Origin of the sequence: Edwardsiella piscicida (assembly GCF_001896205.1) — a bacterium.
Taxonomy (GTDB): domain Bacteria; phylum Pseudomonadota; class Gammaproteobacteria; order Enterobacterales; family Enterobacteriaceae; genus Edwardsiella; species Edwardsiella piscicida.
The window spans coordinates 1785340-1840535 of sequence record NZ_MPNU01000001.1 but is presented as its reverse complement, the minus strand read 5'-3'; the positions used below and the strand labels follow the sequence as shown (position 1 = coordinate 1840535).

62 protein-coding genes, 1 pseudogene and 1 CRISPR repeat array (2 of these 64 only partly in view) are annotated in these 55196 nt (G+C 54.4%); of the genes and pseudogenes, 32 read left to right on the top strand and 31 right to left on the bottom strand.

What is annotated here, in order from left to right; genetic code table 11:
• The 9 genes and pseudogenes from BRD58_RS08535 to BRD58_RS08500 all read right to left on the bottom strand — a co-directional run.
• Window positions 1-361, bottom strand: partial view of an antA/AntB antirepressor family protein gene (locus BRD58_RS08535; protein WP_073382310.1) — the start only. 422 nt of this gene lie to the left of the window's left edge; only the first 361 of its 783 coding nucleotides appear in the window; the start codon lies at window positions 359-361; its stop codon lies beyond the left edge, outside the window.
• Window positions 362-550: 189 nt separating this feature from the next.
• Window positions 551-1103, bottom strand: a pseudogene (locus BRD58_RS08530) (glycoside hydrolase family 108 protein).
• A 2-nt stretch (window positions 1104-1105) separates the two neighbouring features.
• Complete coding sequence (locus BRD58_RS08525) at window positions 1106-1444, bottom strand: phage holin, lambda family (protein WP_073382305.1); 339 nt, start codon at window positions 1442-1444, stop codon at window positions 1106-1108.
• 85 nt (window positions 1445-1529) lie between these two features.
• Entirely contained in the window at window positions 1530-1859 is a 330-nt protein-coding gene (locus BRD58_RS08520) for a type II toxin-antitoxin system RelE/ParE family toxin (RefSeq protein ID WP_069578563.1), read from the bottom strand.
• Complete coding sequence (locus tag BRD58_RS08515; RefSeq protein ID WP_069578562.1) at window positions 1834-2064, bottom strand: ParD-like family protein; 231 nt, start codon at window positions 2062-2064, stop codon at window positions 1834-1836. The genes BRD58_RS08520 and BRD58_RS08515 overlap by 26 nt, the downstream gene beginning before the upstream one ends.
• A gap of 116 nt (window positions 2065-2180) precedes the next feature.
• Window positions 2181-2579 (bottom strand): DUF6979 family protein, encoded by a 399-nt coding sequence (locus BRD58_RS17895; RefSeq protein ID WP_139263895.1) that lies wholly within the window; start codon window positions 2577-2579, stop codon window positions 2181-2183.
• Window positions 2580-2812: 233 nt separating this feature from the next.
• Entirely contained in the window at window positions 2813-3631 is an 819-nt protein-coding gene (locus tag BRD58_RS08510) for a TIGR02642 family protein (protein WP_073382302.1), read from the bottom strand.
• Window positions 3632-3695: 64 nt separating this feature from the next.
• Window positions 3696-5036 carry a Fic family protein gene (locus tag BRD58_RS08505; RefSeq protein ID WP_073382297.1) on the bottom strand — a complete coding sequence of 447 codons (1341 nt, stop codon included), beginning with the start codon at window positions 5034-5036 and terminating at the stop codon, window positions 3696-3698.
• A gap of 128 nt (window positions 5037-5164) precedes the next feature.
• Window positions 5165-5926: an antA/AntB antirepressor family protein gene (locus BRD58_RS08500; protein WP_073382293.1), complete on the bottom strand. Its 762-nt coding sequence runs from the start codon at window positions 5924-5926 to the stop codon at window positions 5165-5167.
• A 387-nt stretch (window positions 5927-6313) separates the two neighbouring features.
• Window positions 6314-6831: direct repeats of the CRISPR family, unit length 28 nt; unit sequence GTTTTCCCCACGCCTGTGGGGGTGTTTC.
• 110 nt (window positions 6832-6941) lie between these two features.
• Between BRD58_RS08500 and dhiA the strand changes: the two genes are divergently transcribed.
• The gene (dhiA, locus tag BRD58_RS08495; protein WP_236721581.1) at window positions 6942-7451 is read left to right on the top strand and encodes a type II toxin-antitoxin system antitoxin DhiA; all 510 of its coding nucleotides are present in this window, start codon (window positions 6942-6944) and stop codon (window positions 7449-7451) included.
• A gap of 71 nt (window positions 7452-7522) precedes the next feature.
• On the opposite strand, the gene BRD58_RS08490 is transcribed toward dhiA, so the two are convergent.
• The 11 genes from BRD58_RS08490 to BRD58_RS08435 form a co-directional block, all read right to left on the bottom strand.
• Complete coding sequence (locus tag BRD58_RS08490; RefSeq protein WP_049640646.1) at window positions 7523-7822, bottom strand: helix-turn-helix domain-containing protein; 300 nt, start codon at window positions 7820-7822, stop codon at window positions 7523-7525.
• A 1-nt stretch (window position 7823) separates the two neighbouring features.
• On the bottom strand, window positions 7824-8174 hold the full coding sequence (locus BRD58_RS08485; protein WP_073382283.1) for a type II toxin-antitoxin system RelE/ParE family toxin: 351 nt from the start codon (window positions 8172-8174) through the stop codon (window positions 7824-7826).
• 54 nt (window positions 8175-8228) lie between these two features.
• A complete protein-coding gene (locus BRD58_RS08480; protein ID WP_073382278.1) occupies window positions 8229-8531 on the bottom strand; it encodes a nuclease domain-containing protein in 303 nt (100 codons plus the stop codon).
• Between the two features lie 2 nt (window positions 8532-8533).
• Entirely contained in the window at window positions 8534-9178 is a 645-nt protein-coding gene (locus BRD58_RS08475) for a DUF1367 family protein (RefSeq protein ID WP_073382273.1), read from the bottom strand.
• Between the two features lie 109 nt (window positions 9179-9287).
• On the bottom strand, window positions 9288-9635 hold the full coding sequence (locus tag BRD58_RS08470) for a hypothetical protein (RefSeq protein ID WP_069578556.1): 348 nt from the start codon (window positions 9633-9635) through the stop codon (window positions 9288-9290).
• A gap of 29 nt (window positions 9636-9664) precedes the next feature.
• Window positions 9665-11047 (bottom strand): replicative DNA helicase, encoded by a 1383-nt coding sequence (locus BRD58_RS08465; protein WP_073382268.1) that lies wholly within the window; start codon window positions 11045-11047, stop codon window positions 9665-9667.
• Entirely contained in the window at window positions 11044-11982 is a 939-nt protein-coding gene (locus tag BRD58_RS08460) for a helix-turn-helix domain-containing protein (RefSeq protein ID WP_073382264.1), read from the bottom strand. Before BRD58_RS08460 ends, BRD58_RS08465 begins: the two co-directional genes overlap by 4 nt.
• 201 nt (window positions 11983-12183) lie before the next feature.
• Entirely contained in the window at window positions 12184-12444 is a 261-nt protein-coding gene (locus tag BRD58_RS08450) for a hypothetical protein (RefSeq protein WP_073382261.1), read from the bottom strand.
• 31 nt (window positions 12445-12475) lie between these two features.
• Window positions 12476-12706, bottom strand: a complete 231-nt coding sequence (locus BRD58_RS08445; RefSeq protein WP_073382256.1) for a porin — start codon at window positions 12704-12706, stop codon at window positions 12476-12478.
• The gene (locus tag BRD58_RS08440) at window positions 12703-13059 is read right to left on the bottom strand and encodes a hypothetical protein (RefSeq protein ID WP_073382252.1); all 357 of its coding nucleotides are present in this window, start codon (window positions 13057-13059) and stop codon (window positions 12703-12705) included. Before BRD58_RS08440 ends, BRD58_RS08445 begins: the two co-directional genes overlap by 4 nt.
• 64 nt (window positions 13060-13123) lie before the next feature.
• Window positions 13124-13333 carry a helix-turn-helix transcriptional regulator gene (locus BRD58_RS08435; RefSeq protein ID WP_073382248.1) on the bottom strand — a complete coding sequence of 70 codons (210 nt, stop codon included), beginning with the start codon at window positions 13331-13333 and terminating at the stop codon, window positions 13124-13126.
• A 105-nt stretch (window positions 13334-13438) separates the two neighbouring features.
• Between BRD58_RS08435 and BRD58_RS08430 the strand changes: the two genes are divergently transcribed.
• Both BRD58_RS08430 and BRD58_RS08420 read left to right on the top strand, forming a co-directional pair.
• Entirely contained in the window at window positions 13439-14104 is a 666-nt protein-coding gene (locus BRD58_RS08430; RefSeq protein WP_225857689.1) for a LexA family protein, read from the top strand.
• 392 nt (window positions 14105-14496) lie between these two features.
• The gene (locus BRD58_RS08420; RefSeq protein WP_073382241.1) at window positions 14497-14793 is read left to right on the top strand and encodes a transcriptional antitermination N peptide; all 297 of its coding nucleotides are present in this window, start codon (window positions 14497-14499) and stop codon (window positions 14791-14793) included.
• 392 nt (window positions 14794-15185) lie between these two features.
• Here the strand turns inward: BRD58_RS08420 and BRD58_RS17890 are convergent, their stop codons facing one another.
• Window positions 15186-18743: a hypothetical protein gene (locus BRD58_RS17890; protein ID WP_139263894.1), complete on the bottom strand. Its 3558-nt coding sequence runs from the start codon at window positions 18741-18743 to the stop codon at window positions 15186-15188.
• A gap of 436 nt (window positions 18744-19179) precedes the next feature.
• Here BRD58_RS17890 and BRD58_RS08410 point away from each other — a divergent pair, with 436 nt between their 5' ends.
• The 7 genes from BRD58_RS08410 to BRD58_RS08380 all read left to right on the top strand — a co-directional run bounded on the left by BRD58_RS08410 (window position 19180) and on the right by BRD58_RS08380 (window position 24877).
• Window positions 19180-19653: a class I SAM-dependent methyltransferase gene (locus BRD58_RS08410; protein ID WP_073382232.1), complete on the top strand. Its 474-nt coding sequence runs from the start codon at window positions 19180-19182 to the stop codon at window positions 19651-19653.
• Between the two features lie 151 nt (window positions 19654-19804).
• The gene (locus tag BRD58_RS08405; protein ID WP_073382227.1) at window positions 19805-20107 is read left to right on the top strand and encodes a hypothetical protein; all 303 of its coding nucleotides are present in this window, start codon (window positions 19805-19807) and stop codon (window positions 20105-20107) included.
• Between the two features lie 105 nt (window positions 20108-20212).
• Complete coding sequence (locus BRD58_RS08400) at window positions 20213-22765, top strand: RecE family exodeoxyribonuclease (protein WP_073382222.1); 2553 nt, start codon at window positions 20213-20215, stop codon at window positions 22763-22765.
• A gap of 10 nt (window positions 22766-22775) precedes the next feature.
• The gene (locus BRD58_RS08395) at window positions 22776-23846 is read left to right on the top strand and encodes a RecT family recombinase (RefSeq protein WP_073382217.1); all 1071 of its coding nucleotides are present in this window, start codon (window positions 22776-22778) and stop codon (window positions 23844-23846) included.
• Window positions 23847-23864: 18 nt separating this feature from the next.
• A complete protein-coding gene (locus BRD58_RS08390) occupies window positions 23865-24167 on the top strand; it encodes a hypothetical protein (RefSeq protein ID WP_073382213.1) in 303 nt (100 codons plus the stop codon).
• A gap of 63 nt (window positions 24168-24230) precedes the next feature.
• A complete protein-coding gene (locus tag BRD58_RS08385; RefSeq protein ID WP_069578536.1) occupies window positions 24231-24380 on the top strand; it encodes a potassium transporter 7 in 150 nt (49 codons plus the stop codon).
• A gap of 29 nt (window positions 24381-24409) precedes the next feature.
• Window positions 24410-24877 (top strand): hypothetical protein, encoded by a 468-nt coding sequence (locus BRD58_RS08380; RefSeq protein ID WP_073382210.1) that lies wholly within the window; start codon window positions 24410-24412, stop codon window positions 24875-24877.
• 491 nt (window positions 24878-25368) lie between these two features.
• Here the strand turns inward: BRD58_RS08380 and BRD58_RS08375 are convergent, their stop codons facing one another.
• A complete protein-coding gene (locus tag BRD58_RS08375; RefSeq protein ID WP_139263893.1) occupies window positions 25369-27471 on the bottom strand; it encodes a hypothetical protein in 2103 nt (700 codons plus the stop codon).
• A 592-nt stretch (window positions 27472-28063) separates the two neighbouring features.
• Between BRD58_RS08375 and BRD58_RS08370 the strand changes: the two genes are divergently transcribed.
• Window positions 28064-28837, top strand: coding sequence for a Rha family transcriptional regulator (locus tag BRD58_RS08370; protein WP_073382201.1), 774 nt, complete (start codon window positions 28064-28066; stop codon window positions 28835-28837).
• Window positions 28838-29347: 510 nt separating this feature from the next.
• Window positions 29348-30007, top strand: coding sequence for a hypothetical protein (locus tag BRD58_RS17885; RefSeq protein ID WP_073382197.1), 660 nt, complete (start codon window positions 29348-29350; stop codon window positions 30005-30007).
• Window positions 30008-30089: 82 nt separating this feature from the next.
• Here the strand turns inward: BRD58_RS17885 and BRD58_RS08360 are convergent, their stop codons facing one another.
• Window positions 30090-30377, bottom strand: coding sequence for a HigA family addiction module antitoxin (locus BRD58_RS08360; protein WP_073382192.1), 288 nt, complete (start codon window positions 30375-30377; stop codon window positions 30090-30092).
• On the bottom strand, window positions 30377-30655 hold the full coding sequence (locus tag BRD58_RS08355; RefSeq protein WP_073382188.1) for a type II toxin-antitoxin system RelE/ParE family toxin: 279 nt from the start codon (window positions 30653-30655) through the stop codon (window positions 30377-30379). Before BRD58_RS08355 ends, BRD58_RS08360 begins: the two co-directional genes overlap by 1 nt.
• Before the next feature lie 99 nt (window positions 30656-30754).
• Between BRD58_RS08355 and BRD58_RS08350 the strand changes: the two genes are divergently transcribed.
• The 7 genes from BRD58_RS08350 (at window position 30755) to BRD58_RS08320 (ending at window position 36614) form a co-directional block, all read left to right on the top strand.
• Window positions 30755-31003 carry an excisionase gene (locus tag BRD58_RS08350; RefSeq protein WP_015871361.1) on the top strand — a complete coding sequence of 83 codons (249 nt, stop codon included), beginning with the start codon at window positions 30755-30757 and terminating at the stop codon, window positions 31001-31003.
• Complete coding sequence (locus BRD58_RS08345; protein ID WP_073382185.1) at window positions 30990-32084, top strand: tyrosine-type recombinase/integrase; 1095 nt, start codon at window positions 30990-30992, stop codon at window positions 32082-32084. The genes BRD58_RS08350 and BRD58_RS08345 overlap by 14 nt, the downstream gene beginning before the upstream one ends.
• 344 nt (window positions 32085-32428) lie before the next feature.
• Window positions 32429-32833: a tyrosine-type recombinase/integrase gene (locus BRD58_RS08340; protein WP_225857685.1), complete on the top strand. Its 405-nt coding sequence runs from the start codon at window positions 32429-32431 to the stop codon at window positions 32831-32833.
• 279 nt (window positions 32834-33112) lie between these two features.
• Window positions 33113-33394, top strand: a complete 282-nt coding sequence (locus BRD58_RS08335; RefSeq protein ID WP_015461419.1) for a ribbon-helix-helix domain-containing protein — start codon at window positions 33113-33115, stop codon at window positions 33392-33394.
• A 219-nt stretch (window positions 33395-33613) separates the two neighbouring features.
• Window positions 33614-34009 (top strand): VOC family protein, encoded by a 396-nt coding sequence (locus BRD58_RS08330; RefSeq protein WP_015461418.1) that lies wholly within the window; start codon window positions 33614-33616, stop codon window positions 34007-34009.
• 41 nt (window positions 34010-34050) lie between these two features.
• Complete coding sequence (locus tag BRD58_RS08325; RefSeq protein ID WP_012848441.1) at window positions 34051-34347, top strand: putative quinol monooxygenase; 297 nt, start codon at window positions 34051-34053, stop codon at window positions 34345-34347.
• Between the two features lie 1052 nt (window positions 34348-35399).
• Window positions 35400-36614, top strand: coding sequence for a DUF1028 domain-containing protein (locus BRD58_RS08320; RefSeq protein ID WP_071890384.1), 1215 nt, complete (start codon window positions 35400-35402; stop codon window positions 36612-36614).
• A 360-nt stretch (window positions 36615-36974) separates the two neighbouring features.
• On the opposite strand, the gene BRD58_RS08315 is transcribed toward BRD58_RS08320, so the two are convergent.
• Window positions 36975-37247, bottom strand: coding sequence for a hypothetical protein (locus tag BRD58_RS08315; RefSeq protein WP_015461416.1), 273 nt, complete (start codon window positions 37245-37247; stop codon window positions 36975-36977).
• 945 nt (window positions 37248-38192) lie between these two features.
• Between BRD58_RS08315 and BRD58_RS08305 the strand changes: the two genes are divergently transcribed.
• The gene (locus BRD58_RS08305; RefSeq protein WP_015461415.1) at window positions 38193-38933 is read left to right on the top strand and encodes a hypothetical protein; all 741 of its coding nucleotides are present in this window, start codon (window positions 38193-38195) and stop codon (window positions 38931-38933) included.
• A gap of 182 nt (window positions 38934-39115) precedes the next feature.
• Here BRD58_RS08305 and BRD58_RS08300 read toward each other — a convergent pair whose 3' ends face one another.
• Window positions 39116-39310, bottom strand: a complete 195-nt coding sequence (locus tag BRD58_RS08300; RefSeq protein WP_015461414.1) for a DUF2767 family protein — start codon at window positions 39308-39310, stop codon at window positions 39116-39118.
• Window positions 39311-39601: 291 nt separating this feature from the next.
• On the opposite strand from BRD58_RS08300, the gene BRD58_RS08295 reads away from it, so the two are divergent.
• Both BRD58_RS08295 and BRD58_RS08290 read left to right on the top strand, forming a co-directional pair.
• Complete coding sequence (locus BRD58_RS08295; protein ID WP_012848435.1) at window positions 39602-40036, top strand: universal stress protein; 435 nt, start codon at window positions 39602-39604, stop codon at window positions 40034-40036.
• 209 nt (window positions 40037-40245) lie between these two features.
• Window positions 40246-40431: a GhoT/OrtT family toxin gene (locus tag BRD58_RS08290; RefSeq protein WP_012848434.1), complete on the top strand. Its 186-nt coding sequence runs from the start codon at window positions 40246-40248 to the stop codon at window positions 40429-40431.
• A 5-nt stretch (window positions 40432-40436) separates the two neighbouring features.
• Here the strand turns inward: BRD58_RS08290 and mrdA are convergent, their stop codons facing one another.
• Both mrdA and BRD58_RS08280 read right to left on the bottom strand, forming a co-directional pair.
• Window positions 40437-42350 (bottom strand): penicillin-binding protein 2, encoded by a 1914-nt coding sequence (gene mrdA, locus BRD58_RS08285; RefSeq protein WP_012848433.1) that lies wholly within the window; start codon window positions 42348-42350, stop codon window positions 40437-40439.
• A 219-nt stretch (window positions 42351-42569) separates the two neighbouring features.
• Window positions 42570-42935 (bottom strand): DUF805 domain-containing protein, encoded by a 366-nt coding sequence (locus BRD58_RS08280; RefSeq protein ID WP_012848432.1) that lies wholly within the window; start codon window positions 42933-42935, stop codon window positions 42570-42572.
• A 339-nt stretch (window positions 42936-43274) separates the two neighbouring features.
• Between BRD58_RS08280 and BRD58_RS08275 the strand changes: the two genes are divergently transcribed.
• The 5 genes from BRD58_RS08275 to BRD58_RS08255 are packed head-to-tail and all read left to right on the top strand — an operon-like array spanning window position 43275 to window position 48036.
• Complete coding sequence (locus BRD58_RS08275; RefSeq protein WP_071840962.1) at window positions 43275-44864, top strand: ABC transporter substrate-binding protein; 1590 nt, start codon at window positions 43275-43277, stop codon at window positions 44862-44864.
• Complete coding sequence (locus tag BRD58_RS08270) at window positions 44864-45838, top strand: ABC transporter permease (protein WP_015461411.1); 975 nt, start codon at window positions 44864-44866, stop codon at window positions 45836-45838. The genes BRD58_RS08275 and BRD58_RS08270 overlap by 1 nt, the downstream gene beginning before the upstream one ends.
• Window positions 45828-46640 (top strand): ABC transporter permease, encoded by an 813-nt coding sequence (locus BRD58_RS08265; protein ID WP_012848429.1) that lies wholly within the window; start codon window positions 45828-45830, stop codon window positions 46638-46640. Before BRD58_RS08270 ends, BRD58_RS08265 begins: the two co-directional genes overlap by 11 nt.
• The gene (locus BRD58_RS08260) at window positions 46634-47431 is read left to right on the top strand and encodes an ATP-binding cassette domain-containing protein (RefSeq protein ID WP_012848428.1); all 798 of its coding nucleotides are present in this window, start codon (window positions 46634-46636) and stop codon (window positions 47429-47431) included. Before BRD58_RS08265 ends, BRD58_RS08260 begins: the two co-directional genes overlap by 7 nt.
• Window positions 47425-48036, top strand: a complete 612-nt coding sequence (locus tag BRD58_RS08255; RefSeq protein ID WP_015461410.1) for an ATP-binding cassette domain-containing protein — start codon at window positions 47425-47427, stop codon at window positions 48034-48036. Before BRD58_RS08260 ends, BRD58_RS08255 begins: the two co-directional genes overlap by 7 nt.
• Before the next feature lie 82 nt (window positions 48037-48118).
• On the opposite strand, the gene BRD58_RS08250 is transcribed toward BRD58_RS08255, so the two are convergent.
• Window positions 48119-49402, bottom strand: coding sequence for an SLC5/6 family protein (locus tag BRD58_RS08250; RefSeq protein WP_069578516.1), 1284 nt, complete (start codon window positions 49400-49402; stop codon window positions 48119-48121).
• A gap of 347 nt (window positions 49403-49749) precedes the next feature.
• On the bottom strand, window positions 49750-50406 hold the full coding sequence (locus BRD58_RS08245; RefSeq protein WP_015461408.1) for a transglycosylase SLT domain-containing protein: 657 nt from the start codon (window positions 50404-50406) through the stop codon (window positions 49750-49752).
• A gap of 166 nt (window positions 50407-50572) precedes the next feature.
• On the opposite strand from BRD58_RS08245, the gene ghoS reads away from it, so the two are divergent.
• Together ghoS and BRD58_RS08235 are read left to right on the top strand one after the other, a co-directional pair.
• Window positions 50573-50902: a type V toxin-antitoxin system endoribonuclease antitoxin GhoS gene (gene ghoS / locus BRD58_RS08240; RefSeq protein WP_012848424.1), complete on the top strand. Its 330-nt coding sequence runs from the start codon at window positions 50573-50575 to the stop codon at window positions 50900-50902.
• Between the two features lie 86 nt (window positions 50903-50988).
• Entirely contained in the window at window positions 50989-51861 is an 873-nt protein-coding gene (locus BRD58_RS08235) for a fructosamine kinase family protein (protein ID WP_015461407.1), read from the top strand.
• A 41-nt stretch (window positions 51862-51902) separates the two neighbouring features.
• On the opposite strand, the gene BRD58_RS08230 is transcribed toward BRD58_RS08235, so the two are convergent.
• A complete protein-coding gene (locus tag BRD58_RS08230) occupies window positions 51903-52448 on the bottom strand; it encodes a YniB family protein (RefSeq protein ID WP_012848422.1) in 546 nt (181 codons plus the stop codon).
• 189 nt (window positions 52449-52637) lie between these two features.
• On the opposite strand from BRD58_RS08230, the gene hxpB reads away from it, so the two are divergent.
• The 3 genes from hxpB to BRD58_RS08215 all read left to right on the top strand — a co-directional run.
• A complete protein-coding gene (gene hxpB / locus BRD58_RS08225) occupies window positions 52638-53297 on the top strand; it encodes a hexitol phosphatase HxpB (RefSeq protein WP_012848421.1) in 660 nt (219 codons plus the stop codon).
• Window positions 53298-53454: 157 nt separating this feature from the next.
• Window positions 53455-54000, top strand: a complete 546-nt coding sequence (locus tag BRD58_RS08220) for a metal-dependent hydrolase (RefSeq protein WP_012848420.1) — start codon at window positions 53455-53457, stop codon at window positions 53998-54000.
• A 257-nt stretch (window positions 54001-54257) separates the two neighbouring features.
• A protein-coding gene (locus tag BRD58_RS08215; RefSeq protein ID WP_012848419.1) for an L-cystine transporter crosses the window boundary here: on the top strand, window positions 54258-55196 show its 5' portion. 453 nt of this gene lie beyond the right edge of the window; the window shows 939 of its 1392 coding nt (coding positions 1-939); it begins with the start codon at window positions 54258-54260; the stop codon falls past the right edge of the window.

The following is a 55196-nucleotide window of genomic DNA, read 5'->3' as shown; positions in this document are numbered from 1 at the left end:
TGGCGCGCCCTTGTTCGCTACGCTCGACCATTGCCAGCTCTTTGGCCATATCCAATGTAATCAGGTATTCATGGCTGATCTGCTGGCGAGATTTTGCGCTACTCAAATTTGGGGAGCGCAAATTTTCAACAATGATGTAATCCAGACCTTCTTTAAAGCCGTACTCCCCGATACGACGCTTTATCCAATCCGTCATTCGGGTTGCCACTCCCAGCGCCTTGTGTAACGACGTCCCGCTCACAACGCTGGTTTCACGCTCACCGATCCGGCCACTGACAACAGGAACAATGTCAGCGAACTCATTAACGACATGATGATTGCTTGATGCGTCGGAACAAGAAGAAGCTATAGATGTGTTCATATCGATGGTTACCTTATAGAAACAAGCCTCGTTGCCCAGAAACGTCGCCCACAGAGAGGTCGCCGCCTATAACGACGTTTCTCCGAGGCCTGTTTCTATAAGGCTCTGTGTAATTGTTTGCGCCGGGCATGGCGCAGATACGACAAAGCCCCGGCATAGCCGAGGCTCTTGGATACACGTCAGATATGGTTAAGACAGACCGACCCGCTCCCGCACCCAGCCATACAGAAACGACTCGTTCTGCACCCGCTGTTCGGCCAGCGCCAGATAACGCTCGCCCTGACTGCAGTTCAGTGCCCGCAGCAGCACCAGCTACCCCCTCCGCGCCCCGGGCATCCAGATAAGCCCGCAGCGCAGAGAGCGTACGTGGCCCAATCACCCCATCGGCGCTGATATCCGGGTACAGGCGTCCGCCATCGTTAAAAGCGGTCAGCCAGCGCTGCAGCCACTTGCCGGGCACCGACGGCCCCATATTCACCCCAGTATCCAGCAGCTCGGCGGCCACCGGCGCGGAATACTCCGCCACCTGATCAAAACGGGGACCTGACCAGTAGTCGCTTTCATAGATTTCCAGCGCCTGCGCCCGCGTCAGGTTACGCATATCGCCGGTGTAGCCGTGGGCTCGGGCCACTTTCTCGGTGATCCCCCAGTTGGTTGGCCCGCCCTTGTCGTGGGGGTGATCAACATACCCGCCCTCACGCCCCAGCAGAGCATCGAAAATTTGATCCTTAGTCAGTGCCATAATTACCGCTCCTTGTCTGTCGGCATCCCCAGCTTGCGCTGCAGAATATACAGCGCAAAACGCTGGATCTGCTGCACGCCGATAAAACCTATCGCACCGCCGATGGCCGGGGTCAGCGACTTCGGCAGGCTGAAATAGTCCAGCGTCGCCACCACGGTCAGCGTCAGTGCGCCGCACAGCGCCCCCTCTAGGGCGGTTCGTTTCCAACCCCCACCCAGATAGGTCACCCGAACAGCGGCGGTCACAATCGCCAGCAGCACGCCGCCGACCGGGGTATCGCCCTGCCACCAGGACAGCAGCAGTGCACTGAGTGTTTCCGGGTTATGGTGCATATTCGCCATCTCGTTATCCCCGCGCTGGGGTGATTCAGATATAAAAAAACCCCGGCATATGCCAGGGTCTGTTATTTGGAAAAATGTATCGACGTTAGCCAATGAGTTTCAAATCCGCTTTACGATGCTGCTTCTGTTCGCGGTAAAAGTTTTCGTGGGGCCCGATCGTCAATAGATACAGCGCTACCCGCATTGACTGCCAGCTGTATCCCAGCAGTACAAGTTGACTGTTCAGCGTAAATTTATGCACGCGCAAAAACCGTAAGTCGCCCTTTTTCAGCTCGCCAATCTCGGGGTCGGCGATAATCTTATCGATCTCGTCTTCGACCCGCGCTAATTGTGATTCAGGGAGCTTATCCAGTGCTTTCTCAAAGCGCCGGCTCTGATAAACCGCTATCTCACTGGCGTTTGGTCCTGCGGACATAGCGCGTCACCTTCTGATTGTTGACCTCACCCTGTGCCAGCAACACCTCACTGATAAAACTGTAAGGTAAGTCCGGATTCTCTTCTGCTATCCGGCCAATCCTGGCCCAATGCTCAATCTGCTTAGGGACGCTACGGCTCTCAGCATCGGCATGGATCTTAGCGTCGTTGACAAACTCATCATCCAAACGAACACTCGTTGCCATTTTGCGGTGCCTCTCGGTGGTTACACGCCATCACAGCGCATGCACAGTATGCGACATTTTGTCGCGCTGTGCAACTTTTAGCCACCAGGCAAGCCTAGGTTAAGCTTGCCTCATACTCACCGCGGCGGAGATTGAATTACTCCGGCTTCCCATAATGTCAGCACGATATGCATTTGGCTGTTATGCTTCTTCTGCGGGTTATCCTCATGCTCCAATGCCACTTTCCATAATGCACGAGAGGTAATATCATTAGCGATAATTCTATGAGCCAATAAATAATTGGCCGCGACAGTCGCATACCGTGCATTTTTTGAGTCGTTCTTCTGATAAGAGCCCGCAGGAATATTCTTCAAATACCCCATCTCACACAGCCCCAGAAATGCCGCCCGAGGACACCCTTTCTTTTTCCCGACCACCGCCTTATCCCAGGCTTGAGTCGGTGGCATACCATCACGCGCGAGGCGATAGGCCTCCCCTGCGATTTTCCCATAACAGCATTCTGACGGTGCTTTCATATAACCCCATGACGTTAAAAAGACGCGTGGAGTTAACTAAACAATAAATTTAAGTGGCGTCAATATATAAAACAGGAGCCATCACACAGATTTATCAATTCACAGTAACGTGAAAGATAAAGCGATACCGGATAGAGATGATATTTATCGAAGCATGCCGCGATTAATCGGCGATAAACATAGCTTGGTCATCTTTCCGAATTTAGCTCACTTATTAGCCATTGGCAATCTCTTCATGCCACCGCCTGCCTCTCTAACGTTAATCGTATCGACAAGGCATCGCCGGCCAGCTGCATCTCCTGATACAACCCATTGAGCGTATCATTCACCCATGGCGGGTACTCTGCCCGCCACACATCAGGCGTTATCACAATGCCCTCATCCACCAGCGAACGCCGGAAATGGTCAGCGGTCACGCTGATTTTTCCTCGACCACCACAGGTATCACAGCAATGGGGCTGTGGCCGCAACAGCTGGCCGCTGCCCCGGCAGCGTGGGCAATGGGGTGAGCGAGCCGCCTCTGCGTCGGCCCAGTCGGCCAGCGCCCGGCGGAGAGCCACGGAACGGCCCGCCAGCGCATCGTACTGTGCCAGATTACGCCGATAGCGCCAGTCACCCTCACTCAGCATAACCCGGGCCTTCTCCAGCCCCTTTTGCTGGCGCTGAATATCGGCCAGCTGCTTGGCTGCCAGCGTTGCCCGGGGGCCATGTTTGCGCAGCAGCGCCGCCAATACCACCCGCTGGGCGGGCAGCGTCCGCCCCAGTGCCACGGTGACGGCCAGCTGGCAGACGGCGGTGCCATAAGGGGGATGTGGGCTCCGGCACACCCTATCAGCCGCCGCCCGCCGCGCGCGCTGCTCGGCCTGACAATCTTCCCGGTAGCGGGCCAGCAGCAAATCGAAGCCGAGCGGATGGCGCTGCGCCACCGCTGCAAACGCGCCCAGGATTTGCTCCCGGGTGATCCCTGGCACCGCCCGGATCAGGTGCAGGCATTCTGCGCTGACGCTGCGCGGGTCAAACATCTTGATCAGTTGTTCGATAGCGATAGGCATAAACCCGATCCTCCATGGGAGAGTCTGGTTTATCCTATTCATAAAATATAAAACATCAAGCAATCTATTTATTTATAAGACGATCTCTCAAATCAGCCGGTGCAATAAAATGTGTCGCTTTTCCGACTATGATTGGGAGTAATACGCCCAACGAGGCAAGCTGCCTTAACTGTTTTCTTGCCGTATTTTCGCTAATGCCATAGACATTTTGAACAGATTTCACTTTGAACAATCGACCTGGCTCTTTAATGCCTTTCTTGATTAAATCTTTTTGTATAAAACTCAACTGATCTTTATATTTCGAGTTTTCAAGAATTTTTACCACTTCATAAAATTCTTCACTTTTAGTTCTTAAATATCCTTGCAACTCATCAAATGCTTCAAGAATAACTCTCAAATGAAAATCAATGAAATATGTCAAATCACCATAGTCTTTTTGCACGTACAGATAAGACAGCCCATAGTCCCGCGCATGCTCTTTTATTATTTTGCTGATTGAAATATACTCAAAAATATCATAACCATTTTTTAGCATAAACCAATAAAATATTGCCCTTGCGGTTCGACCATTACCATCTCTGAAAGCATGTTCATACCCCATCAAAAAATGGAGGATAATTGCTTTAATCACTGGAGGAATAAACTTTGAACCATCTTCTCCATCATGCTTCTCATTCGCGAATGTACAGATATCCTCTAACCTTTTCTCAAGCAAAGTGTAATCCGGTGGATAAAAAAGCGGGTCATCATCATTACCTATATAGATATCATTACTACACCTGAACGCCCCTGGCTCATTATTATTTTCAGAAACTGAGTCTGTAGCTACCCGGTGGAAATCAAGCATTAAATCCCTGGTTAACGGCTCGTTTTTTCTCCTATCTGCCAACCTAAGCAACATGTAATTATTGAGAATCATTCTTTCATCATCAGTGCTTGGCGTTAGCTCATCTTCAAGCATTCTCTTCGCATCCGCCCTAGTCGTAGCTGCCCCCTCTAATTGCGCACTGGTAATCGCCTCTTCCATTAAAAGTGATGAAACCAAATAGTTCTCTTTGATGTTATCAGATGCTTGAACTCCTGCGACAGCAGCAACCTTTCCTGCGCCTAACTGTACTATTTTGTGTAACTTAGGCTCCAATGAGTCATGGATAATATAGTGGAAGGCATCACCATTTTTATCATATAGCCCAATATCCTTTCTCACTGCATTTCTATGAAATTTTATAGCCAACCATATATTTTTGGCATCACGGCTTGGAACCCGCCATTTTAGCTGGCACCAATGCAAGTAACGCCCCTTATCATCAGTTACACCGTAATGATTGAGGTATGGGATGATATCCTCAACAGAAAGAGATGATAAATCGAACCTAATCGACTGTTCTACCGGGTGTTTTGCCATGATACCTCAATTTTTAAATTTTGATGTTCAAACTAAAGTTACGGTCAGAGGGCCACCCTGTCAAGCACTCTCATTCAGCCCTTTCCGCCATACCACGCCCGGCAGTCCTCCCCACCGGGCGCCCCAGGCTACCCTGCCCGCCGCTCTAGCCGGGCCAGACTTTGCCGCTCGACGTTGTTCAACTGGGAGCGGGTCTCCCCCAACAGACTCAGCTGCCTGAACTCATGCTGAATATGGTTCAACACAGGGCGGAGTTCGCCGCGGTTCCGCACCACCTGCTGAAGCACCTGCTTTTCTAGCTGTTGCAGCAGGCTACGGGTTTCATGGCTGATCTCCATGATGCGCTGCAGCTCGCGGGCCAGCGCAGGTAGATCGTCGGCGGTAAAGGGATATGGGGATGGCACGCCGGTGGCCTGACGCAGCGCGTACCAGACGCCCTGATTCCAGGCGGCGCGGAACCGGAACGGATTGACGATGGAGTCGATCAGCCATTTCAGGTTTTTTATCTCCCCGTCGGAGAGCGGCTGTGGCTTAGGGGCTGAGTACGCGCCCTGCTGGCGGGTGAGCAGTTGCCTCTCGCATTCGATGAAGTAACGGCGGATCTGACGGCCACGTTCGTTGCGTTCAACCATCGCCAGCTCTTTAGCGGTGTCGAGAGTGAGATGGTAGTCTTTGCGGTTATGACCTCCACGTGTTTTTGCTTCCCGAATTTGGGAAGCAATCACATAGTCTTGATTTTCAATGAATCTGTATTCTTCAATGCGCTCAACAATCCAAGAGGCGAAGCGTTTCCCAATGCCAAGAAAATCATGTAGAGCGCGAGCGTTACAAAGTAGAACGGATTCATTGGAGATAGTACCGTTGAAAACGGGGATGAGTTGACTGGTCATTTTTTGCGTCCTAGTAGATTGTTGATTACCCCTGTTGATAAGGGTGGTCGGGTACTTCAACACCGCTACTAGACGGCCTGTAGTTTTTCCCAATAAGTTGGGTGTTATATGTACTACACGCTACCCGACCATAATCTATGGACGTAAAAAACCGCATATCTGTCGGGTGCGGAGCTCCGCTAGTAGACGGTGTGTTGAGCACCTGAGCGGACTATACCCCCGACGCCGCGGGTAAAACTAATTTCGATTTATGATACTTTACTTACAAATCATAGGAATTCAATGAATCATTCTAGCCTGACCATACAGAGCCCCATCTGGCTATTCGACCAGTAAACCAACCACAATCTGTAGCTGGTTTAGTATGTTCTTTAACAATATAATGGGGTCTTCCCCACGCCTGTGGGGGTGTTTCTTTGCGCCGCTACGATTTGCTCATAGCTCAGGCGGTTTTCCCCACGCCTGTGGGGGTGTTTCTGACTTTATAAGAGCCTCAGAAATAGAAATGATGTTTTCCCCACGCCTGTGGGGGTGTTTCCAGCATGGAAATTAGGTTGGCGTCCTGACTTTGGTTTTCCCCACGCCTGTGGGGGTGTTTCTACTAGAGGCTGGTAATATTTTGTTGTGGGTAAGTTTTCCCCACGCCTGTGGGGGTGTTTCCGACGTGAAGAAGATGTTCACCAACCTGGCATCGTTTTCCCCACGCCTGTGGGGGTGTTTCCCTAATCAGTAGTGATGCTATCACCATGTCCAGGTCTTCCCCACGTGTGTGGGGGTGTTTCCGGCGCCCACCTGGGGTATATCTTCTACAGTACGTCTTCCCCACGTCTGTGGGGGTGTTTCTACATCGCCAAAAATCTCGACGGTTACGCGCTTGGTCTTCCCCACGCCTGTGGGGGTGTTTAATAGGAAACTGGCCGAGTCACATATCAAGGCCAATAAAACCAGGCTGCTGGCTATGTGGCAGATGGCGGTTAATGGGATGCATCCTTGGAAACTGTAAGAGGCAGCTATCTTGAAAATTATTGATGTGGATGTGGTCGGCGACCATGTTATCGAGGTCGAATTTAGCGACGGCTTCCGTGGCAGGGCTGATTTAGCCGCACTGTTCAGCAAACCGCCCTTCTCTGCGATCGCCGACGTTAACCGCTTCTCCCTGACGGCCAGCGGCGTGCTGAACTGGGGAGATGCCGAGCTTTCTGCCGATACGGTTAGGCGCATGAGCAAAGGCGCGGTGGTATCGGCATCCTCACGCTCACTCACGCCAGAAAATGTAGAAGCGATCCTCCGCCAGGCCACCTGGGAATCCATGACCGAGGGGCGCCCAGATATTTTGCAGGCCGCGTTAAGGGGATACGCGGAGCAGCTGGGCCACGCGGACGTCATCAAAAGGGCCGGGATTGCCAGCCGCAGCAGTGCATACAAAACGCTGTCGCCATCAACGAACCCCAGCTTTAAATCACTGGCAAAGATCAGCGGCGCGATTTTGGCTATCGTGCGTGAAAATAACGCGCAGCACGGCTAAGGGCTTACTGTGTGCCGTCAAGCGCCGCCCTTCAAGGCGGGGGATGTCAAAATAATAAAACTCAGCAAGGTTTAGAGGTGAAAACCAACTCGCTTACCCGTCGGCAACGTCACATCAATACTTATCTGGCCACCCAAGGCGGTCACATAGCGTTTAAGCGTAGATAAACGCGGATCATTATCTGGCTGCTCCATTCTTGCCACTGTCGGCTGTTTTACCCCCATAGCAGCGGCTAATTCGCTCTGTGACATACTCAGTTCTTCTCTCAGCTGATGGAGCAATACTTCTCGACGCAATTCATCAGCCCGCGCTTCAATTTTCGCGCGACTTTCAGGACTACGCTGTGCCAACAGCTTATCTAGCGTTGCCATTTTAAGAACCTCGTTTTTTCAGGTGCCTACTGAATTCAGCCTCAGCAAGCTTAATCATTGACTTATAAAACCGTTTTTCGTTGATGCCTGTTTTGTCACCAGCGCATAACACAATTGCTTTTCGTTCTGGATCGAATGCAAAAAACGCACGAATCGGATTACCGGCGAACTGAACTCGCAACTCCTTAAGGTTTGCCAGCTTTGCACCCTTTAACGTATCCACGATAGGGCGTCCGAGGTTAGGGCCGAACTCGCTCAATACGGTTAAAGCGGCCAGCATTTCGTCCTGCAAAGCCTCACTCTGTGCCGTAAACCACTCATCAAAAGCGGCTGTCGTTTCAACAATCCACACGATCCATGTCCTATAGCTTATTTGCTATAATCAGCATATAGCTTTCTTGCTATATTAGCAAGGTAGCACCCTCCCCCTCAGCGTCCAATACAGCGCCGCCAGCATCACCTCCTCTCGCTCGCCGGGTCGCCAGTCATAGGGTGCCCGGCCATCCAATACATCGTGGCAGGCCGAACAGCCATACACTGCCCAGAAGTCATCCGACTTGTACCCCATGCCATGCATCGGACTGGCTAGATGGCACAGCACCACCGTCTGCGGATCACCGTTGCAAATCCCAGGAATTTGCAGGGTACACCCCTGCCCCCGGGCCGACTCCCGCCACGCCCGGCTACGAAACGCGCCTGATTTTTTCATCACTAAAACGCCATCAGCTGATCCACCGCCAGCGCCATTTCTGCCTCGCTGGCAAAATGCTGGCTCAGGGTCTCATTCCAAATCACCCCGGCCACCCCACGATAGATACTGTCAAAGGTCGCCTGATCCATATTGGCAAAGGCAATGCTCCAGCGCTGGCGGTAGGTGCCGCCGTCCGGCGCCGGCTTCACATCACAGAAGCCGGCCTGCGTCATCACATGGTTCAGGTAGGCCTCCTCGGTTTTGAGCACCTCGGCATCGAACAGCCCGCGCCGCTTCTCCGCCAGCCGGGCCAGCACCCCCTGGGCTATCTCCCGCGTCACGCTGTCATACAGCGCTGGATCGGCGGCCGCCTCGGCAATCCGCCGCGCCACCGCATGGGCGACCCAGCTTTCCGAACGGCTGACAAACTCCCACGCCGGAACCCAGTACTGCATCCCCAGCGCCAGCAGCTTAAAAAATTTGCGGTGGTGCTTCAGGTTGCGCCGGTCGCCCACCGGCTGCAGCGCAATCGGCGTACCGACCGGCACCGCCCGCATCACGTCACGATCGTGATCGGTGGCATAGCGGATCCCGCCGCCCGGCAGCAGCACGCCCAGCGCCTCGGCTTTATGGCGGCGCGGCGACTTGCCCTGCACGCTGCTCATAAAATCGCCTCAGCACAGCTCAGAAGCCGATTGAACAGCAACGCCGTGGGTCGGTATGGCTGATATCCTAAAAACGCCGCAGCGTGGCGCACAGGCGAAAATTTCACCATCACACACCCCCGTCTCGGCGGGCGGGCACCAGGCGGTAAAACCAGACCGTTTTCCCGCTGTCGGGATTGCGCACCTTGCGCACCTGCTTGACCAGCCCGTGGCGCAGCACGCTGACCTGCCGCAGCCGGGCGCTGATCGCCGCCTGAGTATCCCCCTCCCGCGGGAACAGCTGCAGCAGGCGACGCTCCAGGCCGCGCAGCGTGTGCCAATCGGCGCCGGCGGCGACGATGATCACGCGGCTCATCTGGGTACTGCCGCCAACGCAGCCCCGCTCACGGCTCAGCGCCCGCAGCCCGTTGTTGATGCTGGCACGCTCTTGAAAACTGACATCCGGTTTCAGGTTCATCGTCTCTCCTCCCTGCCTCACCGCTACGCTCACACTCTGGCGCCGCGGTAACGCGATGCCAGCGGCGGTTGATCCATCGGGGTACACAGCCGCCGCGCCTCGTCCTGGTCGCACTCCACAAAATGACCATTGATAAAACGCTGGTAAATCACCGCCCCGGCCTGACCAAAGCGGCTTTTGGTGACGATCAGCTCCGCATGGTGCCGGGCCGGGGTATCGGGGTGATAAATCACGTCGCGGTACAGCATGACGATCAGGTCGGCATCCTGCTCAATGCTGCCGGAGTCACGCAGATCGGCGCTGACCGGCCGCTTGTTGGGGCGTTTTTCCACCTCGCGGGACAGCTGGCTCAGCGCAATCACCGGCGTCCCCAGCTCTTTCGCCATGCTCTTCAGGCTGCCGGAAATATGCGCGATGGCCAGATCGTGGCGCTCGGCGCGCGGTTTATCGATCAGCCCCAGATAGTCCACCAGGATCAGCGACAGCGTCGGGTGTGCCTGCTTTTGCCGTTCGGCCATGGCGCGGATTTTCTCCACGCTCAAACGCGCGGTATCGACGATCCAGATATCCAGCCCATCCAGCGCCGCGACGCCCTGCGATACCCGCCCCCACCCCTCGTCGTCCAGCGTGGCCGGATTACGCAGCACCGACACCGCCAGCCCGCCGGCCGCGGCAATGCCCCGCTCGGCCAGCTGCTGCGCGCCCATCTCCAGGCTGAAGATCAGCACCCCGCGCCGCTGTGAGGTGCCGGGTAACGTGCGGGCGGCCACCGACGTGGCAATACGCATGGCCAGCGACGTTTTTCCCATCCCCGGGCGCCCGGCAACGATCACCAGATCCTGCGGATTCACCCCGCCGGTCACCTCATCCAGCGGCGCAATCCCCAGCCGAAGCGTGTCCGACTCCAGCCCATTGTTCAGGCGCCGCTCCAGCGTCTCGGTAAAATCCCCCATCACCTCGCCCAGCACCACCGGGATAGGCTCTAGCCGGGGACGGCGGATCAGCGACAGGCGGCTCATCAGGGTATCCATCGCCTGCCCGGCCTGCTCGATACTGGCGCTGATGATTTCCCGACGCATGCCATCCAGGGTGACGGCGAACTGCCTGCGCTGGTACTCCTGGCTGACCATTTCCGCATAGCCCGCCAGATTGGCGGCGCTGGGGCAGTGCTTGGCCGTGCTCATCACATCGGCAAAGTGTTCGTCCCCACACTCCTCGGCCACCATCAGCGAGTCGATCAGGTTGCGGGCTCTGGCCTGGCGCTGGATCACCCGGTAAACCGTCCGGTACAGCGGGATCGAAAACGCCTCAGACTCCAGCGACGCCAGCACCTCCTGCGCAGCCGGTGTCAGACCGCCCAGCAGCAGGCCACCGATCACGCTGGATTCCAGGTACTGGAGATTGGCGTTCACAGCGTGCCCTCCCGTACCCGGGTCAAGGTTTTCTGGCGTAGCAGGTAGTCAAAATCGGCGATCCAGCCCGCATCACCGCAGCCAAAGTAAAACGGCTTGGCATGGTCGAGAAACGCCGAGATATAGGCCCGGAAGCCCTCCAGGTTCGGCGTCGCCAACGATTTCACCAACGCACGCAGTTTACGCTTACGCTCCTCGTTGACGGTCACCGCATGGGGTAGCCTGTCGCCCACCAGCTCGTTGTAAGCTGCCAGATAAGCGCCATAGTCCATACGCTCAGCAGGTCGTCGAGTGAGATTCTCCCGTTCTGGGTGATCGGCCTCAGGATTATCGAGCTCGCGATGGTGTCGATCGGGCGCTGTCCAATCCGGTTTTCCCCGATCGGTTTTGTCCTTGTCGGGCTCAACGAATTCGCTGTTGTTGGGGGGTAAGGGGGGTATAGGTTCTAATGATAGGTTCTTAATGATAGGTTCTGGGTGCAATGGTTGCGCTACCCCTAGTGAGTCAAACGACAACCCCTGGCGTATGTGTTGCACTGGCACCTCAGACAAAGACGCACCATTTGCACCGGTCGATCCCGCCCCCTGCGCAGCGCCCTTTTTTCCCTGATTTTCGGCCGGCGACGGCTCATCATTTTCATCCTCCTCCAGCGGAGAACGCAGCCGCCGCTCCAGCGTCAAATGGTAAATATTCGACTGGTGGCCGCCATTTTTGCTCTTGCGCCGCTCCACCCACAAAAAACCATGCTCATGCAGCCATTTGATATGGTTCTGCACCGAACGCTCGGCCATCTCGCAGGTCGCCGCCAGATACGGGATCGACGGCCAGCACTCGCCCTGATCGTTGGCGTTATCGGCCAGCTTCAGCAGCACCAGCTTGCGCAGTGGATTCCCTGTCTTAATTTTCATGGCCATCGCCATCAGCATCATGCTCATAGATCACCAACCGTTTTTCGTCACTGTGGAAATTCGCATCGCCAAACGACGGGCGCAGTCAACCGACGCCGCGACATGGCGGCACTCGGCATAGGCCCGCTTGGCCTGCAGGATAAACACTGCCTGAAGCCGGCGGGAGGTTCCCGCCAGCGTGTGATGCAGCGTGTGAGAGCGTGCGCGCGATAGGCTCATCCCTCCCCCTTAGCGCCGGGCGCTCGCCGAACGGGCGAGGCGCTGCTGGCGCTGCTGACTGCGCTCCTGAACGGTGCCGTACGCCACCACCCAGCGTCGCGCCACCCGCAGGCAGTCATCAAAGAGCTTGCCGGGGCGGGATGCCTGGGTGGAATGCTCAACATAGTGCACGACGCCCGCCTCCGCCCCCTTGCGCGCCAGCGCCTCGTCGAAGCCCTCGCCCACCAGCTGGCGCCGAATGTTGTCGTGAATGAACTGCGGCCAGCTCATCGGGCACCTCCCGGCGCCGACGGCGGCAGCGTTAACGGGAAAAGGGGCTGTCGTCCTGCTGTGCTGTATGCCATACCTGCTCTCCTGTGCCGGAGGCCACACCGCCCGATTCGCGCGAAAAAAACGCCCGCGCCACGCCCGGCAAAGCCCCTGTGATGGCCAAACGCCGGGTCTCCTCCCCGGCCAAATCCAACTTCTCACCGACAATCCCGGCGATCAGCGCCACGGATTGTGCGGTGTTCAGTTTCTGCTGCCGTTTCATGATGGCGCTCTATCCACTACCGGCAGCGGCGGCAGCCAGTCCGGCGCCGGAATATCCGCGGCCCGCAGCGCCAGATGCACATGGATCAGCATCTCCGGTGCCTCGGCGAACATCGCCAGAAAACCACGGATCGCCGCAATGTTGGTTTCAACGGCCGGATTGGAAGACATGGCGGAGGACGCCGCCCGAATGGTCGCCAGCTCAGACTCCGTCCAGCGGGTCTTGATCTGATCATCGCGCAGCAGGTGCAGCGGCAGGCCGGGCTTGCCTACCCGTTTACGGGCCAGCAGCTGCTGGCGCAGAATGTCCAGCTGAGCCCCTGCCGGGGAAAGGGAGGGATGGTGTATGGTCATAGGTCAGTCCTTAATCGGGTTAAAGGACTATCCCCACAGCGTCCAACGAGGATAGAGATTGCTGTTATGTAATGCGTTGCGGGAAGACATCATCCAGTGAGACAGATGCCCCTAATTGATTAAAAATCAGTACGATTTTCTGACAAACAGTGATACTCATAGCCCGGCGCCCTAATTCATAATGGCCGATGGCCCCCGGCGTACAGCCCGCCAAACCGGCGAGTTTCCGTTGGGTCAGTCCTAGCTGTTTGCGAATTTCTCGGATTCGGTTCATCAAGCACCTCCAAGACAACCAGTATACAAGACGTATCTGGATGAGACAAACAAAAAGATACATAATGTTTGTTTATGTGTGCTATACAAAATGTATAATCAAGATATGAAAACGACATGGCATGAAATCGCAAAGGAGCGCATGAAGGCGCTCAACATGACTCAGGAAGAGCTTGCTGAGTCGCTGGAGATTACCAAAGGGGCGGTGAGCCATTGGCTGACCGGTCGCAGAGAACCCTGCCTCGCCGATCTCTCCAAGATTTTTAACTATCTCGGTATCGATGGCATTACCCTAAACAGCGACGGCACCTTCGGCATGGCCGGCGAGACGCCTCCGCCCGCCCGTAAGGTCGTACCCGAGTACGCCTATCCCCTACTCAGCAAGGTGCAGGCGGGTCAGTTCACCACGGAAGATAACGCCTATACCCTGCAAGACGCCAAGCGCCGGATAAAGACGATTAAACGCGCCAGCGACAAGGCGTTCTGGTTAATCGTAGAGGGAGCATCGATGACCGCACCCACAGGCACCAGCCCCAGCTTTCCAGAAGGAATGCTGATCCTGGTAGACCCCGCGCAAAACGTCGAGATCAACGATTTCTGCATCGCCGTGATGAACGGCAATGAGTTCACCTTCAAAAGATTGATCCGCGACGGGGGCATCAACTACCTGCAACCACTGAACCCTCAGTTCCCTCTGCTGAACTGCGCGAATGGCTGCCAGGTTATTGGCAAGGTGGTAATGTCGCAATGGCCGGAAGAGATGTTTAAATAAGTTCGCCAGGTTGGCAAATCATCGTTCTTCATCAACCTGGCTTCAATCTTTCGCAAAATACATCGAATCTCATATATCACTTCACTTTATATCCCTCCCCTCAGCCTCGTCTAATTTAATCTCATTAAAATACAAACCGTTAATAAAATCAGTCCATTTTTTGATCATTTTGTATTTACATTTATTAGATACGAGATGTATATAGTGAGTATAAAACACGCAGTGCCGCTCTTTAACCAACGAGCCGTCCAGCTCTACGGAAGGTGCCGACAACGCACCGCCCATTGACTCCGCTCCCGATGACTTCGGGGTGTGTGGATCATGCCGTCTCCTCCACACCGCCTAAGTCACCGTCATCCACTATTGTTAGCGTCATCTATCCAGGAGGGATTATGGCCGCGATCACCAAGGGAAACTCCGTCAGGCCAGCACAGAAAAATGCACGTCAGCGCCGCCACGAACGCCGCAAGGCTCAGGCTATCCAACGCGAGCTGATCGAGTCGCGTATCGATCATGCGCTAGGTTTAAAATTAGCGCACCGCCCTGCCCTAAACCGAGCAGAAATCGCCAGCAAGCGCGAGTCGCATCGAGTAGATGTGATCGTATTGTGCACAGGTGAGCGCCAACAGCCGCAGCCCAGCTGGGACAACTGCTGTTTGGCACAGGTGGCGCTGTATAGGGTGTTGTAGGCGTTGATATCAGTAACCATCTGCTCAAATGTCCGCTCAGAGCGAGGAGCGGACATTGTTAACAGTGACCTGCTTACCATTAACTGCTACAGGTATCAGTAGTATAAAAAATAGTTTGAGGGAGCCGTTTGGACAATTTTCCGGGGGACAGTACTGTTAACATTCATGTTAACAACTATCTTTCCAGATCCGGTGATCTCTAAACCTGCTTACCTTTCCTTTATAGTGAAAGCAGCCAGATCCCTGGAATGAGAGATGTGAGTATACGCTCGTCCTGTCAACTGAGGGGCAGCGCACCCTGAAGCGAGTCCTGTCTCCCCAAAAGCCAGCACAGGGTGTGTGTATGGTAAATCTGAGCTAATGCCAAAAACCGTGGCATTAGCTACACATTTTTATTTAGTTCCAACTTTTCTTTGCGCTTTTCTTTTTTTTGTTTCAGCAGCAGTTATTGCTGCACGCTTTTGTCTTTGCTGTCCCATATTCAGTATCAAAAACACTACCTGAAAGATTTCAAAATCTCCCCGGTAGGATGCAATAAACCCAGGTGGCCGAGAATCAGTATGGGATATATCTTCGAGAGCCATAAAATCAAAACCATCAGGAGAGTGTTCTTTGGCGCTAGATTTCAGGAATTCAAGAATACCAGCTTTATCTTCAATGTAAGCATATGTTATATGGAACATAAGCTTGCTCTGCGTGTAGCCTAGCAATTTTTGAAAATGGCTAAGTAAATCAGCCCGTTGAGAATCCTGAGTCAACGGTCTACTACAAATAACAGCTTCAACGACGGACAACTCGGTGCTTCCCCAGTTAATAACCAAATCCCGTTCTCCGGGGTTGAGATTACCACTGTATCCGCCACGCGACTGTTCAGTAACAGTCCAGCCTAAAAACTCAAGCCTACCGGATAAACAATGTCTGAGCAAAGCAGACAAATCATCTTCAGAGCTATCTACTTTTATTTGCTTCATTGTTGGAACTAATGCCATTAGCGAAGCAGAAGCTGCTCTTATATGTTCAACTAAAACTTCAGTAAAGGAGTCTTTTTTCTGTTTTAAAACCTCCGCTTTATTATCAGGATTCATATCCTTGAATTTCAAAATTGCTGAAGAAACAACCTTAATAATATCCTCATTAATAATTACATGAGGTAAAGAAAGCGCTACAGAACCCTTGGCAATATAGTTTCTGGCAGCTGTCAGTACTTCAGTGATACCAAAAATATGCTCTGCCGTATCAAGTGCTGCATTTGCCTCCAGGAGTCTGCCGAGTCTATAATAGGATACTGCCGTATATGCGGAAGCAGTATCCTGCAACTTAATAAATTGAAAGCCAGATAGAATATTAAGCGCTTTCTCTGTTTCACCGAGTAATAGGTATAGCAGAGCTGTATTACACTGTAATGACTCACTATTATTATCTTCTGTTACTTTGGCTAACATTACTTCCAGCTTAGAAATTGCGGCCACTCCTGCTGTGTAACTTTCTCCAGTCAACTCTTCAAATGTGCCGCCTTTAATTAATATTTGCAGTTCTGCAGCAAGCCAGTTTGTCGCTCGTGCAATCGACGGTTGCTTTTTAAACAACCTATCAAATTCACTGCGAGAAAATATCGGATCGGGTGTATCACAAGATAGAAATGCGAGCGCGCGAAAATGAGCTAAAACATCGCCAGCCTCATCTTTTTCATGCGAAATAATATCTGGAGGTATCTGGTACTTAAATATCCCACCCCATTCTTTTTTTAAAAACATCAAGCGGAGTTCATACTGCATGCGGAGTATTTCTCTGCCTATTACTTTCCCCAGTGTTTTTAAATTTCGCTCAGACTCCATATAAGCCTCAGCAGCTGTTATAGCCCCGGCTGTAAGCAGTTCATCTATCCTTGACTGCATATCTTTCAGAGAGTAAATTTCACCTGCATCTTCAGGTGTTAATTCATTAATTCTTTCACTTATTTTACTTTGCAAGGAAGACGGAGCGACGAGAAGTAATGCTGCTAACATACTGGGTTCATCAGTTTCACATATTGCGTTAACCAGGGAAATCTGCTGTTCAGCATTAATCAAGCGTAGTGCACACGAAAGATCAAAAGCCATAGTTATATATGAAGATGAAGACATATCACGCTCAAAGCGCGGGGAAAATGCATCTATTCTCCCTTTTTCCTTATGTAACAAAGATCCAGATTTTACATATCTTATTAGTGAATTAACTATTGATGATTTAGACTTAACATCAGATTTTGAAAGTGTTCTGCATAAAACACGAATATGAGTTCTGAGTGAGTATGCAATTTTATCCACTTCATAATATCTATTATCATCTTCACTAATTTTTTTGATGAGAGTTGTAACATCAAATGGGCATAGAAATTCTTTATATGTATCTTCTCTTGATTTTGCTATTTTATGAAGAGCGTTAGCTTCATCGCTTCCTATCCTATGAACAGATCTGCCAGTTGTATTTTCCAGCAACGAATCCGAATAAAGCTTGATGATTTTTTCCGCATCCACTTTTTCTTCAAGCTGCCCTATGGAGCATAAGTCCAGTAGCGTAGCGAACTCCGAAGAGTAAATTCCTGCTATGTCATGATCTTCCAGAAGATGGGAAACCATAGCAAAGATGATACTCCTGTCTAACTGACTTAATGATTTTCTGAAATTTATTATAGTTAAGTCTATAGACTTCAAATTATCAATATATTTTTCACTGTTGTTAGCTATCAACCAGTTGTAAAGGTCAGCCATCTCAGAGGGTGGAGTACTACCAAGTGATACGTGTTTTGTCAGAATACTTAATGCATCATCAATACACACTTCACGAGCGCGCTGTAAATCAGTCTCAACGAGTTTGCGGTCCCAAGCTCCAGTATGTGTTGTCCATTTTGCAATGAGCAAACAAGCCAAAGCTGAGCTCGGCGGGTAGAGCAAAATATCAACCAATACGGCGGGCAACTTTTCCGTCTGAAGTAGTATTGAAAACAGTATTTCACAGGACTCGGTAGACATGTCTATTAAAGATTCAATTAAATAATGAGGGGTTCTACAATGGGTATCATTATTTATCTGCAGTAATAACAGATACATTAAGTTATGCATTTCCCCATAAGTATCAAATGATTCAAATAGATAACCCTCCACTTCTCTGGACTCTGACCATATAGCTTTTCCGACCAGCGTCGAGGGAGGTGTTTTAACATGATAACAAACAGGATACGGCGTAAGTTCTTTAAGTATTAAATATTCACTTTCCATAACTTCTATACAATTATCCCATCGTGTAAACCCTTTTTCCTGCTTAAGCTCCGCAAGGACAGTCTGGATGAACACCTGAGCATCTTTTTTACGCCAGGCAATGCTGGATACAATCGGAGGGCTATCTAATAAGCTCCACAGTGAAAGCCATTTTTTCAATGCATTAGTATTATTCTGATACTGGTTAAGTATATTTTCCCATAATCTTTCAGCGACCCATGCTGGAGAAAGACAGCTAAATTTTTCATAAGAAAATACTGGTTTTTTTTCGCTTCCTTCATCAAAATCCGCGGCAATGGTATAATTTTTCTCGTCAAGCCATAAGATCAGTGATCTTATGGCTGAATATTTATCATCCTTGACGCTATAGAGCTGCCTTCTGACATTTCTGATATTCTTTAACTTACCCCATACTAACTTGACCCAACCTTTACTAATCAATTCGTCAAACGAAACATCAATATGCTGTGGCTGTTTAGTTTTTTCATAGTATGACTTCGAAGTGATTAAATATGCATTGTGTTTTATATCCGTTCTAGACAGATAATCCAGTGCTATAATGTCATCTACCAGATTTTCTTCATTAATTTCTTGTGAGTGTGAATTTGTTGTAATGAGATTGGATGTAAACCTGACGCGTAATATCTTGCGTGTCTCATAGGGTGAGTATTCATAGCTGCTAAACTTAGACATTTATTCGTCCTTGACTGAGTTTAAACTGTTTTGCATTTGGTATGCGCCAAAAAAACATTGGTCTTTGACATTATAATACTCCATTTATAAAACGAGTCTATCTGAGCTGTAAATTTTAACTTGCTGTATTGTTCTCCCACCGTTGATCTATACAGACTATTATTAGCCACCTCCGCTCCTGGCACAAAGCCGACTGTCAGTCATAATAACGCCACACAATAAACTATTAAGCAACATACAATAATCAGGAATATAATTTGCAATTGAAATAATCATACCCAGCTGCGGTCTGCACTGTCATAACGGGCGTCATGGCGGTGAGTCACAGACCGCAGCTGGGTATGCACCTACAAAGACCACCCTGAGTGACTCATATACCGAGAAACCGGTGATCGATAGCCATCATTCTTATTCATCGTAAATTCAAGGGGCGAGCATGTCAGAACAAACCATTTTAGACATGTGCTGCGGTAGCCGCATGTTCTGGTTCGATAAGCAGGACGAACGCACTGTGTTCAGTGATATCCGCGCCGAGCAGTACACACTTTGCGACGGTCGCCAGCTGATTATCAGCCCGGACGTAATAGCCGATTTCCGCGCGCTTCCGTTCGCTGACGCCTCCTTCCCTGTGGTGGTATTTGACCCACCGCATCTTGAGCGCGTCGGTGAAAACGCCTGGATGGGCAAAAAGTACGGAAAACTGAACCGGGAAACGTGGCGTGATGATCTACGCGCCGGGTTCAATGAGGCGTTTCGCGTATTACGGACACACGGTGTACTCATCTTCAAATGGAACGAAACGCAGATACCGGTTAGCCAAATTCTGGCGCTTACTGACAAAAAGCCAGCGATTGGACAGCGCACGGGAAAAAACGACAAAACTCACTGGATCATTTTTGTAAAGGACTAACCCTGTCCACTATTACCAAAGAGCCTGCCAGGCCGGTTTAGAAAGAGGCCGGGCATAAGCCAGATATCCATTAGCACACCCCACCGCTGTATTAACCCAAGCCCCCTCCCCGCCTTATCGGGCTATTTCTACCACACCATGGAGAACCATCATGTCTATTGACGCACTGCAAAACGCCGTCGCCATTCTGCTGCAAAAACCAGATCGCCCCTTCGCCGTCGGCGATGTGGTGGTTAAAAAAGAGGGCATCGGCAGTATCACCAAACGCCCACACATTGGCGAAAAGGTTATCGTCAGCCATGTGTTTGCAACCCCGGTGCTCAACCTGCAGGAAAGGTCCGGCAGCCTTTATTACTCGCAGCTCTACGATATCCGCATCGCCTTCTTTGACCGCGACGGGGATTTGGTCGAGCTGACCGAAGACGCACGCCGTTTCCGCCACGCAGACGACTAATCCCTACCCCAGGCCGGATAGCCCCAGCGCTGTCCGGCCACCCGCACGCTGTTTTTCCCTTTGCTTCGCCCTTTCCTCTTTGCTTTTCGCCAGGAGAACATCGCCATGCCTGAAACCTTTGCATTTCTCACCAAGGCCAAGAAAAAATCCGGCAAACCGGACATGATGTTTTGGTGCTCAGCCAACAATGAACGCATCGCCCGCTCCAAACTCAGCATCGCGCTGGACGCCGCCGGGCTGGATGAGGCCGACTACTTTAACCCCCAGCGCACCCACCTGCCGGTGGTCGATGATTTGCCACCGGAAGACGTACTCAGCAGCGACTTCTGCCGCGACTACCAAATGGAGGATAACAACTGGGTGCGCCGTCAGGAGCCGCTGCCACCCCCAAAGGCAGCGCCGCCGTCAGGCGAACCGCAGCCGCCATCGGCACCTGCTGAGCCCGACGATACCCCGCTCAGCTTCCAGCAGCTGCCGCTTGAGCAGCGCGCGGCGCTGGTACAGCTCTACGGCCCACGCGACTATTACCTGGACGATCTGCCCACCGCCCTCGAAATTCTCGATGCCGAAGGCGAGATCTACGCCAGCAACTACCACCTGGCGGTCGCCATCGGAAAATGCCACGAACTGGCGCAGCAAGATGCCGCCGGGCTGGATGCGCTGATCATGCAAATCCAGCAACGCTACAACCACAATATCCCCAAGTGGCCAGAGCTGGTGACCTTTATCCGCCAGCGCATGGCGGCCGGGGCGCTCACCACCGCCAGCGGCGCAACGCGGGGAACCCCCGTCATGCTGGCGCCGGAGCGCCCCTTTGATACGGAGTTCCTGCGCCACACCATCGCCTGCGCCCTGCAGCCGGCCAACGGTTACGACCTGCTGACCCCCGATCCGGCGATCGTCTCCCGCGCGCAGCAGCTGATGGCGCATAGCGATAAAGCGCTGACCATCTGGTACAAACTGCTCGCCAACACCCCGGGGATCTTGGAAATCCACCCCGACCAAATATTTGCGCTGATCCAGGCGGCGCCGGCGTCCATCGCCTGGGACGAGGGCGCCACCCGGCGCTTTATCTGCGAAAATCTGGGCGTCATTCAGCCGGTGCCCCGCCGGGCGCCGCCCCCGCAAGAAGATCGGCCGGGCGCCGCCGTGCCCCTTAATCCTGCCCCTGGCGACATGCCGGCCCTGTTCGCCGCCTCACCGCTGGCGACGCTGCTCGCAGAGCCCGCCCCAAACGATACGGTGCCCACGACCGCGCAGGAGCAGGAGCAGGAGCAGGAGCAGGAGCAGGAGCAGGAGCAGGAGCAGGAGCAGGAGCAGGAGCAGGAGCAGGAGCAGGAGCAGGACGAGCCTGGGGTAACGCCGACGGCGCCGCCACCCCGCGTTGAGCCGGGGCGCTATCCGGGGCTCTCCTCGGCGGACTACCACGCGGCCAACGGCATCAGCAGTACCATGCTCAAAGATGCCCGCATCAGCCTGATGTATTTTCATGGCCGCCACATCGCCAAAACCATCCCGCGCGAGGCATCGCCGGCGCTGCTGCTCGGCTCCCTGATCCACACCCTGGCACTGGAGCCGGAAAAGTTTACCGCCGAATACGCCCTGGAGCCGCAGCTCCCGCCCGACGTATTCACCAGCAGCGAGTCGATGAAAAAAGTCATCGAGGCCCATAACACCACCTTACCCGCCCCGCTCACTACCGATCAGCTCAAGGCGCGTCTGCTGGCGCACAATGCCGGGCTGCCCGCGCCGCTGCCCCTCAGCGGCAGTGCCGACGAACTCGCCCAGCTGTATGCGGCGCTGCCCGCCGCGTTTCAAACGCTGGATCAGCCGGAGGGCGCCAGCGCCGCCGCCGTCAAAAAGTGCCTCAAGGCCTACAACGCCAGCCTGCCCGCGCCACTAAAAACCAGCGGCAGCCGCGACGCGCTGCTGGAGCAGCTGGCGCAAATCGACCCCGCCGCGGTCGAGGCAGAGCGCCAGAAACCCCAGCCGCTGAACACCAGCGGAAAAAAAGAGGAGCTGATGGCCAGCCTGCGCCAGATCCAGCCGGGCGCTCGTTTTGCCGACGAGATCCTGGCCGACTGGCAGCGCCAGGCCGCAGGGAAAATCCCGGTCAGTCAGGCGCAGTACACCCTGTGCCGCGCCATCTGCGATGCCCTCTTTGCCGATACGTTGGCCGGCCCCCTGCTGCGCCACCCGCAGCGCGAAACAGAGGTCAGCTACTTCGGGCTGGATGACAACACCGGGCTGGAGATCCGCGTACGCCCCGATGTGGAAATCGACACCGGCCACGCCCGCATCGGCCTGGATCTCAAGTCCGTCAGCCTCGGCTACGTCAAGCAGGACAACCTACGCGCCCGCCTGCACCGCGAAATCATCGAGCGGGACTACCACCTCAGCGCCGGCATGTACTGCGACCTCGCCATGCTCGACCAGTTTTTCTGGATTTTCGTCAACAAAGATCCGGGCTACCACTGGGTGGCCTTGGTCGAGGCCTCCCCAGATGAACTAACACTGGGACGGCTGGAATACCAACGCCAATTAGCCGCCATCCGCCAGGCACTGGACAGCAACCACTGGCCCGGCCCGATCGTCGATGTCATCACCGACGAACTGACCGACTACGAGCAACGCCGCCTGCAGCACCTGGCCGCCTAAGGAGCCCCATATGAAAACGGAAACCGCCGACAACAGCCACAGCGCCCTGATCGATAATGTCTCCATCCTGACCAACGGCGATCTGTTCGAACGCCTGATGACCCTCTCCCGCGTCATGGCCGGCAGCGGCGCCATGGTGCCGACCCACTTCCAGAAAAACCCCGATGCCTGCATGGCCGTCACCATGCAGGCCGCCCGCTGGGGTATGGACCCCTTTGCCGTGGCGCAGAAAACCCATATCGTCAGCGGCACCCTGGGCTACGAGGCACAGCTGGTCAACGCCATCATCACCACCATGTCGCCCACCAAGGATCGCCTGCACTACGACTGGTTTGGCCCCTGGGAAAACGTGATCGGCAAATTTACCGAGAAAACCTCCGCCAAGGGCCACAGCTACATCGCGCCGGGCTGGACGCTGGCCGATGAAACCGGCTGTGGGATTAAGGTCTGGGCCACCCTGCGCGGTGAAACCGCGCCGCGCGAACTGGTGCTGATGCTCTCCCAGGCCCAGGTGCGCAACTCCACCCTGTGGGCCAGCGATCCCAAACAGCAGCTGGCCTACCTGGCCGCCAAACGCTGGGCCCGCCTCTACACCCCGGACGTGCTGCTGGGCGTCTACTCCACCGACGAGCTGGAAGATCCCATCGCGCGGGAAGAAAAAGACATCACCCCCAGCGTCTCCATCAGCGATCTGGTAGACAGCGCCAACTCAGCAAACGACGCGCAACCGGAGGTGCCAGCGGACAGCCACGACGCCACGCTGGGCGACGCCTTGCTCCAGGCACTGGAACAGGCAGAAACGCTAGAGGAAATCCGCCAGGTAGAGCAGCGCATCGCCCGGCATAAAGCGGCGCTGGGCAGCCAGCGGCTGTTCGAACTGCGCGGAAAAACCCAGAAAAAGCGCAGCGGCTATAAGGCGGTGCAGGAGATCGAGGCCGCGTTCGATGCGCTGCCTTCCGGTGATCCCACCGCCTTTCAACAGCTGGAAAATCTGGTCAAAAACCGCCAGGCGATCCTGCCGCCTGGCGAACAGCAGCGCTTCACCCTGGCACTCGACGATCTGCGCGCCGAATACGCCTGATTCAGGAGCAAACGCACTATGGAAAATCACCGAAAATCCCCCGCGGACAGCGCACGCCAACGGCAGATCCAGCGCATCGTCGCCGACGTCATCGCCCTGCTTCCTCTATTACGCGCCGGGCAGCCTAACCCGCAGTTTGATGGTAAGTCATGGCGCCAGTGGTCCGCCGACCGCCTGCGCGACCGGACGGCGGCGTTCTACCCGCCCAGGCCGCGATCCTCACATTCCACAGCCGCCCCCCAGTCTGCGCCGTTATCCCCCCAGGACACCGCGCCCGTCTACCGACGCGGCCCCGGCGGCGCAATTTACCGCGGCGACTGAACGCGACCGCAACCGCCCCGGCCATCACCGGGGCTCCCCCTTGCACATTAACCGGAGTCGATAATGAAAACGCCCCCCATCAATGGCCTGTATGGCTACAAGCTCAGCGGCAAAGCGCTGCGCCACCCACCGGGCGATCCCCACGGCTGGGCCATTCTCCTGGCCTGCCTGACCGTCGCCGGGCTGGCCCTGCTGCTGATCCACCTACTGTAACGCCCCCTTCCACCGACAAGGAGCCCAGGATGAAACCCAGAGATATCACGCCAGAAGACGAGTACGACGACGAACTGTACGATCCCTTAATCTACCCGGCGCCACGCACCCAGGACGATCGCTGTGACCACACGGCTCGGCTTATCTGGCATATGCGCCAGCGCGCCACCATCCGCAGCGGCGCAGCATGGACACCCTGCCCTCGTCCCGTGCCGAGCGAACCCACACAGCGGCGCCGCGTACCGCAGCGCTTTAACATTGGCCTGCGCCGCAGCTACTCCAGCACCATCGTCACGGCGGTTTACCAGCTGCACCTGCGCCACACCGCCGCCCACGAAATCGCCGCCCTGCTCGGCATTCCGCCTAAAAAAGTGGAGCTACTGCTGCAGCACAAAACCCAAACCCAGCGCCGCGCCTGGCAGCAGGTTCACCAAAGCAACCGCCTACCGGGCAAACGGGAGATCCTGGCGCAGCTGGCCAGGGGGTTACCGGGGTGAAGGTTAGGGTTCTATTGGGTGGGAGGTGCCGTCACGTATCAAGGGGATGGATGAGCACCGAGTCTACCCGTGGTAAACTGTTTACCACTGGTGACATTGGAGGCCATCTGTTTAGATGGTTCGCTAAGAGCGAAAAGCGGAAGTTCACTAAATCCTGAAACCATCAGGAATGGGCGCAGCCCCATAGATCTCTATGCTCGCTTCCAAGGTAGCGTAAACCACTCTCTAAAAGAGAATAGCGCGGATTTCAGGGATACTTACACTAGGTTTAAAATTAGCGCACCTCCCTGCCCTAAACCGGGCAGAAATCGCCAGCAAGCGCGAATCGCATCGGGTCGATGTGATCGTACTGTGCACAGGTGATATTGTAGATAGACAGTGTGAGTACCAGCAGTGAACTCTTTACCACTGGTAACTATTTTCTTGCTTAAGTGCTCGCTTGTCAGCTAACAGGTGAATACTAGCTACAACATATTATCAATAATTATTGTCTAACATTTGTCCATTCTATCAATTTCGTCCAAAAACTGAATTTTATAACTGAAATGTTCAACATTACCAAGCACCACTTGTAAAATATAGTAAGTGTAAGATATAAATGTAGCGATCAATGAGTTTTCTCTATCGCCTAACTCAGTCAACTGTGGTTGATCCAGTAACCAATAGATTTGCTGGATAACTGCCTTAACATCTTCACCAACAGCTCCTCCGCTGACAAGAATAGAGCACATCCTATTAATCACGCTATATGCTCTCGGTTCCATGTCATGCTTGAGTAAGATACTCTCAAGAGCAAATAAACAATATCGTAGGCGATCTTGCAGAACTATCAAAGTTGTCCCCTTACTGTAGGTTAGAATGCTCGCTCGTACCGCTAAAGCAAACTCACTCAAGCCCTCCGACACTACGAGTGAAGCAGCTGCTTTCAGTAGTTCAGAATTAATCTCTGCAAATCTCCGCTTAGATAGACGCCAATAGCCTATATTTTTAGGTAAAATGCATTCAGTATGGCTAAAGCCGCCTTCATACTTTACAATTAGTTTCGATCTTGGAAGGTACTCCGTTCCAGCCAATGCTACCGAATTGAAAATGTACGAGCAAGAAGCAGCAGGGGAAAAGAAGCTCAATAAACCAACAGCATCTTGAGCAATCTGAAAAGCTCGCTCTGCAGCAAATTTTTTCTCAGCCTCAACAGAAACAATTACGGTAGCATATCCTTGAATATCATTTTTCAATTTTTCAAAGAACTGCCTAACATCTGGCTCTTGCTCAGGGGAAGGTAAAGGTGCTCCGCTACGTAGGTTTTCGATAGTATTAGCGGTAATAGAATCTATACGAACAGGGCCAAAGTCAAACCCTTGCTCGACCTCCATATTAGCAATTGGAGCTAAGACCTCAATATTCATGACGGATTTTTTAACTGCATCGCTCAATGCCTCTGAAAATGGTATTTGAACAGATGGAAATTGTTGTCTTACCCAATTAAAGAAAGTAGTCTCAACAAACTTACGACTTATCTTTGTGCGAGCCCAAGCTGCCTTCATGACAACATCAATTAGCTCATTAAGAAATTTATAATCACTCTCTACTAATCCATAGGTTTTTTCATTATATTTGAAGAATATAATAGACATAGCTCCATTAACATCTTGCACCCAGGAGATAACGTCTCCAATTATATCTTGACCAGTAATCAGAGTTATAGGCCGTTCAGTTGCGAAATCATCTACCTCATGCGGAATACGAATCTCTTTAACCTTCCCGAAAATATCACAAGAGATCAGTTCAAGTTCAGCAGCATGAGCTGATGTAAACATAAATGGCTCAATAGGGAGAGAATCTGACGGATTAGTTTGTAAAGTAGGTTCGTTGTCTGGGCTAATCTTATTAAGTTTTATTTTAAGTTGACTAACTTCTTGAAGATCGGAATGATGGTATTTTTCTAAAATGGAATCCAACCAATCATGGAATCTGGATACTAGTGCTAGGTACTCTTGTGTCACTTCGTGAATATCTAGATGTTCCCCAGCTTGTTCAATATAGGTACGAGCTACTGACTTCCAATCTTTCCAATCCAAAAGAGAGGCGGTGTCATAGCTCACTCCTGTTTCCATCGTACCAAAACCATCCATTTCGCTAGGGGCTGCCTCGAACTTCATAAACATACTAGAATTTGGCAAACCTCTGTGAAGCATGTAGTTGCGAAGTCCTTGAACAAACTGTGCTACTGGTGAGTTAGCGAAAGTATCTCTCGCTTTATTTTCATATATTGTGAGAATTTCAGTTCCTGCGTAATGCGTCCTCATGAATACCCGCGTATGTTCAACAAGGGTCAAAGAGGATGAAACGAAGTTATGAATATGACGATTTAGCTCTCGATGGGCTTGGATCCCTGCCTCACGGTTTTTCTCCGCCATTAATGCTATACATTGCTTAGGATCCCTGACTCTTTGGGATAACCAAAGAAGCTCCAACGCATTCATTTTAAATATATTTAGTGAAAAACTGCGTTGATGAGCTCGATCTAGGAAACCTGCCCCCTCTGACTCTCTAATCTGCTGAAAAAGATCAGCGAAAGCAATAGGCCTATTCATTGTTATACCGTAACTCCAGTCAGTTTTACTCAATATAGTTAATAACTCTATTAGATTACTCAAAAACAATCCAGATAAATGAAAGAATTTATACCTTCCATCTAATTGGTTAAGGAAAAACTGCTTGCTCTAATGACTAAAAATATGGTGTAGAAAAATCAACAATTAACTAATCAAATTAGTATTGGTGATAATTTAACATTGCATTTATTCGTTATAAAATAATCACTATACCCAGCTGCGGTCAGCGTTGTCATTACGGACGTAATGGCGAGAAACCGGTGATCGATGGCCACTATTCTTATTGCATTCCTATGATTTGTAAGTAAAGTATCATAAATCGGAATTAGTTTTATCCGCGGCGTCGGGGGTATAGTCCGCTCAGGTGCTGAACACACCTTACAAAGCGGCCTCCGCACCCGACAGCCATGCGGTTTTTTTGTGTCCATACTTTCAGATATGGCCGGGTAGCGAGCAGACCATACAACACCCGCAAGGGGAAAACTGCTGGCCGATCTTTGTACGGTGTTCAAGTACCCGACCGCCCTGCTGAACACAGGGAAAATCTGAACAAATACAAAGGACGCAGAAAATGACCCATCAGCTTTCTGTACACACCCCCAGCGTCATCATCCGAAACCACCGCCCCATCACTACGTCCACTGCGGTGGCTGAGTTCTTTGGCAAGCAGCACAAGAACGTCATCCAGAAGATTGAAACGCTGGATTGCTCACCCGATTTTGCATCGGCTAACTTTTCAGCCGATGTTCAATCCGTGTCAATCGGCAACGGCGCTAAGCGTGAATCTAAAATCTACGAGATGACCAAAGACGGTTTCGTCTTTCTGGTCATGGGCTTTACCGGTAAGAGTGCCGCCGCATTCAAAGAGGCCTATATCGCCGCTTTCAACCGCATGGAAAGGCAACTGCTCACCCGCCAGCAGGGCGCGTACTCAACCCCTAAGCCACAGCAGCTCTCCGACGGGGAGATAAAAAACCTGAAATGGCTGATCGACTCCATCGTTAACCCGTTCCGGTTCCGCGCCGCCTGGAATCAGGGCGTCTGGTACGCACTGCGTCAGGCCACCGGCGTGCCGTCCCCATATCCCTTTACCGCCGCCGATTTGCCTGCACTGGCCCGCGAGCTGCAGCGCATCATGGAAATCAGCCATGAAACCCGCCGCCTAATCCAGCAGCTTGAAAAGCAGGTGCTACAGCAGGTGGTGCGTAACCGTGGCGAACTTCGCCCAGTGTTGAACCATATTCAGCATGAGTTCAGGCATCTGAGTCTGTTGGGGGAGACCCGCTCCCAGTTGAACAACGTCGAGCGGCAAAGTCTGGCCCGGCTGACGCGGCGAGCAGGGTAGCTTGGGGCGCCCGGTGGGGAGGTCTGCCGGGCGTGATATGGGAGAGAGGTGTAAATGCCATTTAAAAATAACAGATTAAAAAAATGAGTAACATATTTGTTTGATTGAAAAAATCAGCCTATAAAAAAATAGATGATTTGTGCGGAAGATAGTGATACATACTCAGAGTATTCAAGTGAAACGACAGTCGGGAAAATTCATAAAAATGATATCATAAGGATTGAAACCGATATGGATACTATGGATGTTAAAGCGATCTTGTCTGGGAATATAAAAATTATCATATGGTGTATAGCGCTTATCATTTCTGTGGCGATTATGTCTCTATCTTATATCTACGCTCCCATTCTCCGGGCGGATGCCTATTCTTATAGATGCAGTTTTTCAGATGAGGGTTATAGGGTAGATGGTAAAAGTTGCCGTTATTTAGAGTGGTATATTAAGAAGGATAGCTCGCGCTGACATTCGCCCCAGTAATATATCAATCCAATAAAAACAATAGGTTGCGTTATGGATATAGTAATCCTTGTCGCCATCATATTCGTACTAATTATTTACATCACTCGGGATAAAACGACTGTATCTGATAAGACAGTGATAACACAAAACAAAACAATAAAAACCAATGATGGCAACATCCAGATAAATAGAACAAGAACTATCAATAGCACCTCTACCCAGTACCATAATATTGAGGGAAATCAGGATAAAATGACCCTTATCTCAGATAACCATGATCGCTATTTGCAGGAGATAAGGCAGCGTCAGGCTCTCTCAAAAGAGAGGTTTATCCCAGCGAAGGCTCCCTATTCAATGAGTTCCTCCCAAGGCTACATTTCTCCTCGTCCAGCCCTCCGCAGTGCACAACCCCAGGCTGTTCACCGTCACTCCGTCAATATTATTGAGCATGAACCGATGATGACAGAGAATACAAAAATTTGCCCACGCTGTGGCCGCACTCTCCAACTGAGCAAATTTAGGCGTTCCAGCAAGCATCCTGACGGCTATACCACATGGTGTGCCGAATGCCTCTCGGCGCCCCGTAATACTAAGCAGATGAAGTATTGCCCTAAGTGTAAGCGCCGCCGACGGAAAACCAGTTTCTACAAAAACAGCAAGCGGAAAGATGGGCTGACGCTGTGGTGTAAGGATTGTATGGATCACTCCTGAAAATAGGTATCCATCCCTCGGGTAAGAGAACGCAAGCTTGCCAGAGGACGAGATCCACTGAATGGCCGGCGTTCCTGCTATCTCAGGAGGCCAGTACCAAACGGTGCAGGTGGCACAGGTCAGTGGTTTTTCTGGCCTCGTTCAGGCTGTAGTGGTTCTGGATCTTGAGCCAGGTTTCTGCCGTACTGCCGAGCACCACAGACAGGCGCAGCGCCATTTCCGGGGTAACCGAGGTGTGGCCAGAGATCAGCCGGCTGGCGGTGGAGGGCGCAATATCCATCGCCTTGGCGAACTGCCGCAGGCTGATATGCATATCCTCCAGTGTCTCAGCGATGATTTCGCCGGGATGCGCAGGGTTAGCCATTTTCATCAGTGATAGTCCTCCAGATTCAGGATCTCCGCATCACCATCGATAAAGCGGAAAGTGATACGCCAATTGCCAGACACTTTTATCGACCAAATATCGTTGCGATCGCCTTTCAGTGGATGCAAATCGTAGCCGGGCATGTTGATACCGTCGATGCAGTCTGCCGCATCAATGGTGGTCAGCCGTGTCCTGATCCGTGGCACCAAGTGTTGCTCAAGTCCGCCACTATCATTGTTGAGGAAGCATTTTTTCAACCCCTGATGCTTGAAGCTTTTGATCATGGCAAGTCACAGTGTTCCTTTATATGGAACACTATATAACACGCGTTCCAGCTTATGCAACACTAGGCGCTGACGATCCCCCTTTCCCCGGAGCCCGCCATGACAACCTACCTCACCATCCCGGCGTGGGCCCGGCAAGTCTATCTCGATAAGCCACCCTGTGTGGACACCGTCCGGCGCTGGATCCGGCGCGGCTATATTTACCCGCAGCCCTACCGCCACGGCCGCGCCTACCGTATTCAGAGCGATGCCCGCTACCTGCCACCCTGGCAGCAGCCCACCGTTCCCGACGGCACGGCGGCGTCTACCCCCACCTTGCTGGAGAGGCTAAAAAATGGTCCAAAATAACGATGACAGCGCTACGCCAAAATTACCGGACAACCTGTACTGTAAGGGCGGGTTTTTCATCTGGCGCAATCCTCTCAGTGGGCAGGAGATGCCCCTGGGCTATATCAAAAAAAACGAGGCCGTTCGCCAGGCGCAAGAGGCCAACCAGTATATCGCCACCCAGCGACCGATGGAGGAAGCGTGCCCCAGCGTCAGCCAATGGATGGCGGAGTATCTGCGGATCCTCGGCTACCGCGGCGTAGCCGCCAATACCCTGCGCGCCAGGCGCTCACAGATCAAGGCCGTACAAACGGTGATCGGGCAGAAGAATATCGCTCAGGTCACCACCCGCGACATCGCCTCACTGCTACACCACTATGTGCTGATCGGCCACCTTTCCGCCGCGGGTCTGATGCGCTCCTTTCTCAACGCCCTATTTCGCGAGGCCATCGCCGCGGGCCTCATCGACTACAATCCGGTGACGCAGACCCGTACACCGCCGATCCGGGTCAAGCGCCGCCGCCTGACAGAAACGATGCTGCAGACCGTTTACGCGCAGGCGCTCCAGCTGGAGTCGCATAAACCATGGCTACCGCGCAGCATTGAACTGGCCCTGCTCACGGGGCAACGGCGGGAAGATCTCTGCGTGCTCCGCTGGCAGGATATCCGGGAAGATAAACTGTGGGTGATCCAGCGCAAGACCGGCGCCAGACTGGCGATGACCCTCGATCTCCATCTGCAGCTCGGTGACTATCCGCTGCGACTGCGCGAGGTACTGGCGCGCTGCCGGCTACCGGGGCCGAGCGACTACCTGCTCAACTCCCAGCGCTCGCGCCTCAACAGGAGGCCGGGGGGAGCCCTGGTGCCCGATACCCTGACCAAAGGTTTCTCCCGGCTGATGGATAAGTGCGGACTGGTTCAAGAGATCTACCCACCCTCTTTTCATGAGATCCGCAGTCTTTCCTCACGCATGTACCAGGCACAGTACGGAACGGAATTCTGCCAGCGGCTACTGGGACATAAAAACCGGCATATGACCGAGAAATACCTCGATCTGAGGGAGGCACTTTGGCAGGTAATAGAGATCCCCAAAAACCAATAATAGGGAACTCAAATTGGCGGGGAGCATTTTAATATCTGACACGATTCCTGTGTCAGGTCTAGGGGAATGGCTCTTTTGGAGAGCCGTGCGCTAAAAGTTGGCATTATGCAGGCATTGAGTGCCTTGCTCTATAATCGTAGCCCATCTGCGCCGTTTTGCCAGTTTCACCCTGGCACCGGTTACGCGGGTAGGATTATAGAACCACGGGGAGAGGTCAAGGTTAATAGAGCGCTACGCCAAAACACCATGGCTACCGCGCAGCATTGAACTGGCCCTGCTCACGGGGCAACGCGGCGGGAAGATCTCTGCACGCTCCGCTGGCAGGATATCCGGGAAGATAAACTGTGGGTGATCCAGCGCAAGACCGGCGCCAGACCGGCGCCAGACTGGCGATGACCCTCGATCTCCATCTGCAGCTCGGTGACTACCCGCTGCGACTGCGCGAGGTACTGGTGCGCTGTCGGCTACCGGGGCCGAGCGACTACCTGCTCAACTCCCAGCGCTCGCGCCTCAACAGGAGGCCGGGGGGAGCCCTGGTGCCCGATACCCTGACCAAAGGTTTCTCCCGGCGAATGGATAAGTGCGGACGGGTTCAAGAGATCTACCCACCCTCTTTTCATGAGATCCGCAGCCTTTCCTCACGCATGTACCAGACACAGTACGGAACGGAATTCTGCCAGCGGCTGCTGGGGCATAAAAACCGACATATGACCGAGAAAGACCTCGATCTGAGAGAAACACGTTGCTAAGTGATAGATACTCCCAAAAACCAATGATCGGGAACCCACATTTGGCGGGAGACGTTTTAATACTGACACAGAAGTCGCGCCGTTATTTTTTATCTCAATAAAATCATAAAGTTATTGATTTACTCTATATGATTATATGATAAGCGTCCTGCTGCAAACGATTCTCTTCTCATGCTAAACCGTATCGCTATGCGCCCACCCCGATCGTAGTACTCTTATACTACGATCGGGGTGGGCTATTATGCTATAGTTAGCACAATTAATAATAGGGTATATTTTATGTGTACGATTTTTTCTGGGCAAGATCCCTTTAATTATACCAGCAGCGCCCGTTCCGTACGTATCTGCGGTCACGTCACCAGCATACGCCTAGAGAATAAATTCTGGGAAATCTTGGAAAGACTCGCTATCTCTCAAAGTAAAACCTTAGGGCAGTTTATCTCTAATCTATACATCGAAGCCATAGATAATAAAATCGATATGAAAAACTTCTCTTCACTGCTAAGGTGCTCATGCCTCATATACCTCGAGAGTATTGTAACTCAGGTTAGCAAGGCGTGACTCACGCCATCAAAGTATCACCCTCACGCCCCATATAACCGCCCAGGCAGCATGTACTGCCGTACAGTCTCCTATCAGGAGTGAGCGACTAATTGCGCCATTTATCTCACGATTCACTCTACCCTTAAAAATAAAACACTCCGGTAGTAGATAACTACTACCCTAAGCCTGCGGCGCGATCTTATATTATCCATATTGTTCACTACGGGAGAGCGCATCATGGCTAAAATGATACACTCAATGATTAGAGTGTCTAACTTAGATAGATCACTCAAATTCTATGCTCAAGCATTACAACTCAATGTGCAGCAGCAGTATGATTTCGACAGTTTCTCACTTGTCTATCTCGCCAATGAGGAGAGTAGCTTCGAATTGGAGTTAACCTATAATGTGGATAGGAGTACGCCCTATTCCCATGGTTCAGGATATGGGCATATTGCCGTCTCCGTTGATGACATTCACGCCACGCATAGCGCATTGCATGCTGCGGGATTAATGCCGGGAGAGGTTAAAGTATTTCATCATCAGGGTGATGTTTTAGCAAAATTTTTCTTCATTACCGACCCAGACGGTTATCAAATTGAATTAATCGAAAGAGCGGGTAGATACCAATAACACTTAGCCATCAATAACTGCAATTTAAAAAAGGAATAATAATGATAAATTTAACGGCCACCTTCACGGCAAAACAAGGTAAAGCAACCATTCTCCGTGATATCTTACTGAAAATGATTAAGGTAAGTAGACAAGAACCTGGCTGTGTACGCTACTGCTTGTATGAAGATGCTATGAAATCCCATATTTTGGTATTCCAAGAGCAATTTCTCGATCAGGCTGCCTTCGATCAGCACTGTAAAATGCCCTATTTTATTTCATTACTCAATGAAATAAATGGGATCGTGGAGAAGGATCCCGACATTCAGTTTTTTAAGCAGATTGAGCCGGTGGAATAACGGTAATACTAACACCAGTTCATCGGTCATCGTAGTCAGTACAACCCGCTCATGCTAACACGGGATATTTTCACAACGGCAACGCTTGAAACAGAATTCGCACTGTATTTCTTTCAGTCCGTTGCCATTTAATTTTAAGATGCGCATATATCGCAGCACACTTATTTGTTTGCGCATTTTGACGCAATCATGCATTGCTAATGTTTGTTACGCCAGATATAAAGCTGCGATTTCCGGATAATTGAACCTCCCCTATGTCTCTCCACTCTCCGTTCACGACCATCCGATAGGCGCCGCTTCGCTATCCAACGCCAAATCGTAACATTCACCGACCGTCCCAGGCTACAGAGGCAGGATACCTGCTGTACCTTAATATCGATCGGTGCGCCACAGCGATGCCTGCATCATCGTCACGGCAGTTTATCCTGTACACCTAGCCGTACTACCGCCCATAAGATCGCCCCCCTGCTTGGTATTTCATCTACAAAGGTGAGGCTGCCTCGACATAAAACCCAAGCCCTGCACCGTACTGACGACAGAGCCACCAAAGCACCTGCCTGCCGGATAAACGGGAATTCTAGCACCGAGGACAAGAGGATTAGCGGTGTGACGGTCGCGGGGTTATCAGGGTTATCCCTACTCTGTGTGAATAGTAAAAGGCCAACAGAGTGAATTTTTCTTTAAATTATTTAACAACAGCGCCATCGTTATATTCTTTTATTTAATGCATTCCACATAAAACATATATAAATTACATTAATTGATTTTTTATACTGTGTGGCACACATATTGCTTTACCATAAATTGTAATTGTGATTGTAATTGTAATGCGTAACACTTTTGTGTAATGATGCGATGTATCGACACGCTTAGCTTAGTAAAGCTTCACAGTAGCCTCGCTATTGCAACACGCAACAAGATAGCGTAATGACGCCATTTTGATTTATTTGTTTTCTAATGTTGTTTTAATTGCATTAAACCAATGAATATAACAACTATCGTGTTCGTAGCGCGCTTATATGTTTCATATACTAATGAGAGAGGTGTGGAATATGAAAGCATTAAATATATTTATATTTTCCGTATTAATTATCTCATTCAACGCAAATGCAACGTTCTCTCTTGTTGCCTACGATGAAAACAGTGGAATTTATGGTGTAGCATTCGCCAGCTGTGTTTACCTACCACCTAACCTAGACATAACAGATAAAGTGAATACCCTTACACCTATTGGAACAATAACAACACAAGCAACGGTGAACTTTAATAATATAAATTTAAACAATGGAAAAGATATGATTCTTAGAAATGTTAGAGGGAATCAGATTCTTGAGTGGTTATATGACCATGACCAGGATGGGACTGAAGGGAGAGATTCAAGACAGTTTTTAATATTAAGCAATCCATCATCAGGTCCAGTTGAGGGGTATGCGTTTACTGGTGGTGAGGTTCCTTCCGTCAAAGGGAGTATTATTAGAGATAATCTTGTTATTGCTGGAAATACTCTACATTCTAACACACTGGATGCAATCCTAGACGGATATATGGAACAACGCGATTTTTTTGTTGAAAAATTACTGAGCGGCCTTACGTCTGTACGCGATCGTGGATTGGGTGATTTGAGATGTGATGGGACATCATCTTATACGGCATTTATAAAGATAAATGATAGAAGTTGGTTTTATAATTCAAGAGATATTGATGAAGATGCCGTAAGTGGATTAGAGAAAATAATTAATGGAAGGCAAAAGCCACAGGTATGCCTTACCTTAGTTTCAGGAACGGCTTTTCTTGCTAATATTGACATAAAAGGAAGCGGTCATTATATTGGCCCATATGGCGTTGGTAGTAAAGTCTGCGATGATGCAAAACCGAGGGATATATTTACTCCCCAGCTTAATATTGTGGCAGGGGCACATAAGACATGCCCAAGTGTAGCCATAGGAGAATATAATGAAATCGTAAATTATGATGCCTGGGGAACCACGTTTTCGCCTCATTGTATTCTTAAGAACGACCATCTCGAGGTGTATGCTGATCCACATCAAAAAGGTGAATCCTTGAACATCCTTCAAGATATCTCTGATCTTAGCCAGTATAATTTCTCCGAACGTATATCATCTTTCGCTATCCCTCATGGATGGACGGTACGTTTCTTCGAAGATAAGAATTTTAGCGGAAATTACTATACTCGCGTTGAGGGTGATACAGAAGCGAGCGCCTTTGATAATAAGGCCCGTTCAGTTCGCATACTCAGTCGAGAATGATGCTTTAGGATAGCAATAATCACTCGACGTCATAGTTACTTAATTGGTGTCGCAATGTAAGTATATTTTTTATTGTTTCGTCACTTATCCTAAGATTATTACACTTTTGTCAGTCCGACGCCCTACGGGGCACGGACTGACGGTTTACATGAATGACTCAGCCATTACCTGATTGCACAGCGCTGACTATTATGGGTGGTCATTTCGTTCGTGGCGTACCGCTCGCCTAATCGCCAAATATAACGTAAACCCATTTTAGATTATCCTCATAATATGGACACCGCCTTGATGAATATTCAGTTTTTCAAACTATGCCGCGCTGAATCCAGCACGGGTGCGGCGGCGTCACATTCAGACGCATCACGACGTTACCCGCGCCTCAGAAGGCAGCGACCAGCCCTGCATCTCAAGGGCCAGCGCTAAACGAATATCGTCATATTCCATCGCCCGAGTCTGCGCGATCGGCCAATGATGCTTATCGCACAGGTATAGGTATATCGCCTCAAAGCCCGCTACCGCTGACGGATAGCCGTGCATCCTCGCCAGATAATCGCCAAAACAGTCGAGGGTATAAGCGAGTTCGGCGCGGGCTTGGTAGTGCTGCCACCGATCGGTGTAGTGCGTATGACTCATAAAGAAACTCCTAGCGGATTTAGCTTAGCAGGGTAGCACCGCTCTTTAGCGCGATAACGCGACCCTGCGCACATTCCCCCGACCTCCGCCTTATCAAACGCCGTGCGTATCAATATCCAGGAAAGAGCCTCTTATTACGCCTCCGCACGGCCAAGGAAAGCCGTAGCCGAGACTGACTCCGGCAATGAGCGCTGAGATCGCGCCGACGCACCTCCAGGCGTTTGCAATGCTCCTCTATTTCACCATTCCACGGGGGTGGAGTGCGTATCCTCAATCAGGTCGGCATGCAGTCGCGGTTATCATGATAACGGCAGGTGCCGTTTCAGCCAGTAATTCTGCTGACACTCACTGGTAAAAGACGCATATCTAGGCGTAATACCGACATCCTCAGCGTTCAGCACCTCCCATTTAATCCAGCACTCCGGGCAAACGCTATCGCTGGCGGGGATCAGGTCATCCTCTCTCGTCAATAATAACGTTATCTCTCCATTAATCTCCCATAGATTAACGACGATGCTAACCTCAGCCTGGGTGTCAATTTTTTCAGAATGATAAATAGATTTACATCCGGCATCGTTATTGAGGCATCGTTTTATTATTTCAGCAAGCATTGGGCAGAACTCGACATTAAATCAACGCGTGACGATCATTATATCCCCTGGCGAAAAAAATAAAAAATAGGAGCCGAGTGAGGCTACGGTCCCCCTTCTCCACACGGTAACGGCGCGCCCGCACGCACGCCAAGCGCGTCACATTAAGGCTATCACGCCACCGCAGGCCTTCCATATGCCTCAATCCCTTTTCTCGGGCGGGCAGGATGGATTTATGCCAGGCCGCCGGAGCGTCTCATCCCCCAGCATCCCTCACTTCAGGTGTTGACCGTAGTTACGGGTTGCGGGACGGGCGACAGACTGCCAGGTAGCAAAGCAACCTGGAGCCTCTATTATGGGTCATCTTATCCCCATCGTTTTACCTCCCCATCGCCAACTGGACAGCGACGTTGATATGCTTGAACACATAGAGCCGACGCCCCTCTTCGACAGGGTCACCGACTCTCCCACCTTTCTCGACGGGCTGACGACGGAAACCCATCGCACCGGCGAACTCCGCAGCGCACACCAACGGGGAATGTCGTATGCGTTTGACTATATCGCTCGCCATACCAATCCGCACCGGATCAGGGGCATGTTCAGCAATGTCCTTAGCCTATTCTCGGGGCGCGCGCTCAATCAGAACGGTGTGATCTGCAGCAAGGCCGTAGAACAGAACCTCGCCGCGCTGGAGTGTGGCATGATCAATGACTTTTGGGTCGCAGAAAGCACCGCGCCGGGCAGGCTGCCACAAAATGTGGCGCCGGAGCACTATGTCAGCGTTGCTCTACAGACCGATCGGCCACTCTCCGGCCAACTGCTGCAGCGTAGCCAGGAGGGAAGTCGAAACATCATCATGGCGCCGGTTCGAGGCAAAGCCGTTTCCCATGCAATGAACCTAGTGCGCACCGAGATGGGCGCCATCGTGATCGACGGGCAGTTCGGACTGCGTTACAACCTTAACGACGCCGGGGATAGAGAGCGCTTTGACAAAAGCTATGGTCAGGATAGAGGCATCGGCACCGTGCAGATTTACCCAACGGGCGCCGCGCCCAAGGCACCCGATATTGACGACGGCGCGCTGCTGGAGGAGTAAGTTGTAATAGCCACCCCGCTCGACGATCAGCGGGCGCAGCGCCACGACATTACCCCGCGGATCGCTTGTGCTAATAAAATCGCCCGGGACAAAAAGCGGACGTCTGAGCTGGGGGACGACGGCGGAGACGCCGCAGGGCGATCGCGCCGTCATCCTGATGGTCTCCGGGCGCGGAGCACGCCCTAGAGATCGCCCAATATATCGATCGCCGTCTCCGCTATCTGCCTCTGCCGGGGCGCATGCTCCGCCATCGACGCATGGGCCTGCAGGTGCGCCAGAATATTCCCGCTGTTTACCTCCAGCCCATGCTGGTGCAAACGGATCACCGCCAGCCCAATGAGTTGACAGGCTTCATTGAACAGCAACGCGTCTTTCATTACATGACCTCGCCAAACAGGAGTCAATCCAGGTGTCTCCCCTCGATCTGGCCTGGCAAACGTCCGCAGCCACCATCGGGAGACGTTAGCCTAACCTACCACACCCCGGCCCGCATCGACAGTACCCGCGCCATCCCCGCCGCCGTCATCAGTGACATTGGCTCGACCGTGCGGCGGCGGATCGGCTGCATAGGATTATTTGGGGTGAACTCAGCACCCGGAGAGGGAAAACGGGCTACACTTAACAGGCAGGACCATTACTTTACTTTTGCCTAAAAAACAGGAGATTGTATGTACAAGACCATTCTGGTTCCCATCGACCTCACTGAAGATAACATGTCCAGACTGGTGATCCCGCACGTAGAAAACTTCGCCAGACAGGAGGATGCGCATATCCATTTTCTGGCCGTGCTGCCGCCGCTGAGCAGTTTTTACGGCATGGGCTCGCTGCCGGTCGGCCACTATCCGTCAGAAAAGGACCGTCTGCAGCATGCCGAGGCCGGACTACGGCAGGTGGCTGCCCAGTTCAATCTGCCGGAGGATCGCGTGCACTGCACGATCGCCATCGGTGCGCCGCGTGATCGGATCCTGCTGCAGGCGGAGGAGATCGGCGCCGATCTGATCATCGTCGCCTCGCATCGCCCGGACATCACCACCTACCTGCTCGGGTCGACGGCCGCGTCGGTCGTGCGCCACGCGTCTACCGCCGTACTGGTCGTACGCTGAGTCACCTTGCCGCGGGTGTCATGCCGGCTTGCCGCCAAGGCGGCCGGTAATCCTCTGCTGCTCGGGGGGGTTCCCCCTTGGCGCAGGGGAGAAAATTTGCCATCATAACGCCCACACACAGCATTTACATTTTATAGCGATACCGCAGGGTGTCGCATTGCGCCGGGTTCTGCCCTGCGCCACTTATTTGATTATTTATTAGGTTACACATGCATCCCGAAATCTGGTCGTTTATTAAAACGGCCTACTGCGTCGGCGTACTTTTTTGTGCGTTCGTGACGTTTTTTGCCACGAAAGATCCCTCCATAAAAATACGCCTGCTTTCAGCCGTTATGGTAGGGCTAACCTGGCCAATGAGCTTCCCGCTGGTCGTGGTCTTCTGGCTATTTATGTAGCGTCATCAGGCCGCACGCCGCAGCTCCGTCGGGGCGCTTGCCCGTGGCGCCGCTGGCGGCGATACCGCCGCCGGACGGAAGATATAGTCCAAGATCGCGCGGGTGACCGGTGCCGCCGTCACGCCGTCCCCGCCGCCGTTCTCCAAGATCACCGCCATCGCAATGCGCGGGTGAGGATACGGGGCGAACACCGTATAGAAGATATGGTCGCGTAGCCTGACCGGGATCATCTTAGCGTTATAGACCTGATTCTGCTTCAGGCCGAAAACCTGTGAGGTACCCGACTTACCGGCAATTTGATAGGGCGCCGTATGAAAATACTTATATCCGGTGCCGTTGGGATCGTTGGCCATACCGTACATCCCGCGTTTGACGATATCCCAGACCGGCGACGTCTGGGTGGCGATTTGCGTGAAGTGGCTCTGGCGGTACGGTACGACCTGCTGCCCGCGACGGACGGCGTACAGCAGATGCGGCGTCACCACTTTGCCGTTGTTAATCAGGATCCCCAGCGCTTTCACCATCTGAATCGGCGTCGCCGTCCAATACCCCTGCCCGATGCCGACGGATACCGTATCCCCCTGATACCAGGGCTTATGATGCACCCGCATCTTCCAGTCACGATCGGGTAAGACCCCGCGCGCCTCTTCATCCAGATCGATACCGGACAGCTGACCGTAGCCAAACTGGCTCATCCACTGGTGGATGCGATCGATCCCCATCTCATAGGCGACCTGGTAAAAGAAGGTATCCGCCGACTCCTCAATGGCCTTCACCACATTCAATATACCGTGCCCGCTCTTGAGCCAGTCGCGGTAGCGACGCTGGGTGCCAGGCAGCGTCCACGTCGGGGCGCCGAAGAAGGTCGTCTGTGGGGTGATCACCCCTGCCAGCAGCGCCGCGCTGGCCATATAGGGTTTCACCGTCGAGGCCGGGGGATAGATTCCCTGGGTCACGCGGTTAATCAGCGGCAGCGCCGTGTCATGCAGCAGCGCGCTATAGGCCTTATAGGAAATCCCGTTAACGAAGGGGTTAGGGTCGTAGCTGGGGCTGGAGACCATAGCCAGAATGCCGCCGTCGCGCGGATCCATCACCACCACCGCCGCCCGCTGGCCTTTCAGCACCCCTTCAATATATTGCTGTAGCGGCAGATCCAGCGTCAGATACAGGCTGGCACCGGCGTGGGGCGGCTGCTCTTTCAAATAGCGCACTATCCGTCCGTGGCTGTCAACCTCGACCTCTTGGCTGCCGGTCTTGCCGTGCAGCAGCGACTCGTAATAACGCTCAATCCCCTGTTTACCGATATCGTGGTCGGCGGCATAGTTTTCCAGCTGTCCTGCGGCGTCCAGGCGCTGCAGATCGCGATCGTTGATTTTAGACACATAGCCGACCACGTGCGCCAGCTGTGCGCCGTAGGGATAATAACGCTGCTGATAGGTCGAGAGCATCACCCCGGGAAAGGCAAACTCGTTGACCGCAAACCGGGATACCTCGCGTTCGCTAAGCCCCTCTTTCAGCGTCACCTCGGCAAAACGACGGGCGTGCTTCATCGCCTGGTGGAAATCGGCAATCTCCTGAGGCGTCAGATCCAGCAGCGGCGTCAGCGCCGCCAGCGTCTGGTCAAGATGGGGGATCTTACCCGGCACCAGCGAAATCTGGTATAGCGTCTGGTTTTCCACCAGCGGCGTACCGTGACGATCGTAAATCAGCCCGCGCACCGGCGACACCGGCAGTGTTTTGATGTCGTTCTCATCCGAACGGGTCTGATATTCGGCGTGCTCCTGCACCTGAAGGTGGTATAGGTTAGCGACCAGTACGGTAAAGCACAGGATAACCAGTACCAGCGCAATCAGCGTACGGCGCAGAAACAGCGCCGACTCGGCACCATGATCGCGAATGGCGTCTTTTAACAAATTCATGCAAATGGGGACACGGGCGGCATGCGCAGACGCCGGGCGGCTGCGATACGGCATAGCAAGTAACCTAAACCGTTAGGTTACGCACAAAACGCAGCCCGGCCAACCGCCCGGTTGCTAATCTTCTGGCTGCATTGTTTCAGAATATAAAATATGCCGCAAAATGTGACGGGCGGGGATACCCCAAAGATGGCCCGGCATCAGGCCATCTTCGGCGACGCGTCAGGACAACGCTTTCGGATTAGGGCCATAGGCATTATTGTCGCGTTGGCTATCCGACAGGGTAAAGATCAGCAGCACCAGCCAGCCGATAAGCGGGATCAGGCCAATCAGCGCCCACCAGCCGGTACGACCAATATCGTGCAGACGGCGTACCAAAACCGCAATGGATGGAATTAATACCGCCAAACTATAGAGGATAGTCAGCAGCCCCTCCCCATTTTCAAACGTCCAGCCCAGCGCCTTTTGCACCATAGCCAGCACGATGGAGATAATGCAGTTAATCAGGACGAACCACCAATATTCTTTGCGGCGCGCCCGACCGGAAAATACAAAGTAATTTTTGAGAACCTTCAGATACCAGTCCATTATCATTTCCTTTTACGCCAGCTCAACTGCAATGAATTACCGTACTCCGTTACTATTATGGAATTGGTAGGGCCATTGATCCAGAATCCCCGACGTTTTTTCCCGACGGCCCGGCGGCTGTACGCAAAACAAACGCTTCTCTTCCTGACGATCATTTTCTACACTGCGGTATGCAGAAGTAAGGAAAAGTGCATACATTTCCTGTTCTAAATCATGTTTACCCGCCGGGGGGTTTGCTATAACTCTCCCCGCTGCGCGGTATACCCGATTCACCGTGCGCGCATGTAGCGACAGTGACGTCGCGATGATGAAATAAACAACAAAAAATCTGGGAATATAATGATGAATATCGGCCGAATTACACTACTCTCCTGCGCCCTAACGCTCGCCATGCAAGCCCCGTTGATGGCCGCCGAACCGGCAACGGCGTCCCACACCCTGAAAATGGCCATCGGCGCCGAGCCGACGGAAGGTTTTGACCCGATGCTAGGCTGGAGCCACGGCAGCTATTTCCTGCTGCACGCCCCCCTGCTGCGCCAGAACGCCGATATGAGCTGGGGCAACCTGCTGACGGAGGCCATCAGCACCAGCGACGATGGCAAAACGTGGATACTGACCCTGAAGCCGGACCTGAAGTTCTCCGATGGCTCAGCCCTGACCGCCGAAGACGTGGTCTTTACCTACAATAAGGCGGCGCAGAGCGGTGGCAAGATCGATATGGGCAACTTCAGCCAGGCACGCGCCCTGGACGATCGCCGCGTAGAGATCACCCTGAGCGCGCCGCAGAGCACCTTCGTCAACGTGCTGGGTTCTCTGGGCATCGTTCCCAGCGACAACTACAACGCGAAAACCTTCGCCAAGCAGCCCATCGGCGCCGGCCCCTATCGCTTGGTCAGCTTTCAGCCCGGTCAGCAGCTGATCGTCGAGGCCAACCCCTACTACGCAGGGAAGAAAAACGACTTCAATCGTCTGGTCTTCGTTTTCCTGGATGAAGACAATGCCTACGCCGCCGCCCAGAGCGGACAGCTCGACCTGGTGCGCATCGCGCCCTCCATGGCCGTGGCGCCCCAGCAGAAAAACCTGAAGTTGTGGGTGCGTGACAGCGTAGAAAACCGCGGTATCGTCTTCCCCATGGTACCCGCCGGTAAAAAAGACGCCGAAGGCAATCCGATCGGCAACGATATCACCGCCGACGTCGCGATCCGTCGCGCCATCAACTACGCCATCAACCGCCAGCAACTGGCCGATACGCTGATGGAGGGCCACGCTATTCCGGCCTACAGCGCCGTCCAGGGACTGCCGTGGCAAAATCCGGACATCGCCTTTAAGGATGGCGATCTCGCCAAAGCGAAAGCGATTCTGGAGCAGGCGGGATGGGTTGTGGGCAAAGACGGCGTGCGTGAAAAGAATGGCCAGGCCGCCCGTCTGACCCTGTGGTACGCCAGCGGCGACAGCACCCGTCGCGACATCGCCGAGGCCGTGCGCGCCATGCTGCAGCCGCTGGGGATCGCCATCACCCTGAAGTCCGGCAGCTGGGAAACCGTTGAGCGCCATATGCACGCCAACCCGACCCTGTTCGGCTGGGGTAGCCTGGATCCCATGGAGCTGTATCACCACTACAGCGGTAAAGCCGCCGGCGTGGAGTACTACAACCCCGGCTATTACAGTAATCCGACGGTCGAACGCCATCTGCAGCAGGCGGTGGACGCCCCTGACTGGCGCAAGGCGCTGCCGTTCTGGCAGCAGGTCGAATGGGATGGACAGCAGGGCGCCGGCGTCCAGGGCGATGCCGCCTGGGCCTGGCTGCTGAATATTCAGCACACCTATCTGGCCAATCCATGCGTCAATCTGGGTAAAGGCGCCCCGGAAATTCACGGTAGCTGGTCGCTGCTGAACAATCTGGATGACTGGACCTGGACCTGCCGTTAATGATGCGTCTGCTTGCCCCGCTGCTGCGGCTGGCTTTGCTTCTGGTGCTGGTGGCTGCCGGCACCTTTGTACTGCTCAGCTTTTCACCGGTCGATCCCATCCGAGCCTATATCGGTAACGATCTGCTGCACGTTCCGCCGCAGCAGTACGCCAAGATCGCCGCCCGCTGGGGGCTGGATCAGCCCCTGTGGCAACGCTTCGGCCATTGGTTTATGCGTCTGCTGCAGGGCGATCTGGGTTACTCCATGCTGTTTAACGCCCCGGTCGCCAGCGTGATCGGCGAGCGCTTTGCCACCTCGTTCGCCCTGCTCGCCGGCGCCTGGCTGCTGTCCGGACTCTCCGGCATCGGGCTGGGCTGCCTGGCCGGTCGCTACCTGAATCGCTGGCCCGATCGGTTGATCTGCCGCCTGAGCTACCTGCTCTCCTCCCTGCCGACCTTCTGGATTGCGCTGCTGCTGCTGGCGCTCTTTGCCGTGCACTGGCCGCTGCTGCCGGTATGCTGCGCCTGGGAGCCCGGCGGCAATGCCGCCAGCGCAGGCTGGTCCGAACGGCTGCGCCATCTGGTGCTGCCGGTCTGCGCCCTCAGCCTGCTGGGAATGGGACAAATCGCTCTGCATACCCGGGAGAAGATCGCCAGCGTCATGGCCAGCGACTTTGTCCGCTTTGCCCGCGCGCAGGGCGATCGCGGCTGGTCGCTGCTGCGTAGCCAGGTGCTGCGTCACGCGATCACCCCGGCGCTGTGCCTGCAGTTTGCCTCGCTGGGTGAGCTGCTCGGCGGCGCCCTGCTGGCGGAGAAGGTGTTTGCCTATCCCGGACTGGGGCAGGCGACGATCGACGCCGGTCTGCGCGGCGACGTTCCCCTGCTGATGGGGATCGTCCTGTTCAGTACCCTGCTGGTCTTTGTCGGCAATACCCTGTCGGCCTGGCTGATCCGCCGCATGAACCGCGCTCTGGAGCGACCCGATGCTGTATAACCCTGCCCCCACGCTGGCGCGCCTGTTTATCGCCTCATTTTTACTGCTGCTGATCGCCTGGTATGCCTATACCTCTCTGGATCAGGCGCTGGCGATCGACCTGCTGGCGCGCCATCAGCCGCCCAGCGCCCGCCACTGGTTCGGAACCGACAATATGGGGCGCGATCTGTGGCTGCGCAGCTTTCAGGGCGCCCTCACCAGCCTGCAAATCGGGATCGGCGCCGCGCTGTGCAGCGGGATGATCGCGCTCCTGATGGCGGCCCTATCCCAGCTGCACCCGCGCCTGGATACCCTGATGCGTCTGCTCACCGACACCATGCTCGCGCTGCCGCACCTGCTACTGCTGATCCTGATCTGCTTTACCCTCGGCGGCGGCAAGAGCGGCGTCATCATGGCCGTCGCCCTGACGCACTGGCCGCGCCTGGCGCTGATCCTGCGCGCCGAAGCCCAGCGCATAGCGCACAGCGACTACCTGACGCTGGCCCGCCGCCTCGGCAACGGCCCGGCCTACTGCTGGCGCCACCACTATCTGCCGGCCCTGCTGCCGCAGTGGCTCACCGGAACCCTGCTGATGTTTCCGCACGCCGTCCTGCACAGCGCGGCGCTCAGCTTCCTGGGCTTTGGCCTGGCGCCGCATGAGCCATCGCTGGGGCTACTGCTGGCCGATGCACTGCGCTTTATCAGCCACGGTAACTGGTGGCTGGTGCTGTTTCCCGGCCTGATGCTGCTGCTGCTGGTGCTGCTGTTCGATCAGTTTGCCCACGCCCTGCAGCGACTGTGGCTAAGGAGCGAGTCATGCTAAGTTTTCACAACGTCACCCTGGAGGCGGCCCACTATCGCTGGTATGGCGCCCGTCGCTGGTCTCCTCTGCTACAGGGAATCACCCTCGATGTCGCCCCCGGTGAGCTGGTGGCGCTGGTCGGCGGCAGCGGCGAAGGCAAGAGCCTGCTACTGCAGTGCGCTCTCGATCTGCTACCCGCCAATCTGCGCAGCCACGGCACGCTGAGTCTGGATGGAAAGCCGCTCTCCGCCGACGGTCGCCGCCGTCTGCGCGGCCATACCCTGTGCTATGTACCGCAGGGCGTCTCTGCGCTCAATCCGCTGCTCAATATTGAGCGACATCTGCAGCGGACCCGCCATCTGGCCGGCCAGCATTGGGACGCCGAGCAGGCCAGCGCGGTGCTACGCCAAAGCCATCTTGATCCGGCCACGGTGATGCACAGCTACCCGCGTCAGCTCTCCGGCGGTATGGCCAAGCGCGTGCTGGCCTGTCACGCCTCCCTCAGCCACGCCCGCTATATCCTGGCCGACGAAATCACCGCCTGGCTGGATGCGGCGCTGGCGCATCAGCTACTACGCCAGCTGCGGCGCCTGTGTGAGCAAGGCTGCGGCATTCTGTGGGTCACCCACGATCTGATGCTGGCGGCACAGCACGCCGATCGCATCGTCGCCCTGCACCAGGGCCAGGTTAGCGACAGCGTCAGCCGCGCGCAGCTGCAGCGCGGCGAAATCAGCGAGCGACTCATGCGCCAGTGGCAGGCGCTGCCGGAGCGCGGCGCCCTATTCCCGGATCTGGAGCGTTCCCTATGCTGATCTGCCAGGATTTAACCGTTCACCAGGGGGGGAAATGCCTGTGGCAGGCGCTGAACCTCAGCCTAGCGCCCGGAGAGCGTCTGGGGATCAGCGCGCCGAGCGGCTTTGGCAAAACCACCCTGGGGCGGGTGTTGGCCGGATGGCAAAAAGCGGCCAGCGGGACGCTCCTAGTTGACGGGGCGCCGCTGCCGCGGCGCGGCTACTGCCCGGTACAGCTGGTTCCCCAGCATCCGGAGCTCACCTTTAACCCCTGGCGCAGCACCGGCGCCGCCCTGCACGATGCCTGGCATCCCGATGCGACCGCGCTGGCGCGGCTGCATATCCAGCCCCACTGGCTACAGCGAAAGCCGGGCCAACTGTCCGGCGGCGAGCTGGCCCGCATCGCCCTGCTGCGGGCGCTGGACCCGCGCACCCGCTACCTGATAGCCGATGAGATCACCGCGCAGCTGGATCCGGCGATTCAGCGCGATATCTGGCGCTATCTGCTGCAGGAGAGCCAGAGCCGTCCGCTGGGGATGCTCATCTTCAGCCATCAGCAGGCGTTGCTGGAGCAGGTCTGTACCCGGATCATCACGCTGCCGCCGCCAGCGACGACAACGGCCTAGCCGCATCGACGCGCTGCCGATAACACAACGCCCGCGTAATGCGGGCGTTGTGCTTTCTGACCTCGGCGTGCTGAGCCCGGCGTTACAGCAGGCTGTACACCAGCGCGGAGAGCGCGATCAGCCCCATCAACAGCACAAAGGGGTTACTGAGTGAGCGGTACTTGCGCATCACGGGAATGCGATGAATGGCGTACATGGGCAAAATAAACAGGATCACCGCAATCAGCGGCCCGCTGACCGTCTCAATAATGTGCAGCGCGTTCGGGTTTTGATAGGTCACCAGCCAGGTCACGAGAAACAGCACGATCGCCGCAATACGGTTCGTCACCTGAGAGGAGACAGAGCGCCCCACGCTGCGAAATACGCCGTCGATCAGGCTAGTGGCCCCTTCCGTTACCCCCAGCGAGGTACCCAGATAGGACTTGGACATCGCGAGGATCGCCATCACCGGCCCCAGATAGGCAATCATCGGGTTAGAGAAACGGTTAGCCAGGCTCGACAACACGGTAATATTCTGCTCCCTCGCGGCCAGCATATCCGCGTGGGATAGGCTCATCACGCAGCTGAAGACGAAGAACAGAATGCTGACGCAGATCATGATGTAGCTGTAGCGCATAATGCGCGCACAGCGGCGCTCCGCCTGCTCACCGTACAGCTGACGCTGACTGGAGGCAAACGAGGAGATGATCGGTGCATGGCTAAACGAGAACACCATCACCGGCACCGCCAGCCATAGCGAACGCCACAGCGCGGGATCGCGCAGCGGGGTCTGTCCTAGCCCGGAAAAGAAATGCGCAGGCTGCCAGTACGGGATCAGGTACAGCGAAATCCCCATTAAAAACAAGATCAGCGGGAATACCAGCACCCCCATGGCGGCCACGATGGTCTCGCGCCCCGTGCGCAGAACCAGCGCCAGCAGGGCGACCACGCCAAAGCTCAGCCACAGGCGCGGCGGCGGCGTCAAATGAAACTGATTGATCAAAAAGCTCTCCAGCGCATTGGCAATGGAGATGCTGTAAACCAGCACGATAGGGAAAAATGCCAGTAAATACAGCACCATGATTCCCTTGCCTGCCAGCGTGCCAAAGTGCTCTTCTACCACATCGGTAATATCGCCATCGCGACGGCTGCCGGACAGCACCAGGCGGCACAGCGCCCGATGGGGTAAGTAGGTCAACGGGTAAGCCAGCAGCGCCATCAGGATCAGCACCAGCGGCCCGTTCAGGCCAGCGTTGATCGGTAAAAACAGCGTCCCCGCCCCCACGGCGGTGGCATACAGTCCAAACATCCAGACAGTATCGTTTTTATTCCAGCGGGACAGCCGCGTACCGGCGTTTTGCCCGACATCAGTGGAAAGTACGGTCATTAATTCGTCATACCTTGTTTATACGGACGATAGGCTCATGCAGACATCCTGTTCTGCCCGGAACACTGCCCCCTGCCGACGCGGCATTACCTTGGTAGCAGGCGTGTTATCCCAGCGGCATTGACACAGCAAATGCGGAGGTAATACGACGATGAGCGAAGGGTGGCAGAATAAGTGCGGGTGCAATGATATAAAATTTTGCGTGAGAAGTCACAAAAAGCAGGTTTTATAGCATAAAAAACCACCACCCGAGGAAACCCAAACGGTTTCCTCGGGGGTTCAGGGGGGATGACTGTGGTTAACCTACTACCGAACCGGGGCTAACCACAGTCAGGACTGAGCCTGAATTAACGCGCCATTGCCAGATAGGCGGTATTGACTTTCCACAGATAGCGCGGCGCCTGAGCGGCCGGGTGGCGCTTCTGAATATATTGGTAAAACTGCTTTGGCGTCATACGGTTAATTTTAGCAATTGCCGTATCGCGATCGCGGGAGAAGGTCCGCAGCATCGCGCCGGCCCCGTTGGCATAGGCCACGATCATCGCATAACGCATGGTCTCGGGATTGGTGATCCCGGCCAGCTGCTGGTTTTTCAAAATATTCAGATAGGCGGTACCCAGGTCGATATTGACCGCCGGATCCTTCAGCTCGCGGGTGGTCGGCTGACCGTAGCGCCCTTTCTTGCGATAGGCGTCACGCCCGGCGGTCGAGGGTTTCAGCTGCATCAGACCGATCGCGTTGGAACTGCTCACCGCCCGGGGATCGCCGCCCGACTCCACCTGAATGATCGCCTTGATCAGGGTCTCATCCACATTGTAGGTATTGGCCGCGCTGCGGATATAGGTCGAGAACTCACCGTCATCCGCCAGATCCATATCGGCCGAATCGCGTAAAAACCCCCCGCTATGCTGATTAAGCGTTACCTTGGCTGGCGCCGGCGTATGCTGTTTGGCACATCCGGCCAGCAGCAGCACTGCCAACATACAACCGAGTCGAATCTTCACCGTTACGGCACCTCTACTTTTTTTGCGTAAAAATTGAATTGGGGAATGGTGCCAGAAAAAAAAGGGGCGTGGCTAGCTGATTTTTACGCTTTGTTGCTCCTTTCACCTTTTTGCACACATTTTTAGTCTATTCTTGAGGTGATTCGCAGATCCTCTGAGGTATGCCATGAGTCAATCCACTGTTGCCTGCTATATCGTCCGCTTTACGGCGCTGCCCAACGACGACGCGGCGCGCGCCGCGCTGCGGCACGCGTTGCAGCATGCCGGTTTCGCCACCACGGTGGCCGATGCCGACGGTATTCCCCATCGTCTCGCGACCGACTGCTATGCCCTGACCAGCGTGCAGGAAAAGTCAGACGTCGAACGTCTGGCGCAGGCGCTGGGACAGCAGGCGCTGGGGCAGATGCCCCAGGCGGAGGCACTGCTGTGCGATGAATACTTTACGGCGCTGCGTCAGGCCCGGGCGACGACCCGCGGTCACTGCCATAACGCCTGAACGCACCACACCGTCCGGTTATCCTGGCGCCGCGCCGCTCGCTAGCGCGGTCAATCGTCTCTCTGCTCACGTCGAGGGAGTAAACCATGTGGCAAGCCGTAAGCCGTCTGTTAACCAGCCATTTCAACCAAACCTTCACACTGCGTGAGCGTCAGGAGCTCCCCGGCGGGGCCGTGCACCGGGCCTGGCGGATCGGCGACGGAGAGCGCAGCGTGTTCGTCAAATGCGATACGCCCGACGTCCTGCACAGCTTTCAGGCCGAGGCCGACCAGCTGGCGCTGCTGGCGCGCAGCGGCACGGTGCAAACGCCGGCGGTCTACGGCGTCGGCAGTACCCGCGACGCCAGCTTTTTGCTGCTAGAGTATCTGCCGGTGCGCCCGCTCGATGCCCACCATGCCTACCTACTGGGACAGCAGCTGGCGCGCTTGCACCGCTGGAGCGAACAGCCACAGTTTGGCCTGGATACGGATAACCTGCTGGCGACATCGCCCCAGCCCAACGCCTGGCAGCGGCGCTGGGCCACCTTTTTTGCCGAGCAGCGCATCGGATGGCAGCTGCAGCTGGCGGCCGAGAAAGGGATCACCTTTGGCGATATCGATGAGATTGTCGAACGCGTGCGCCGTCGCCTGCAGGACCACCAGCCGCAGCCGTCGCTGCTGCACGGCGATCTGTGGCCGGACAACATGGGACTCAGCGCGAAGGGACCGGTGCTGTTTGACCCCGCCTGCTACTGGGGAGACCGCGAATGCGATCTGGCGATGCTGCCGCTCTCGCCACAGCTGCCGCCGCAGATTTACGATGGCTACCAGAGCGTCTGGCCGCTGCCCGCCGACTTTATCGCCCGCCAGCCGCTCTATCAGCTCTACCATCGGCTGAATCAGTGCAACCTGTACGGCGGATCGCACCTAGCGCAGACTGAAAAAGCGATCGAGGCACTGGGACACGAGACGCCGGCATAGCATCCCACCGACGCGCCCGGTCAACGCCGGGCGCGATCGGGCTATACCATCCCCAGCAGATGCAGCGCCAGATAGCCGAGCGCCAGAACAATCAGCGGCAGCAGGTAGAGCGGAAAGATCTGCAGCAGAATGGTATGACGCGGGATCACGATGCGCTGCTCCAGCTGGGCGCGGGTCTGCCCCGTCTCCCCTTTGGCCCGTTCGAGGATCAGGTGATCCTCCAGCCCCTCGCGGATATGGCGAACCTGGCGCCCCATGCGCGCGCCGGAGGTGCACAGCGCCATACCGACAAAAATCATCCAGTAAATCACTAAAAACAGCAGATTGGCGCCGCTCAGCCCCGCGTCCCAGCGCGGCAACGGCGAGTGCTGCCAGAAAAAATCCAAAAACGTCGTATTAAAACGCACCATGTCGATCATGACATGCATAAAATCCAACATTACCGCATTGATACCCTGCTGCTTTTCACTGTGCTGGTACAGAAAGCCCAGCAGCGAAATCAGCGTCGACAGCAACGCGGGAATGAACACTATCCAGCCCAAAACACGCTTGGCGACCGCCACCCAGCCGGCCTGTTGATAGGTCATAAACTCCCCTTAACACTCTGCGAATTCTCAATAAACGTGCGCAGTCTACGTGCCCGCGTCCGGCGACGCAATCCATCCCCTGCGCGATATGGACATTACCATTCCCGCCACATCATCTGCTTAAACAAAAGCATAGTGAATGATACAGTAACCGTCCTGACTTTCTGTCTGTCACCGCAAGGAGCCCTCATGAGTACCGGACGTATTACCAGCGCCATTTTCGACATGGATGGACTATTGATCGATTCAGAACCGCTGTGGCTGCGCGGTGAGCTGGAGGTGTTCAGTCAGCTAGGGCTGAACGTACATGACGATGTACCGGAAACCCTGGGGCTGCGCATCGACCAGGTCGTGCGGATATGGTATCTGCGCCAGCCTTGGCAAGGTCCCAGCCAGCAGGTGGTCTGCCAGCGCATTCTCGATCGGGTGCTGGAGCTGGTGCGGGAGACCCGTCCGCTGCTGCCGGGCGTCGTCAGCGCGCTGCAGCTGTGTCGCGCTCAGGATCTGCGCATCGGGTTAGCCTCGGCCTCCCCCCTCGCAATGCTGCGGGAGGTGCTCTCCATGTTCCAGCTGGAGGCGTACTTCGACCATCTGACCTCGGCCGAACACCTGCCGTACAGTAAGCCGCATCCCGAGGTCTACCTGCGCGCGGCGCAGGCGCTGGGCAGCGATCCGCTGGACTGCGTGACCCTAGAGGACTCCTTTAATGGCATGATCGCCACCAAGGCTGCGCGCATGCGCTCCATCGTCGTCCCCGCCGCCGCCTGTTTTGACGATCCGCGCTGGGCGCTCGCCGACGTGAAGCTGGCCTCGCTGACCCAGCTGACAGGGCGCGATCTGCAGCCCTAACCCCCCGCGCGGCACGGGGCCGTACAGAACCGCACAGAAAGGCCCCGTTTCTGTATATTTATACAGCAAACGCGCGAGGGTGACGCTGTCACCTATTGCAGAATTGTCTGACTGATATAATCTGGATAAATCCACAGTATTCAGATTAGGCACTATCATGACGGCGGAAGGCCACCTTCTCTTTTCTGTCGCCTGCATTATCATGGCGAAAAAGGCCGAGCTGACGCCGGTACTGGCGCACGGCGACTGGTGGCATATGATCCCAGGCGCCCTGCTGACCAGCCTGCTACCGGACATCGACCATCCCCGCTCACTGCTCGGCCAGCGTCTGCGCTGGATTTCCGCGCCGATAGCCCGAGCGTTCGGGCACCGGGGATTCACCCACAGCCTGCTGGCCGTCGCCGGCGCGCTTTACCTGCTCAACAATGAATGGCCCAGCGACGCCTGGGGGATCCCGGCTGACGCCCTGCAGGCCATGATCATCGGCTATCTCAGCCACCTGCTGGCCGACATGCTCACCCCGGCCGGCGTGCCGCTGCTGTGGCCGATCCGCTGGCGATTTCGCCTGCCGCTGCTGGTCACCCGCCAGGGCAACCAGCTCGAACGGGTGCTGTGTCTGGCGCTGGTGGGGTTCTCTCTCTACTGGCAAGGCAGCCTGATGCCGCTGATGGAATGGCTGCGCCATCACTCCACCTATTGGTAACGCCAGCCGCCCCGACGTAAACCGCAGCACGCGCACCGTCACACTGCGCGCGGCGCGCTGCAGAATATTCCGAAAATATTGTTATATTTAATTCCATTTGATTCTAAATCAGGACGTCAGAGTCCTGATATTCTGTCGCGCATAATGGCGGCATCGCAGGTTGTCGCCCATAACAATGACCATCACGGGTCAGCCCTTTACCGCTGGCGCGCCACGGCGCCGGGGGAGGATGCCCCGAGACTGAAGAGGATTTTGGGATGAATCTACCGCTTATTGGCAACGTTATTGCGTTTGTCGCCCTGCTACTGCTGCTGGCTCGCTCGCGCCACACTCGCTGGAGTCTGTCGAAAAAGGTCTTGGTGGGGTTGGTTATCGGGGTACTGTTCGGCCTGGCGCTGCAGCTGATCTATGGCGCCGACAGCCCGGTGCTGAAACACTCGATCGCGTGGTTCAATATCGTCGGTAACGGCTATGTTCAACTGCTGCAAATGATCGTGATGCCGCTGGTTTTCGTCTCGATCCTCAGCGCCGTGGTGAAGCTCCACAATGCCGCGTCGCTGGGCAAGATCAGCCTGCTGGCCATCGGTACCCTGCTGTTGACGACCCTGATCGCCGCGCTGGTTGGCGTTGGCGTGACCGACCTGTTCGGCCTGACCGCCGACGGACTGGTTCAAGGGGGCCAGGAGAGTGCCCGACTGCAGGTGATCCAGGGCAGCTATGCCGGTAAGGTCGCCGATCTAACGGTGCCGCAGCTGATCCTCTCCTTTATTCCGAAAAACCCCTTTGCGGAGCTGACCGGCGCCAATCCCACCTCGATCATCAGCGTGGTGATCTTTGCCGCCATTCTCGGCTGTGCGGCGCTGCAGCTGCTCAAAGACGACGCCGAACGGGGCCCGCGGGTCGTACAGGGCATCGATACCCTGCAGGCGCTGGTGATGAAGCTGGTGCGTCAGGTGATGAAGCTAACGCCTTACGGGGTGCTGGCGCTGATGACCAAAGTCGTCGCCAGCTCTAACCTGCAGGATATCATTAAGCTGGGCGGCTTTGTCGTCGCCTCCTACCTGGGGCTGGCGATCATGTTCGCGGTCCACGCGCTGATCCTCTCGCTGGTCGGGATTAACCCGCTGCGCTTTTTCCGCAAGGTGTGGCCGGTACTGACCTTTGCCTTTACCAGCCGCTCCAGCGCCGCCAGTATT

Excerpts from the sequence above, each read along its gene's own strand:
- BRD58_RS08525 (WP_073382305.1), bottom strand. The coding sequence starts at position 1,444 with ATGGCGAATATGCACCATAACCCGGAAACACTCAGTGCACTGCTGCTG.
- BRD58_RS08520 (WP_069578563.1), bottom strand. The coding sequence starts at position 1,859 with ATGTCCGCAGGACCAAACGCCAGTGAGATAGCGGTTTATCAGAGCCGG.
- BRD58_RS08515 (WP_069578562.1), bottom strand. The coding sequence starts at position 2,064 with ATGGCAACGAGTGTTCGTTTGGATGATGAGTTTGTCAACGACGCTAAG.
- BRD58_RS17895 (WP_139263895.1), bottom strand. The coding sequence starts at position 2,579 with ATGAAAGCACCGTCAGAATGCTGTTATGGGAAAATCGCAGGGGAGGCC.
- BRD58_RS08510 (WP_073382302.1), bottom strand. The coding sequence starts at position 3,631 with ATGCCTATCGCTATCGAACAACTGATCAAGATGTTTGACCCGCGCAGC.
- BRD58_RS08505 (WP_073382297.1), bottom strand. The coding sequence starts at position 5,036 with ATGGCAAAACACCCGGTAGAACAGTCGATTAGGTTCGATTTATCATCT.
- BRD58_RS08500 (WP_073382293.1), bottom strand. The coding sequence starts at position 5,926 with ATGACCAGTCAACTCATCCCCGTTTTCAACGGTACTATCTCCAATGAA.
- BRD58_RS08490 (WP_049640646.1), bottom strand. The coding sequence starts at position 7,822 with ATGGCAACGCTAGATAAGCTGTTGGCACAGCGTAGTCCTGAAAGTCGC.
- BRD58_RS08480 (WP_073382278.1), bottom strand. The coding sequence starts at position 8,531 with ATGAAAAAATCAGGCGCGTTTCGTAGCCGGGCGTGGCGGGAGTCGGCC.
- BRD58_RS08475 (WP_073382273.1), bottom strand. The coding sequence starts at position 9,178 with ATGAGCAGCGTGCAGGGCAAGTCGCCGCGCCGCCATAAAGCCGAGGCG.
- BRD58_RS08470 (WP_069578556.1), bottom strand. The coding sequence starts at position 9,635 with ATGAACCTGAAACCGGATGTCAGTTTTCAAGAGCGTGCCAGCATCAAC.
- BRD58_RS08460 (WP_073382264.1), bottom strand. The coding sequence starts at position 11,982 with ATGAGCATGATGCTGATGGCGATGGCCATGAAAATTAAGACAGGGAAT.
- BRD58_RS08450 (WP_073382261.1), bottom strand. The coding sequence starts at position 12,444 with ATGAGCTGGCCGCAGTTCATTCACGACAACATTCGGCGCCAGCTGGTG.
- BRD58_RS08445 (WP_073382256.1), bottom strand. The coding sequence starts at position 12,706 with ATGAAACGGCAGCAGAAACTGAACACCGCACAATCCGTGGCGCTGATC.
- BRD58_RS08440 (WP_073382252.1), bottom strand. The coding sequence starts at position 13,059 with ATGACCATACACCATCCCTCCCTTTCCCCGGCAGGGGCTCAGCTGGAC.
- BRD58_RS08435 (WP_073382248.1), bottom strand. The coding sequence starts at position 13,333 with ATGAACCGAATCCGAGAAATTCGCAAACAGCTAGGACTGACCCAACGG.
- BRD58_RS08430 (WP_225857689.1), top strand. The coding sequence starts at position 13,439 with ATGAAAACGACATGGCATGAAATCGCAAAGGAGCGCATGAAGGCGCTC.
- BRD58_RS08420 (WP_073382241.1), top strand. The coding sequence starts at position 14,497 with ATGGCCGCGATCACCAAGGGAAACTCCGTCAGGCCAGCACAGAAAAAT.
- BRD58_RS17890 (WP_139263894.1), bottom strand. The coding sequence starts at position 18,743 with ATGTCTAAGTTTAGCAGCTATGAATACTCACCCTATGAGACACGCAAG.
- BRD58_RS08410 (WP_073382232.1), top strand. The coding sequence starts at position 19,180 with ATGTCAGAACAAACCATTTTAGACATGTGCTGCGGTAGCCGCATGTTC.
- BRD58_RS08405 (WP_073382227.1), top strand. The coding sequence starts at position 19,805 with ATGTCTATTGACGCACTGCAAAACGCCGTCGCCATTCTGCTGCAAAAA.
- BRD58_RS08400 (WP_073382222.1), top strand. The coding sequence starts at position 20,213 with ATGCCTGAAACCTTTGCATTTCTCACCAAGGCCAAGAAAAAATCCGGC.
- BRD58_RS08395 (WP_073382217.1), top strand. The coding sequence starts at position 22,776 with ATGAAAACGGAAACCGCCGACAACAGCCACAGCGCCCTGATCGATAAT.
- BRD58_RS08390 (WP_073382213.1), top strand. The coding sequence starts at position 23,865 with ATGGAAAATCACCGAAAATCCCCCGCGGACAGCGCACGCCAACGGCAG.
- BRD58_RS08385 (WP_069578536.1), top strand. The coding sequence starts at position 24,231 with ATGAAAACGCCCCCCATCAATGGCCTGTATGGCTACAAGCTCAGCGGC.
- BRD58_RS08380 (WP_073382210.1), top strand. The coding sequence starts at position 24,410 with ATGAAACCCAGAGATATCACGCCAGAAGACGAGTACGACGACGAACTG.
- BRD58_RS08375 (WP_139263893.1), bottom strand. The coding sequence starts at position 27,471 with ATGAATAGGCCTATTGCTTTCGCTGATCTTTTTCAGCAGATTAGAGAG.
- BRD58_RS08370 (WP_073382201.1), top strand. The coding sequence starts at position 28,064 with ATGACCCATCAGCTTTCTGTACACACCCCCAGCGTCATCATCCGAAAC.
- BRD58_RS17885 (WP_073382197.1), top strand. The coding sequence starts at position 29,348 with ATGGATATAGTAATCCTTGTCGCCATCATATTCGTACTAATTATTTAC.
- BRD58_RS08360 (WP_073382192.1), bottom strand. The coding sequence starts at position 30,377 with ATGAAAATGGCTAACCCTGCGCATCCCGGCGAAATCATCGCTGAGACA.
- BRD58_RS08355 (WP_073382188.1), bottom strand. The coding sequence starts at position 30,655 with ATGATCAAAAGCTTCAAGCATCAGGGGTTGAAAAAATGCTTCCTCAAC.
- BRD58_RS08350 (WP_015871361.1), top strand. The coding sequence starts at position 30,755 with ATGACAACCTACCTCACCATCCCGGCGTGGGCCCGGCAAGTCTATCTC.
- BRD58_RS08345 (WP_073382185.1), top strand. The coding sequence starts at position 30,990 with ATGGTCCAAAATAACGATGACAGCGCTACGCCAAAATTACCGGACAAC.
- BRD58_RS08335 (WP_015461419.1), top strand. The coding sequence starts at position 33,113 with ATGTGTACGATTTTTTCTGGGCAAGATCCCTTTAATTATACCAGCAGC.
- BRD58_RS08330 (WP_015461418.1), top strand. The coding sequence starts at position 33,614 with ATGGCTAAAATGATACACTCAATGATTAGAGTGTCTAACTTAGATAGA.
- BRD58_RS08325 (WP_012848441.1), top strand. The coding sequence starts at position 34,051 with ATGATAAATTTAACGGCCACCTTCACGGCAAAACAAGGTAAAGCAACC.
- BRD58_RS08320 (WP_071890384.1), top strand. The coding sequence starts at position 35,400 with ATGAAAGCATTAAATATATTTATATTTTCCGTATTAATTATCTCATTC.
- BRD58_RS08315 (WP_015461416.1), bottom strand. The coding sequence starts at position 37,247 with ATGAGTCATACGCACTACACCGATCGGTGGCAGCACTACCAAGCCCGC.
- BRD58_RS08305 (WP_015461415.1), top strand. The coding sequence starts at position 38,193 with ATGGGTCATCTTATCCCCATCGTTTTACCTCCCCATCGCCAACTGGAC.
- BRD58_RS08300 (WP_015461414.1), bottom strand. The coding sequence starts at position 39,310 with ATGAAAGACGCGTTGCTGTTCAATGAAGCCTGTCAACTCATTGGGCTG.
- BRD58_RS08295 (WP_012848435.1), top strand. The coding sequence starts at position 39,602 with ATGTACAAGACCATTCTGGTTCCCATCGACCTCACTGAAGATAACATG.
- BRD58_RS08290 (WP_012848434.1), top strand. The coding sequence starts at position 40,246 with ATGCATCCCGAAATCTGGTCGTTTATTAAAACGGCCTACTGCGTCGGC.
- mrdA (WP_012848433.1), bottom strand. The coding sequence starts at position 42,350 with ATGAATTTGTTAAAAGACGCCATTCGCGATCATGGTGCCGAGTCGGCG.
- BRD58_RS08280 (WP_012848432.1), bottom strand. The coding sequence starts at position 42,935 with ATGGACTGGTATCTGAAGGTTCTCAAAAATTACTTTGTATTTTCCGGT.
- BRD58_RS08275 (WP_071840962.1), top strand. The coding sequence starts at position 43,275 with ATGATGAATATCGGCCGAATTACACTACTCTCCTGCGCCCTAACGCTC.
- BRD58_RS08270 (WP_015461411.1), top strand. The coding sequence starts at position 44,864 with ATGATGCGTCTGCTTGCCCCGCTGCTGCGGCTGGCTTTGCTTCTGGTG.
- BRD58_RS08265 (WP_012848429.1), top strand. The coding sequence starts at position 45,828 with ATGCTGTATAACCCTGCCCCCACGCTGGCGCGCCTGTTTATCGCCTCA.
- BRD58_RS08260 (WP_012848428.1), top strand. The coding sequence starts at position 46,634 with ATGCTAAGTTTTCACAACGTCACCCTGGAGGCGGCCCACTATCGCTGG.
- BRD58_RS08255 (WP_015461410.1), top strand. The coding sequence starts at position 47,425 with ATGCTGATCTGCCAGGATTTAACCGTTCACCAGGGGGGGAAATGCCTG.
- BRD58_RS08250 (WP_069578516.1), bottom strand. The coding sequence starts at position 49,402 with ATGACCGTACTTTCCACTGATGTCGGGCAAAACGCCGGTACGCGGCTG.
- ghoS (WP_012848424.1), top strand. The coding sequence starts at position 50,573 with ATGAGTCAATCCACTGTTGCCTGCTATATCGTCCGCTTTACGGCGCTG.
- BRD58_RS08235 (WP_015461407.1), top strand. The coding sequence starts at position 50,989 with ATGTGGCAAGCCGTAAGCCGTCTGTTAACCAGCCATTTCAACCAAACC.
- BRD58_RS08230 (WP_012848422.1), bottom strand. The coding sequence starts at position 52,448 with ATGACCTATCAACAGGCCGGCTGGGTGGCGGTCGCCAAGCGTGTTTTG.
- hxpB (WP_012848421.1), top strand. The coding sequence starts at position 52,638 with ATGAGTACCGGACGTATTACCAGCGCCATTTTCGACATGGATGGACTA.
- BRD58_RS08220 (WP_012848420.1), top strand. The coding sequence starts at position 53,455 with ATGACGGCGGAAGGCCACCTTCTCTTTTCTGTCGCCTGCATTATCATG.